This is a genomic window from Roseibacillus persicicus (assembly GCF_014651675.1).
In the GTDB taxonomy this organism is placed as follows: Bacteria; Verrucomicrobiota; Verrucomicrobiia; order Verrucomicrobiales; family Akkermansiaceae; genus Roseibacillus; species Roseibacillus persicicus.
The window spans coordinates 57672-114729 of the sequence record NZ_BMXI01000015.1; the positions used below are offsets into that span (position 1 = coordinate 57672).

General features: G+C 56.2%; 51 protein-coding genes (1 of these 51 running past the window's edge). 13 read left to right on the forward strand and 38 right to left on the reverse strand.

The window, feature by feature from the left end; translation table 11 throughout:
• The 26 genes from IE099_RS16130 to IE099_RS16260 all read right to left on the reverse strand — a co-directional run.
• Positions 1-924, reverse strand: the 5' portion of a protein-coding gene (locus tag IE099_RS16130) for a sodium-dependent bicarbonate transport family permease (protein WP_189572099.1). Its footprint begins 24 nt before the window's first position; the window shows 924 of its 948 coding nt (coding positions 1-924); it begins with the start codon at positions 922-924; the stop codon falls past the left edge of the window.
• A 122-nt stretch (positions 925-1046) separates the two neighbouring features.
• Complete coding sequence (locus tag IE099_RS16135; RefSeq protein ID WP_189572102.1) at positions 1047-1739, reverse strand: carbonic anhydrase family protein; 693 nt, start codon at positions 1737-1739, stop codon at positions 1047-1049.
• Positions 1740-1883: 144 nt separating this feature from the next.
• Positions 1884-2186 carry a monovalent cation/H(+) antiporter subunit G gene (gene mnhG / locus IE099_RS16140; RefSeq protein ID WP_189572105.1) on the reverse strand — a complete coding sequence of 101 codons (303 nt, stop codon included), beginning with the start codon at positions 2184-2186 and terminating at the stop codon, positions 1884-1886.
• On the reverse strand, positions 2183-2425 hold the full coding sequence (locus IE099_RS16145; protein ID WP_189572108.1) for a monovalent cation/H+ antiporter complex subunit F: 243 nt from the start codon (positions 2423-2425) through the stop codon (positions 2183-2185). The genes mnhG and IE099_RS16145 overlap by 4 nt, the downstream gene beginning before the upstream one ends.
• Positions 2426-2435: 10 nt before the next feature.
• Positions 2436-2756 carry a Na+/H+ antiporter subunit E gene (locus IE099_RS16150; protein ID WP_189572365.1) on the reverse strand — a complete coding sequence of 107 codons (321 nt, stop codon included), beginning with the start codon at positions 2754-2756 and terminating at the stop codon, positions 2436-2438.
• On the reverse strand, positions 2753-4240 hold the full coding sequence (locus IE099_RS16155) for a proton-conducting transporter transmembrane domain-containing protein (protein WP_189572111.1): 1488 nt from the start codon (positions 4238-4240) through the stop codon (positions 2753-2755). The genes IE099_RS16150 and IE099_RS16155 overlap by 4 nt, the downstream gene beginning before the upstream one ends.
• Positions 4237-4530 (reverse strand): sodium:proton antiporter, encoded by a 294-nt coding sequence (locus tag IE099_RS16160; RefSeq protein WP_189572114.1) that lies wholly within the window; start codon positions 4528-4530, stop codon positions 4237-4239. The genes IE099_RS16155 and IE099_RS16160 overlap by 4 nt, the downstream gene beginning before the upstream one ends.
• A gap of 7 nt (positions 4531-4537) precedes the next feature.
• Positions 4538-7198 (reverse strand): hydrogen gas-evolving membrane-bound hydrogenase subunit E, encoded by a 2661-nt coding sequence (mbhE, locus tag IE099_RS16165; protein WP_189572117.1) that lies wholly within the window; start codon positions 7196-7198, stop codon positions 4538-4540.
• A gap of 12 nt (positions 7199-7210) precedes the next feature.
• Positions 7211-8107 carry a universal stress protein gene (locus IE099_RS16170; protein WP_189572120.1) on the reverse strand — a complete coding sequence of 299 codons (897 nt, stop codon included), beginning with the start codon at positions 8105-8107 and terminating at the stop codon, positions 7211-7213.
• Positions 8108-8288: 181 nt separating this feature from the next.
• Positions 8289-11507, reverse strand: a complete 3219-nt coding sequence (locus IE099_RS16175; RefSeq protein ID WP_189572123.1) for a type I restriction endonuclease subunit R — start codon at positions 11505-11507, stop codon at positions 8289-8291.
• Positions 11504-12946, reverse strand: a complete 1443-nt coding sequence (locus IE099_RS16180; RefSeq protein WP_189572126.1) for an ATP-binding protein — start codon at positions 12944-12946, stop codon at positions 11504-11506. Before IE099_RS16180 ends, IE099_RS16175 begins: the two co-directional genes overlap by 4 nt.
• Positions 12947-12964: 18 nt before the next feature.
• Entirely contained in the window at positions 12965-13330 is a 366-nt protein-coding gene (locus tag IE099_RS16185; protein WP_229809549.1) for a virulence RhuM family protein, read from the reverse strand.
• Positions 13331-13340: 10 nt separating this feature from the next.
• Positions 13341-13511: a hypothetical protein gene (locus IE099_RS16190; protein ID WP_189572129.1), complete on the reverse strand. Its 171-nt coding sequence runs from the start codon at positions 13509-13511 to the stop codon at positions 13341-13343.
• The gene (locus IE099_RS16195; RefSeq protein ID WP_189572132.1) at positions 13508-15472 is read right to left on the reverse strand and encodes an AAA family ATPase; all 1965 of its coding nucleotides are present in this window, start codon (positions 15470-15472) and stop codon (positions 13508-13510) included. Before IE099_RS16195 ends, IE099_RS16190 begins: the two co-directional genes overlap by 4 nt.
• Before the next feature lie 29 nt (positions 15473-15501).
• Positions 15502-16935 (reverse strand): restriction endonuclease subunit S, encoded by a 1434-nt coding sequence (locus IE099_RS16200; protein WP_189572135.1) that lies wholly within the window; start codon positions 16933-16935, stop codon positions 15502-15504.
• A 98-nt stretch (positions 16936-17033) separates the two neighbouring features.
• Positions 17034-18200, reverse strand: coding sequence for a PDDEXK nuclease domain-containing protein (locus IE099_RS16205; protein ID WP_189572138.1), 1167 nt, complete (start codon positions 18198-18200; stop codon positions 17034-17036).
• A gap of 74 nt (positions 18201-18274) precedes the next feature.
• Positions 18275-19879, reverse strand: coding sequence for a type I restriction-modification system subunit M (locus tag IE099_RS16210; RefSeq protein ID WP_189572141.1), 1605 nt, complete (start codon positions 19877-19879; stop codon positions 18275-18277).
• Between the two features lie 346 nt (positions 19880-20225).
• Positions 20226-20402, reverse strand: a complete 177-nt coding sequence (locus tag IE099_RS16215) for a hypothetical protein (protein ID WP_189572144.1) — start codon at positions 20400-20402, stop codon at positions 20226-20228.
• 76 nt (positions 20403-20478) lie between these two features.
• Positions 20479-22041, reverse strand: a complete 1563-nt coding sequence (locus tag IE099_RS16220; RefSeq protein WP_189572147.1) for a sulfatase family protein — start codon at positions 22039-22041, stop codon at positions 20479-20481.
• Positions 22042-22066: 25 nt separating this feature from the next.
• On the reverse strand, positions 22067-22363 hold the full coding sequence (locus IE099_RS16225; protein WP_189572150.1) for a Dabb family protein: 297 nt from the start codon (positions 22361-22363) through the stop codon (positions 22067-22069).
• A gap of 5 nt (positions 22364-22368) precedes the next feature.
• The gene (locus IE099_RS16230) at positions 22369-23586 is read right to left on the reverse strand and encodes a Tm-1-like ATP-binding domain-containing protein (RefSeq protein ID WP_189572155.1); all 1218 of its coding nucleotides are present in this window, start codon (positions 23584-23586) and stop codon (positions 22369-22371) included.
• A 24-nt stretch (positions 23587-23610) separates the two neighbouring features.
• On the reverse strand, positions 23611-24510 hold the full coding sequence (locus IE099_RS16235) for a phosphoenolpyruvate hydrolase family protein (protein ID WP_189572158.1): 900 nt from the start codon (positions 24508-24510) through the stop codon (positions 23611-23613).
• Positions 24511-24813: 303 nt separating this feature from the next.
• On the reverse strand, positions 24814-27954 hold the full coding sequence (locus tag IE099_RS16240) for a DUF7133 domain-containing protein (RefSeq protein WP_189572161.1): 3141 nt from the start codon (positions 27952-27954) through the stop codon (positions 24814-24816).
• A gap of 50 nt (positions 27955-28004) precedes the next feature.
• A complete protein-coding gene (locus IE099_RS16245) occupies positions 28005-28808 on the reverse strand; it encodes an SDR family oxidoreductase (RefSeq protein ID WP_189572164.1) in 804 nt (267 codons plus the stop codon).
• 301 nt (positions 28809-29109) lie between these two features.
• Positions 29110-29988: an AraC family transcriptional regulator gene (locus IE099_RS16255; RefSeq protein WP_189572170.1), complete on the reverse strand. Its 879-nt coding sequence runs from the start codon at positions 29986-29988 to the stop codon at positions 29110-29112.
• A 172-nt stretch (positions 29989-30160) separates the two neighbouring features.
• A complete protein-coding gene (locus tag IE099_RS16260; RefSeq protein WP_189572172.1) occupies positions 30161-31447 on the reverse strand; it encodes an NTP/NDP exchange transporter in 1287 nt (428 codons plus the stop codon).
• 322 nt (positions 31448-31769) lie between these two features.
• Here IE099_RS16260 and IE099_RS16265 point away from each other — a divergent pair, with 322 nt between their 5' ends.
• Both IE099_RS16265 and IE099_RS16270 read left to right on the forward strand, forming a co-directional pair.
• Positions 31770-33185: a sulfatase family protein gene (locus IE099_RS16265; RefSeq protein ID WP_189572175.1), complete on the forward strand. Its 1416-nt coding sequence runs from the start codon at positions 31770-31772 to the stop codon at positions 33183-33185.
• Between the two features lie 127 nt (positions 33186-33312).
• Complete coding sequence (locus tag IE099_RS16270) at positions 33313-35067, forward strand: sulfatase (RefSeq protein ID WP_189572178.1); 1755 nt, start codon at positions 33313-33315, stop codon at positions 35065-35067.
• 167 nt (positions 35068-35234) lie between these two features.
• On the opposite strand, the gene IE099_RS16275 is transcribed toward IE099_RS16270, so the two are convergent.
• The gene (locus IE099_RS16275; protein ID WP_189572181.1) at positions 35235-36248 is read right to left on the reverse strand and encodes a PDDEXK nuclease domain-containing protein; all 1014 of its coding nucleotides are present in this window, start codon (positions 36246-36248) and stop codon (positions 35235-35237) included.
• A gap of 806 nt (positions 36249-37054) precedes the next feature.
• Here IE099_RS16275 and IE099_RS16280 point away from each other — a divergent pair.
• Positions 37055-37993 (forward strand): glycoside hydrolase family 25 protein, encoded by a 939-nt coding sequence (locus IE099_RS16280; protein ID WP_189572183.1) that lies wholly within the window; start codon positions 37055-37057, stop codon positions 37991-37993.
• A gap of 411 nt (positions 37994-38404) precedes the next feature.
• On the opposite strand, the gene IE099_RS16290 is transcribed toward IE099_RS16280, so the two are convergent.
• From IE099_RS16290 to IE099_RS16300, 3 genes are all read right to left on the reverse strand, one after another.
• Positions 38405-38923, reverse strand: a complete 519-nt coding sequence (locus IE099_RS16290; RefSeq protein ID WP_189572186.1) for a PEP-CTERM sorting domain-containing protein — start codon at positions 38921-38923, stop codon at positions 38405-38407.
• A 359-nt stretch (positions 38924-39282) separates the two neighbouring features.
• A complete protein-coding gene (locus IE099_RS16295) occupies positions 39283-40221 on the reverse strand; it encodes a type I restriction enzyme HsdR N-terminal domain-containing protein (RefSeq protein ID WP_189572189.1) in 939 nt (312 codons plus the stop codon).
• A gap of 437 nt (positions 40222-40658) precedes the next feature.
• Complete coding sequence (locus IE099_RS16300; protein ID WP_189572191.1) at positions 40659-41078, reverse strand: VOC family protein; 420 nt, start codon at positions 41076-41078, stop codon at positions 40659-40661.
• A gap of 86 nt (positions 41079-41164) precedes the next feature.
• Here IE099_RS16300 and IE099_RS16305 point away from each other — a divergent pair, with 86 nt between their 5' ends.
• The 5 genes from IE099_RS16305 to IE099_RS16325 all read left to right on the forward strand — a co-directional run bounded on the left by IE099_RS16305 (position 41165) and on the right by IE099_RS16325 (position 46702).
• Positions 41165-42223 carry an isocitrate/isopropylmalate dehydrogenase family protein gene (locus IE099_RS16305; protein ID WP_189572194.1) on the forward strand — a complete coding sequence of 353 codons (1059 nt, stop codon included), beginning with the start codon at positions 41165-41167 and terminating at the stop codon, positions 42221-42223.
• 138 nt (positions 42224-42361) lie between these two features.
• Positions 42362-43006, forward strand: a complete 645-nt coding sequence (locus IE099_RS16310; RefSeq protein WP_189572196.1) for a cyclase family protein — start codon at positions 42362-42364, stop codon at positions 43004-43006.
• 2 nt (positions 43007-43008) lie between these two features.
• Entirely contained in the window at positions 43009-44415 is a 1407-nt protein-coding gene (locus tag IE099_RS16315; RefSeq protein ID WP_189572199.1) for a four-carbon acid sugar kinase family protein, read from the forward strand.
• Positions 44412-45458 (forward strand): Gfo/Idh/MocA family protein, encoded by a 1047-nt coding sequence (locus IE099_RS16320; RefSeq protein WP_189572202.1) that lies wholly within the window; start codon positions 44412-44414, stop codon positions 45456-45458. The genes IE099_RS16315 and IE099_RS16320 overlap by 4 nt, the downstream gene beginning before the upstream one ends.
• Positions 45455-46702 carry an MFS transporter gene (locus IE099_RS16325; RefSeq protein ID WP_189572205.1) on the forward strand — a complete coding sequence of 416 codons (1248 nt, stop codon included), beginning with the start codon at positions 45455-45457 and terminating at the stop codon, positions 46700-46702. Before IE099_RS16320 ends, IE099_RS16325 begins: the two co-directional genes overlap by 4 nt.
• Positions 46703-46728: 26 nt before the next feature.
• Here IE099_RS16325 and IE099_RS16330 read toward each other — a convergent pair whose 3' ends face one another.
• Complete coding sequence (locus tag IE099_RS16330) at positions 46729-47544, reverse strand: PEP-CTERM sorting domain-containing protein (protein WP_189572209.1); 816 nt, start codon at positions 47542-47544, stop codon at positions 46729-46731.
• A 287-nt stretch (positions 47545-47831) separates the two neighbouring features.
• Here IE099_RS16330 and IE099_RS16335 point away from each other — a divergent pair, with 287 nt between their 5' ends.
• On the forward strand, positions 47832-49037 hold the full coding sequence (locus tag IE099_RS16335) for a putative glycoside hydrolase (protein ID WP_229809551.1): 1206 nt from the start codon (positions 47832-47834) through the stop codon (positions 49035-49037).
• Here IE099_RS16335 and ispD read toward each other — a convergent pair.
• The 7 genes from ispD to IE099_RS16370 all read right to left on the reverse strand — a co-directional run bounded on the left by ispD (position 49015) and on the right by IE099_RS16370 (position 53748).
• The gene (gene ispD, locus IE099_RS16340; RefSeq protein WP_189572214.1) at positions 49015-49701 is read right to left on the reverse strand and encodes a 2-C-methyl-D-erythritol 4-phosphate cytidylyltransferase; all 687 of its coding nucleotides are present in this window, start codon (positions 49699-49701) and stop codon (positions 49015-49017) included. The two genes, IE099_RS16335 and ispD, sit on opposite strands and share 23 nt — an antisense overlap.
• Before the next feature lie 17 nt (positions 49702-49718).
• Positions 49719-50174 (reverse strand): GatB/YqeY domain-containing protein, encoded by a 456-nt coding sequence (locus tag IE099_RS16345; protein ID WP_189572217.1) that lies wholly within the window; start codon positions 50172-50174, stop codon positions 49719-49721.
• Between the two features lie 117 nt (positions 50175-50291).
• Positions 50292-51401 carry a type IV pilus twitching motility protein PilT gene (locus IE099_RS16350; RefSeq protein ID WP_189572220.1) on the reverse strand — a complete coding sequence of 370 codons (1110 nt, stop codon included), beginning with the start codon at positions 51399-51401 and terminating at the stop codon, positions 50292-50294.
• A 38-nt stretch (positions 51402-51439) separates the two neighbouring features.
• Positions 51440-52522, reverse strand: coding sequence for a type IV pilus twitching motility protein PilT (locus IE099_RS16355; RefSeq protein ID WP_189572223.1), 1083 nt, complete (start codon positions 52520-52522; stop codon positions 51440-51442).
• Between the two features lie 93 nt (positions 52523-52615).
• Complete coding sequence (locus tag IE099_RS16360; protein WP_189572226.1) at positions 52616-52978, reverse strand: hypothetical protein; 363 nt, start codon at positions 52976-52978, stop codon at positions 52616-52618.
• Complete coding sequence (locus tag IE099_RS16365; protein ID WP_189572229.1) at positions 52942-53352, reverse strand: phage holin family protein; 411 nt, start codon at positions 53350-53352, stop codon at positions 52942-52944. The genes IE099_RS16360 and IE099_RS16365 overlap by 37 nt, the downstream gene beginning before the upstream one ends.
• A 15-nt stretch (positions 53353-53367) precedes the next feature.
• On the reverse strand, positions 53368-53748 hold the full coding sequence (locus IE099_RS16370) for a DUF883 family protein (protein WP_189572232.1): 381 nt from the start codon (positions 53746-53748) through the stop codon (positions 53368-53370).
• A gap of 161 nt (positions 53749-53909) precedes the next feature.
• Between IE099_RS16370 and IE099_RS16375 the strand changes: the two genes are divergently transcribed.
• From IE099_RS16375 to IE099_RS16390, 4 genes are all read left to right on the forward strand, one after another.
• Positions 53910-55028 (forward strand): SLOG cluster 4 domain-containing protein, encoded by a 1119-nt coding sequence (locus tag IE099_RS16375; protein WP_189572235.1) that lies wholly within the window; start codon positions 53910-53912, stop codon positions 55026-55028.
• Positions 55029-55100: 72 nt separating this feature from the next.
• Complete coding sequence (locus IE099_RS16380; RefSeq protein WP_189572238.1) at positions 55101-55589, forward strand: DUF1802 family protein; 489 nt, start codon at positions 55101-55103, stop codon at positions 55587-55589.
• A gap of 169 nt (positions 55590-55758) precedes the next feature.
• Positions 55759-56490, forward strand: coding sequence for a hypothetical protein (locus tag IE099_RS16385; protein WP_194598400.1), 732 nt, complete (start codon positions 55759-55761; stop codon positions 56488-56490).
• A 29-nt stretch (positions 56491-56519) separates the two neighbouring features.
• Positions 56520-57053: a hypothetical protein gene (locus IE099_RS16390; protein WP_189572244.1), complete on the forward strand. Its 534-nt coding sequence runs from the start codon at positions 56520-56522 to the stop codon at positions 57051-57053.
• Positions 57054-57058: the final 5 nt, after the last annotated feature.

Genomic DNA, 57058 nt, shown 5'->3' on the forward strand with positions numbered 1-57058 from the left:
CAGGAAAAGGGGAATCCCGATTGCGAGGTTGAAGGGAAAGGTGACTCCCAGGGATAGGGTGAGATAGATGCCGGGGCTGGCCTTCGGGAGGGCGATTCGAACTGCCGCGGGGGCCGCGATGTAGGAGGCACTACCCACCATGGCACCGAAGACGGCCGATCCTCCCGCGTTCATCCCGACCATGGTGGCTGCGATGGTGGCCACGCTGCCGTGGATGGTGGGGAGGAGGCAACCGGCGACAATCAGTCGCCAGCCGGCGGTCTTGAGGTCGCGAATCCGGCTGGCGGCAACCATTCCGAGTTCGAGAAGGAAGAGACAGAGCACTCCCTTGAACGGAGCGATGAAGAAGGGCGCCACGGTGGCGATTTTTTCTGCTCCACAGGCCCAACCGATGGCGAGACCGCCCATCATCAGGAAGATGCTCTTGCCCGTGATGACCTCATGGAGAGCGGTTTTAAGTCCACCCGGTTTGCTCTGACGGGCGAGCAATAGGCCAATGATGATACCGGGGATTTCCAGAATGGCGACGAGGGCGGGGAGGTAGCCACTGGCAGGCATGCCGGCGATTTTGACCGCTTCCAGGGCCGCGACAAAGGTGACCGCCGAGACGGACCCATAGTGCGCGGCACAAGCAGCGGCGTTGACCTGGTCCAGTCGGCCGAACTTATTCAGGAGGAGAAAGGCGGAGAGTGGAGTGATAACCCCGAGAGCAAGGGTGAGCGCGATGGGCCCAAGCAGCTCGCTGGGCGGGGTCTGGGACAGGGAGACCCCTCCCTTTAGCCCAATGGCAAAGAGAAGGTAGATGGAGAGGGCCTGATAGATGGCGCTGGGGATTTCCAGATCGCTCCGAACCGCTCGGGCGATGATCCCCAGGAGAAAGGCGAGCACGACGGGCGAGATGAGATTTTGAATAACGAGGTCCAAAGGAAGAGGGGTGTGTGGTTATCGAGAGAGAGAGAACAGGGGTGAAAAAAACGGGCTTTGTGAGGAAAGCCCGTTCTTGGTGTGAATCTGATTCGTGAGAATTTTGGGAGAAGCAGGAGGCTTTACTCCTGCAGGGTCACCGCGCCGGTGTGGAGAGAGTAGACCCCGCCCACGATTTTGATTTTTCCTTCCTTCTCCAGGTCGGCGAGGACTTTGCTGCGTTCGCGGATGTCATCGACGGTGAGAACCACGTTCTTCTCCACCACGTCCGCGACGAACTCCTCGTTCTTGGACGAGCGATCGTCTTCATGGCCTTCCACCTTGTCAATCGCGGGAGTAATCTGGTCTAAGAGGGTTGTTAGGTTGCCCATCTTGACGTGGTCGCAGGCTCCTTTGACCGCTCCGCAGGCCTCGTGTCCGAGGACCATGATGACCTTGACCCCGCCAACCACTGCTGCAAATTCCATCGAGCCGAGCTGTTCATCAGTCTCGATATTACCCGCCACCCGGCCGACGAAGAGGTCGCCAATGCCTTGGTTGAAGACCTGCTCCACAGGCACGCGGGAGTCGACGCAGGATAGGATATAGGCTTTTGGAAACTGACCCGCAGTGCCGGCTTCGCGGCGCACTTCGATATTCGGGTCGATGGATTTTCCGGCCACATAGTCTTTGTTTCCCGCCATCAGATCCGCCATTACCGATTCCGGAGTCAGGGACTTTTGAGTCTCGGCGGTTGGGGCGACTTTTGCCTCTTCGGCAAAGGCGATGCTGGAGGTCAAGAGGGCGGCGGCGATAGCTAGGTTGGAGTATTTCATTTTTCTTTCTTTCGTTGCGGGACCGAACGCGTTTCCGCTCCGGGCCCTTGAGTGCAGCTTCTGCCCGGTTGATTGGTGGGCGGTGCCTGCGCTCATAATGCTATAGTTGTCGCGTATTTAGAAACGTGCAAATAATTTCGTGTATTATTTTTCTCTTTTTTCCGGTGTGAACGGCATTCTGGTCTTTTCGGGAACGAGACGACGGGTGATGGCGTGACAGGCGAGGGGAGCGGTCAGAAAGACGAGGAAGACAATGGCAATGGCAACTCCCACACTGGTCGCGGTGCGAAACTCCAGCACCGCCGCAATGGCGCAGAGCGCAACCCCCAGGGAGGACGCTTTCGTTGCCGCGTGAATGCGGCAAAAGGAGTCGGGCATGCGGAAGAGGCCGAGCGAGGCGATGAAAAAGCAGAGGCTACCCAGGAGTAGAAAGAGTTCGGAAATCATGGCTTGATAAGACGGGACAGAATGAGGGTGGAGATGAAGCCGAGCAGTGCCAGCGTGAAGGCGTAGAGCAGCGAGAGTTCGCTTCGGTTGGTGATGGCCAGCAGGATGGTCAGCCCAAGAAGTTGGAAGGTCGCAATGTCGACGACGATAACGCGATCGGCATAGCTCCCGGCCTTGACCAGTCGGGCGAGACTGACCAGGAGGGAGAGGACGAGGAGAAGAGTGGCAGCAGTGAGCATGGAGATTTCTTTAAATAGGGAGCTTGGCCACGATGGACTCGTAGCGGGATTTGAGGTGGTCGATAACGGGCTGAGGATCGTTGGCTCCATAGAGTGAATGAACGATCATGGTGCGGCCGCCTTCTTCCTCGGCCACCGAGACGGTTCCGGGGGTCATGCTGATGAGGCAGGCCAAGAGAAGCCGCTGTCTGGGAGTGAGCGGTTGCAGGGGCACATTGAGCAGGACGGGGGCGATGCGCTGCCTCGGGAATAAGACATCACGCGCCACCAGGAGGGAACCTGTTAGAACTTCCTTGAGATAGAAGAGGGGAAAGATGAGGAGGGATTTCATTTGGACTGCTGAAGAACGGATTCGAGATAGGCGGAGGGATCGAGCAAGGAGCTGGCGGCCTGTTCCGCAAAGGCGAGGATGGGTCCGGTGCAGAGCCCGACCGCTATCGCGACGAGAGCCAGAACGCCCGAGGTCAGCGCGAGGATGAGGAGCGGGGCGGGCCGGGACTCATTGGATTCGCCCCAAAAGACAGCGCGCCAAATCTTGAGCATGGAAAAGACGGTGAGAAGACCCACTGCCACAATGGCCGCGGAGGCGACCCATTCTTGTCCAGCTAGTGAGGCTTGCAGGAGGGCGAATTTGGCAAAGAAGCCAGAAAGGGGAGGGAGGCCGGCCAGGGAAAGAGCGGGCACTGCAAAGAGGAGGGCGATGAGCGGAGAGCTCCGCGCGACCCCGCTGACTTTGCCGAGGTCGGAGGACCCGGCATGTTTTTCCACCAGGCTGGTGGCGAGAAAGAGGTTGGCTTTCACTATGATGTGATGGGCCAGATAGAAGATGCCAGCGGTCAGCGCGAGAGGGGTAAAGAGCGCGAGCGCGAGGGCCATGTAGCCCACCTGACTGATGATGTGAAAGGACAGGATGCGCCGCATATCTCCCTGGGCCACTGCTCCCAGAACCCCGCCCACCATGGTGAGGATGGCAACGACGAAGAGCAGGTTCTGATGAGGAAAGCTGGTCCCGTCGGAGAAGACCATCCCGAAGACCCGGTAAAAGGCATAGAGCCCAATCTTGGTCAGCAATCCTGCAAATAGAGCCGAGATGGCGGGCGGGAGTTGCGGGTAGGCCCGGGGCAGCCAGAAGGCCAAGGGGATGAGCGCGGCCTTGATGCCGAAGGCGCCGAAGAGCAAGGCGGCGGAGCTGTCGATGAGAAAGGATGATTCCTCTTCCCCAAAGCGCAGGCGCAATTCCGCGAAGTTCAAGGTTCCGGTTTTTCCATAAATGAGCCCCGCTGCGGTGAGAAAGAGCAGGGAGGATACGAGGTTGATCACGACATAGCGCCACGCGGCCGCGCGCCCGTCTTTGCCCCGAATCATCGCCATGATGGAGAAGGACGAGAGCAGGAGAACCTCGAACCAGACGTAGAGGTTGAAGAGGTCGCCTGTTAGCAAAGCTCCATTGGTTCCCAGGCTCAGTGTGAGAATCAGGGGATAGAGGTGCCGACGCTGATAGTAGCTCGAGAGAGTATGGGCACAGAAGATGAGGGAGGCCAGAATCACCAGCTGGCAGACCACCAGCATGATGGTGGCAAAGGCATCGGCCACCAGCACGATGCCGAAAGGCGCGGGCCAGTTTCCGGCATGGACGGCATGGACCGAGCCATCGGCAACGACGGGAACCAGCGCAATGCTGGCTGCGAGGGTTAGGGCGGTGGCAACGACCGCAGTCCAGGCCGCGGCCTTGGGTCGAGTGGGGAGGCAAAGGGCGACGAGAGCACCGATGAACGGCGTCAGGAGGGCAGCTAAGATGAGAAGTTGTGGGGTCATGAATCGGAGCTGCGAGTCAGAAGAGTGAGGATGAAAGCCAGGATGCCAAAGCCGATGACGATGGCGGTGAGAACAAGGGCTTGGGGGAGAGGGTCCGCCATGTCGCGCGATGATTTGGAGATGAGCGCGGGAGCGTTTTGCTTCAGCCCCCCGGAAGCGAGGATGATGAGGTTGGCTCCCTGACTGAGAAGAACCAGTCCGACCACAATGTCGATTTTCGATCCGCCCAAGAGACGGTAGATGCCGGAGGCGATGAGGAGGCCAATTGAGATGGCGATAAGTGTTTCCATTGATTTGTTAGCTGCGCGAGATGTGAAAGTGACGGAGGTAGTTCATGGTGAAACCAATCACGGTGAGAAAGACTCCCAGGTCGAACAATACGGGAGTCCCCAAATGAAAATCGCCCGAGTGAAACCAGAGTCCGGTGAAGAACGGGAGACCCTGCGAGAGAGGGAGAAGGGCCGAGAGGAGCGCAATCGCGAGACCTCCAATCAGGAGAGCGCGGGAAAGATTTCTCATGCGCCGGGGAGTGAGGGCGGGGCTATTGCCCAAGAGGCCGAGTCCAATCGAGGCGGCGACTAACAGGGCCGCGATGAAGCCTCCGCCCGGGGCATTGTGACCCCGCCAGAAGAACCAGAGGGCGGTCGGAACCAAAAGCGCGATGACCAGTGGTAAACCCGCGGACATCCAGGAACTGGCAGTAAGTCCCGGCAGTGGAGCCCGCGAGCGAGCGGCTCCCAGTGCCGCATTGGCACCAAGAGCCGCAATGGCCAGCACTACGATCTCGCCAAGGGTATCGAGAGCCCGGAAGTCAACGAGGATGACGTTGACGACATTGGCTCCAAAGGCAGAGGGCTTACTTTCCGCAAGATAGAAATCAGATACCGGGTGGTCCCACTCCAAGGCCATGGACTTGAGGATGAGGATGGTCACGAGAAGTCCCGCGGAGGCGGCGAAGGTCGCGCGCCAGATCTTTCCCGTTACCTTCCTGGCCTTGTGACGGGCCTTGAAAAGCACGCCGGCCATCAGGAAAAGAATGAGGGTCTCGGCCAGCAGCTGGGTCAGGGCCAGATCGGGCGCGCTGAACCAGAGATAGATGAAGGAGATGAGCAAACCCACAATCCCGAGCGACACCAGAATGGTGAGCGGAGTCTGGGCGCGCGCGGCAACGATGGTGGAGATGGCCAGCGCCGGGGCAAGGGCGAGGAAGATGTTGTATTGGTCGGAAAGGTTGGCGGTGAGATTGGGCCACTCGGTCACCCGCAGGGAGATGGCCGCCACGATTCCGATCGCCGCCAGCATGATGGCGAGGTGGGTATTGAGGGTGCCTTTTTCCAAGAGGCGCGAGACGCCTTTAGCGATGAGCAGGAGAGCGCGCACGAGGGTGTCGTAGACTTCTTCGAAGAATGATTTTTCCACCGTCTTGCTGCGTCTCCGCACGAGCAAGGCCGTGGCCGCAATGGAGAGTGCAAGGGCTCCCAAGCCCAAGCCGAGGGCAGGATTCCAACCGGCCCAGAAGTAGAAGCCGGAGACGGTTTTCCCGCTCAAAGAAGTCGCGGCCTCCGCCCAGAGGCTCTTGTTGACCCAAGGGTAGGCGATCAGACTCAGGACTACTGCAAGGGCGGGCAGGGTGGTCGCCAGAGAGAGCGCGGCAGGCACTTTTTTCAAAGGCGGGGCTTGCTCGGGACGCTTCAGTAGCAGGGGCAGCAGAAGGCGTAGGCCCACACACAGGGCACCAGCCGCAGCCAGCGCAGTGGCGACCGCGAGCCAAGGGGAAGACTCCCACGCGGCGGCGAGGAGATACTCTTTCCCTAGGAATCCGGGGAAGGGCGGCAGGCCTAACAGGGAGGCAAGAGACACGACGATGATTGCCCCCGTCCACGGCAGGTGGGCAATGGCTCCGCGCAGGTCGGGAAGCTGGCGGCTGCCAAAGGCTTTTTCCAGATTACCGGCAGAAAGAAAGAGGGGAGCCTTGTAGAGGGCGTGGGCTGTTAGAAAAATCACGAAGGCCTTCAAGGCGGCGGGAGTGCCGATTCCCGCCAGAAGGGTGAGAAAGCCCAAGGCCGCCAGCGTGGTGCAGGCGAGCAGACCCTTCATGTCCTGCTCACGGAGTCCCCGTATCACGGAGACCGCAACGGTGAGCAGACCGATGGTGGCAAGAGTCGGGGTCCAGACGGGATGCGCGCTCAGGACCGGAGCGAGGCTGGCCAGCAGAAAGACCCCAGCCTTGACCATGGTGGCGGAGTGGAGAAAGGCCGAGACCGGAGTGGGTCCCGCCATGGCATTGGGCAACCAGAAGTGGAAGGGGAACTGGGCAGACTTGGTGGCGGTCCCCAGAATGATGAGGACAACCGCCGCCGTGGCCAGAGGGCTGTTAGAGAGTTCGACCGCCTGCAATCCGGAAAGAGCAGTGGCTCCGGTTTCGAGGGTGAGGAGCACGAACCCTACTAACAAAGCCGCGCCACCGAAGAAGGTCACGAGCAAAGCCTGCGCGGCCTTGGCCCGGGTGTCCTCCTTTTCATGATGGAATCCGACCAGCAAAAAAGAGAGCAGCGAGGTCGCTTCCCAGAAGAGAAAGAGCAGGAGAAAGTTGTCCGACCAAATCACCCCCAGCATTGCGGAGGTGAAGAGCAGCAGGCAGGGGAGAATGGTCTTCAGGCGGGGATTCTGCGCAAAGTAGGTGGAGGCGTAGAGGATGATGCCACTGCCAATGGTGAAGATGAGAAAGCCAAACCACGCCGAGAAGGGAGTGATGCGCAGGGCGAAATCCATCCCCAACTGCGGGATCCAGGCAGTGTCAAAGAAGAGGTCTTCCCCCGCTGCCACGATGGGCAGCAGAAGTCCTCCTGCCGCTAACAGGGCAATGGCCGCAAAGGGACCGAAGGCCTTGCGGGGAAAGAATGGAACGAACAGGGCGAGGAGCGCTGGCAGGGCCAGCAAGAGAAATGGTGAGGGCATCGAGGGGGAAATCTATTTGGAAAGTCCAATGAGCTGGCGAAGGATTCCGAGGGTCTCGTTCTTCTTTTTGACGACCAGAACCGGGCGGTCGCAGTTGCGAATCACTTCAGCGGTCTGCCCGCCTAACAGCGTGACCGAGAGCGCTCCCCGACCATGGGAGCCGATGATGACGAGGTCGGCTTCGACCTTAGTTGCGGTTCTCACGATTTCCATGGAGGCCAGCGGATTTTCCGTGATGGTGAGTTTCCACGACTTGGCATTGTTCACCGTCTTTCTCACCAGCCGGGTGAGCTGGGACAGGGAGGACTGGTGAATTTCCCTTCGCAGGTGATCACGGGAGATGGCCATGGTGGCCCGCGAGTCCATGGGGAGCTTCATCACGTGGAGGGCTTCCAGTCTGGTCTCCTGCTGGGCCAGGCTGGAAAAAGCCTCCGCCCACTCGAGCGCGAGCTCGGAGAGGTCCGACAGGTCGATGGCGGTCAGGATGGAGGTGAAGGCGGGTGGGCAGTCAGCGGGCACGAGCAAAACGCCCACGGGACTTTTGCGCGCCAGACGCTCTGCAAAGAGACGGCTGTCGAGGTCGCAGACCGGCAGAATCACGAGGTCGTAGGTTCCAGCTGCGAGATGCGCGAGAACCAGCTTCAGCGGATTGCCGGTTTCGACAAAGACCTCGGTCTCAGTCGCTTCTTCAAACTCGGCAGCCCACTGGGAGAGCTTCTCGTGCTCGCCCTGCAAAAGGGAGTCTTGCCCTTCGAGGGGAGGGAAATCGGGGAGGTGATTTTCCGTGCAGGAGATGAGGTCCACCTTTCGCGCTCCGGCAGCCCGTGCGATCGTCTTGGCCCAAGCGATTGCGTTGGAACCATCGGTGTGAGAGGGGAGGAGGGTAAGGACGTGCTGGAATCTCTTCATGAAAATTGTTTCATGAACAACAAAGCACGAAAAATAATGCGTGCAACTAAAAGCGCATTTTTTCGTCTTTTAATTTTGGGGAAAGAGTTTTGCTGCTCACTCCGCGCCTTTGTGAGGTCGGCGTGCAGGTCACGACCTGAGCGTCTGATGCTCCTCGTTGGCAGCCCGGGCCTGTTACGCTCTAGGCCGCCTGATACTTCTTGAAGTTCTCCGCCTGCTCGAAGATTTCCTGATAGACCTCGTCGCGGTCCACCGGCGGATAGCCATTTTCAGCAAGGAGGATGATGAGGTCGACCTTCAGTTCCGCTTTGATGTCGGCCCTCTGACTCCAGTCGGTGTATTTCGCTTTGTCGTCCACGACCGTTTTTACCTTCTTGGCGAGGGTGATGAGTTTCTCTTCGGGATACTCGAAATCATACTTGTGGGCGAGAGTCTTGAGGATGTCGTAGAAGGACTTTTCTTCCAAATCGATTCCCATCTCACCGAAGGATTGTTTCTCCTTCTGGAGGGCGTGGATCAACTCGATCATTTCTTCAGGAATGGTGTCTAGAAAGCTACTGTCTAAAACGTCCTTCTCGTCTCGCTCGTTGTATTTGTTCACCAGCGCCTGGAACTGCTTGCTAAAGTCTACGCCCTTGACCTTGTTGACCTTTTTAAAGTCCTCGATAGCTTTCTTGAGCAATTGCTGGAGCAACTTAATCTTGGTGTTGGGCAGCTTAATTTTTTCGATTTTGGCCAGATAATCGTCGCCGAAAATATCAATCTCGGCGGCGCCATCTTCGCCCAATTTAAAGATTTCCTCGATGCCATCGCTCTGGAGCGCTTCGGAAATCATTTCACGCACCTTGGCATTCATCTGGGCACTGTCGGGGGCATCGCCTTTGGTCAGCTTGGCCACGATGGAGCGCACGGCGAGGTAGAAGTGGATCAGGTCGCGTTCCTCTTGCGTAAAGGCGTCGCTTCCGCAGCAGATGTCATAGGCGGCTTTCAGACGCTTGACCAAGGCCATGATCCGCTTCTCGATCTTGTCGGTCAGTTGGACGAACTCAGCAGCCCGGTTCAGGCAGTGCAGTTGTTCGGTCGGGGTGCCGGTGAAGTAGGGGGCGGTGTCGAATTGGTGGAAGACTCGTCCTAACAGGTCCAGGTGGTCGCGCACCACGATGAGGGAGGCCTCGATTTCTTCGATGTTGCTGCTGTCTGCCTTGGAGTAATGCGCCAGCGCGAGATTCATCTGCTTCTTGATGCCGATGTAGTCGACGACAAGGCCCTTTTTCTTGTTCGCAAACTTCCGGTTCACGCGAGAGATGGTCTGGATCAGGTTGTGGCGTTGGACCGGCTTGTCTATGTAGATGGTATCGAGGAAGGGCACGTCAAATCCCGTCAGCCACATGTCCACCACGATGGCGATTTTGAAATTGGATTCCGCTTTCTTGAACTGGGTATCGAACTTCTTGCGCTCGTCCTTGTTGCCGAGCAGATCGTAGAGCGCCTTCTCGTCGTCCTTGCCGCGCGTCATCACCATCTTGACGCGTTCCATCGGTAGGATTTCCTTTTTCTGTTGGTCGCTTAGTTCCACGCCCTCGGCAGCGACCCTTACCTCGCCCCACTCCGGGCGCAGGGCGATGACTTCTTGGTAAAAGGCATAGGCAATTTGGCGACTGCTACTCACAAAGATGGCCTTGCCTGCCACCGTCGAGCCTTCCTCAATTCGCTTCTCATAATGGGCCACAAAGTCCGCCGCCAGCGCTGCGATGCGTTTCGGGTCGCCGAGGATCGCGCCCATATTGGCCATTGTCTTCTTGCTGTCTTCGATGGCGTAGTCACTCGCTCCGGCTTCGGCGCATTGGTCGTAATACTTCTCGATCTCCTCCAGCTTGCTGTTGTCGAGGATCACCTTGGCGGCCCGGCCCTCGTAGACGATGGGCACCGTGATCTCGTCGGCCACCGATTCGGTCATGGTGTAGCTGTCCACCACCTCACCAAAGACATCCAGCGTGGCATCGATGGGCGTGCCGGTGAAACCCACGTAGGTCGCATTCGGGAGCGAGTCGTGCAGATACTTGGCAAAGCCAAAAGTCCGTTTCACTCCGTCTTCGGTGACCTTGATCTTCTGATCCAAGTTCACCTGACTGCGATGCGCTTCATCCGAGATGCAGATCACATTGGTGCGATCAGTTAGGAGCTCGGTGTCTTCGGTGAATTTGTGAATCGTGGTCAGAAAGACCCCGCCGCTATTTCGCCCCTTCAGGAGACTTCGCAAGTGTTCGCGACTCTCCACACTGACCACGGACGCATCGCCGAGGTAGCCCTTGCCACTGGTGAATAGCTCTGAGAGTTGCCCGTCCAGATCGGTGCGGTCGGTGATGAGGACGATGGTGGGGCTAGAGAGCGCCACGCTCTTCATCAGCAGCCGCGCCAGGAACAGCATGGTGTAGCTCTTCCCGCAACCGGTCGCTCCAAAGTAGGTGCCGCCCTTGCCATCGCCTTCCGGCTTCTGATGGGCGAGAATGTTTCGATACAGTTTGGTCGCAGCGTAGTATTGGGGATAGCGGCAAAGAATCTTCTCCTCCTTGCGCGAGGTGTCGGGCAGGTAGACGAAGTTGCGGATGACATCGATTAGGCGCAGGGGGTTGAAGAGCCCCTGCATCATTGTGTAGAGCGAATTGATACCGTCCTTCTCGACCAGTTCACTGCCATCTGTCTTGCGCCAAGCGTAGTAGAACTCGTAGGGGGCGAAGAAGGAGCCGACCCGATTGTTCGAGCCGTCGCTCATCACGCAAAAGGCATTATATTTGAAAAGCTCGGGGATGTCGCGCTGGTAGCGGGTGGTGAGCTGCACGTAGGCCTCGTGAAGCTTCACTTCCTCGCGAATCGCACTCTTGAACTCAAAGACCACCAGAGGCAGCCCGTTGACGTAAAGAATACCATCCGGGATGCGCTTCTCGGACCCAAGGATTTCCAGCTGAGTGACGAGCTTGAAAATGTTTCCGCTGCCTCCATAGACCACCTCATTTTCCGCCACGATGTTCGGCACCTCACCGGACTTCGGCTGGCGAAAGTCCACTAAGTCCGAGTAATCCATCAGTTGGATATAGAGGTCCTTCTGATTGCGGTCTTCGCGCTTCAACAAAAAGCCATCCGAGACCAGCTTCATGATGGCCTTGTTGCTCTCGTAGAGGTCGGCGGCGGAGTAGGCTTCCAGCAGCTTGATAACGGCCTTGATTTCCTGCGGCGTGATGTGGTCGGCCGCATACTGCCTGGCCAGAAAGGCTCGCAAGTCGGCCTTGATGAGCACCTCTTGCGGTTGGCGCTCAATCGCTTCGCCCAAGACATGCGGATAGCCCTCGACTCCGAGGAGTTCGATGATGGCGGTTTCGAGTTGGGCTTCGGTGAATTTCATGAGTCGATGACCTCCCAGTGGCCGCCTTTGTCTGCGCCGATGCGCTTCAACCGACCTTCGTTTTGTAACGCTTTGAGATTGCGTTCGATGCTTCGAGTCGTCACCCCCGATTTCTCCGACATTTCAGAGATAGTGATTCCCTTGTTCTCAGAAACTAGGCGTATGATTTTCTCCGACGTTTTCTCCGACGTTTTCTCCGACGTTTTCTCCGACGTTTTCTCCGACGTTTTCTCCGACGTTTTCTCCGACGTTTTCTCCGACGTTTTCTCCGACGTTTTCTCCGAACTTTTCTCCGAACTTTTCTCCGAACTTTTCTCCGAACTTTTCTCCGACGCCCGCAGCAGCTCCACCAAAACGCCGCCGGAGCGTTCTTGGAACACCGGTTCCGCGAGTCCTGCCGCCTTGCAAGCCTCGCTGATCTTTTCCACCCCGCGCCCCCAGGAGTCGATGTAGCCGGCTTTGTAGCAGACCTCGGCAATCAGGGGATTGCGTGGGATCGATTCATGGGGCTGGAAGAGTTGCTCGATGCTGAGTTCTTCGGGCAGGTTCCCGGCGTTCCATAGCGTAAGACGGTCGTCGTAGACCTTCATCTGGGTCATGCTGCCGAGGTAGTTGCGGTGGACGAGGGCGTTGAGCAGCATCTCACGCAGGGCTTCGACCGGGTATTCCAGTTCTTCGATGCGCTGGATGCCTTCAAAGCGCACCGGCTTGGTGAGGAACTTTCGCTCCAATTGTTCGACAATGTCGGGCAGCATGGCAAGGAGGTTGCCCTCGCTGACTTCCTGGAATCTGAGCTCGGTCTCGCTGGCACCAAAGCGGCCGATCTTGACAAAGAGGTTGGGGTAAAATTCTCCTGGGTCCTTGCCAAAAAGCACCAGTGCAGCCCGGGTGATCCCCTCGCGGGTCGTGAGGCGCAGCTTTTTCAGAATCTCCGTATCAGATAAATCGGACAAGTCCGGCAAGCGTCCGGCCTTGGCGGCGTCGCGCTTGAAGCGCTCAATCGCTGCGGGGTCGATGTCCTCCAGCGTCGCCTTGGGTTCGATGACCCGGTCCCAGGTGAGCCCCATTTTCTTGAGCAGAAAGTCATTGAGCGCGGCACCTTTGAGCTCCTGTTTGACGCTGCCGGAACGCCAGTAATACACTCCGCGCAGCGAGATCGGAACCGATGAGGGGGCCACCGTGATTTCAAGGTGGGCCTTGCCGTTCTCTTCATGCAGATCCACCTTCGGCATCAGGCCCAATTTGTCCCTGATTTTGTTTGGAAGGTCTTCCAGCAACTTCTCCGCCTTGGTCAAGCCGACCACCTGGCCCGAATCATCCATACCGACGAAAATCCGCCCCCCCTCGGCATTGGCAAAGCCACAAATCCACTTCAGGTAGTCGTCATGCCATGACTCCTTCCATTCGGTGTTTTGGGATTCTTTGCGGGATGGTTTCATTGGTTGGTGGTTTGTTGCTTAGGAGCTTAACATGGGGGCAAAAGTTTTGAAATCTGCGGAACTGGGTGCAAGGGGCGATTTTACCCGAAATCCCACTGCCAAAATGGCTTCCAGATTGTAGTACTGCACATCGTAGGATTTCCCGTCGGCGGCAGTTGTCCGGAAACTCCGGAAAACTGAATCGGCCTCCAACTCGCCTTCTTCGAACAGGTTTTTCAGGTGCTCGCTGATGGTCTTTTTCGAGCGTTCGTAAAGCTCGCCCATCAAGGCCTGTGAGAGCCAGATCGTTTCGTTTTCGAACCGGCACTCGACCCGCGATTTTCCTTCCTCGGTGGTGTAGAGGAGGAATTCGCCAGTCGGGGACATCTCTGGTTCTTCAGGCATAATCTGTTTTTTAGACGTTTACTTCGGCGGCGTATTGCTTGGCGAGGAAGGCGCGGAGATCGGCCTTGATAAGGACTTCCTGCGGCTGGCGCTCAGTCGCCTCGCCCAACACGTGCGGGTAGCCCTCGGCTTCGAGAAGCTCGATGATCGCTGATTCGAGTTGGGCTTTGGTGAATTTCATGTCGCAGCTTTCAGTGAAGACAGTGTGTCAATGAGGCAGGACGGGAGAAGTTCGAGATACTTGCTCGTCTGATAGTCGATACTTTTGCTTGCTCCCTTGGATACAACGTTGCTGGTGAATGCTCCCTTGAAGGGCGGAGTGTTGTTGAATACAGCCAAGATCAGCGTCTCAAGGTCGTGACCCCGCTTCTTGATCCACTCAGTCGAAATCTGGACACTCTTGTGTTGGTAGTAATCAACAGTTTCTACATTGCTTTGATCTATACCAAGACTGGTTTCCAAATTACTGATCAAGCCTGAGATTTCGGCAGCGGTCATTCCGAGGAGGCAAGTTGCATTGTCATCTGAGCCGGACCAACTTGGCAGTAATGCTGAACCACCATTGTCGATCATTAGGGCGAGAAGGGTTAAAGGGTCGTAGAGGTAGTTCTCCAATGCGCTGCGCTTGATCACCTTAACACAGTCAGTCTCAGTGTTACTGTTTCCTTCGGGATCCCAGTCTACTAGCCCTTTGAATTTTGACAGACCCAAGTCTGACAGCTTTTCGGCCCATTGGGTTGTTTGGTCACAGCCTCCACCGATGCCTGAGTCGCTCGTCGAGGATGCGGGGATGAACCTCAAGCTAGGTGTGGAATCGACAATTCCTTTTGAAACGAGGCGGTCGTGAATCTTCTGGTAGTAGTCAGCATCGTCGTTTGCCTCCGTGATTATGATTCGATCGTCAGGAAGAACCGCAAGGAATCCTGAGGTAAGGATAGATGACGCTTGGGATGTGGTGATCTTCTCCAGAGTTTTATCACTCCGTTTTAGTTCATAAACCTCTGCTCCATTAGCTTCTCCTAGAGCGACCGTGCTCGGGGAGTGTGTTGCAAGGATCACTGAGATGCCCTGATCAACGAAATACTTCTTGAGTGTTTGAAGAACAATGTCGGTGAATGAAGGGTGAAGGTGGGCGTCGATTTCGTCTAACAATAAAACCTCCGGTAGCGCTTTAATTCCATCGTGCGCCTGCGACTGATACCTGAGAGCGATCAGCGCTAAGAGGTTCTTTTCTCCTGAAGAGAGATCTCCAATGGTTACTGTCTCGCCATTTTGCTGGTCAATTAAACGCAATTGGTAAGCTCCTTGTAGGTCGTAAATCGTCCCCTCAGGCTTATTGAATCGATATGGAAGTTGGCCGATTTCAAGGATGTCATTTGCAGCTATCCACGGCTCTACCCCATAGATTTCGAAAAACTCTTCATCCTCTAGGTATTCGTAGTCTTTACCTTCATTTTTGGCATAGTAGCGATTAATCTTATTGTATTCGTAAGATCCGAGCCATGCGGAAAACTGCGAAGCGAGTTTAAGTTGAATAGCATTGTCGCTAACAATTCCTATGGGAACCTTTCTCAAATCCTCTTCAGCAAGACTGGCAATATGGCAGCCACTTTCTTTGGCTGCATGGTCTGCCAGGTAGATTGAGCCGCCCACAGAGGTGGTTAGCTGCTCGCTGATCTTTGAGAGTTGTCGCTTGATCGGTTCCTTGTAATTCAGAGCGGATTGAGAGTTGTCCGTCGAGAGTGGTGCGGCCTGTAAAGCTGCTTCCAACTCTTCGTCGGTTAGCGAGAAAAGCTCCATTGCATCGATTTCGGGCCCTATTCCCCAACCATCCAGCTGTCTTCGAAGACCCCGAAGAAGTTGGTCTCTTTGTGAGAGGAACTGATCTATTGCAGCCTTTCGATCATTGTAGGCCTGTGCAGGCGTAGACGACTCCTCGATCGAGGCCTGAAAGCTGGTCGAGTTGTAGTATTTTAGCTTCTGTCTTGCGATGCCGCTGATCGTCAGATTGCCTCCTGCCAGAGCCTCTAAAAGATGGGTTTTGCCGGATCCATTAACGCCTGTGATAATCGAAAAATCGCTTAGCTCTTGAGGGCTAAAAGCTTTGATTGATTTGTGGGGTGTCTTGAATCGGATTTCCATTTTGCTTCGTGATTAATTTCGCAGTCACCTTAACTCCTATTTGCATGCGCGGACAATTCGCCGGAGATGAGTTTCGGGAGGAGGGTGTCGCGGAGTTTTGTGAGCGTAGCGGATTGTTGCAGTCGGTGATATTGCGCCGTGTTCTGAGAGTCGACCACCGTAGAAAACGCCTCTTGAATCTTCAATGAAGGCACTAACATAATCATCTTCTTCAAATGGGTCGGGCCAAAATGGTTCAGAACACTTCCGGCTCCGACCATCAACACCTGATTCTGGAAATGGAACGATGTGAGGTAGTGGCGGATGTATCGTTGAGTTGTCTTCGTTAGGATCGGCCTAAAGCCAATGATGCCGGTGTAGGGGATTGTGCCTACAGCTTCATTATCCACTTCTGCGACTCTGCCTAACGATGCGCTCGAACTGAGCAAAATATCTCCTTTAGCGAGGCGGAACTGAGACCACTTAGAATCGACTTTGTCTGGATCCAAGTAGTTGCAGCCATCCAACAATGAGACGCCGCTTTTGAGTCCGGCTAGCCGAATGAGGGGAACCCCCTCTTCATGAAAGTCTCTTGCAAGAATACCTGGTCCTTCGCGAAACGTGCTGGCTTCGGGCATGGGCAGAACCTCCCAACCTTCTGGAATCCAGCCCAGTTCATCGTTGAATTCAAACGCGGTGGGGAAGAGGGATTTGGGAACAGAAAGGGTTGGGTGGTGAATTGAACCCTGTTGGGTGGTGCCGTTGGCGAGGGCTTGGCGGCGGACTTCGGCGCGGGGGGCGAGTTCGTCGGGGATAGGATTGCCGGCGGCGAGGGCATTGTCGATCACCGGGTCAAAGTCCACAAACCAGCTTTTGAAGAGCGCCTGCGCCATCCCTTCCAGCGTCGCATTCATCCGCCGATTCAACTCAATCTTGTCATCCAAGGTGCCCAAGATGTGAGCGATCGCTTTTTGCTCGGGGAGGGGTGGGATAGGGATCGGCAGAGTCCGAACGGTGGACATGTTCAGCCGCTCGGCGACTGTGCCATCACGAAACGCGAGTAGGTAGTTTTGGAGCGTGGCTGAGTTAATCCAAATACGTAGGAAGCTCGGGTTGATAACCTCGGATTTGGGCCTGATTAGAACCATTCGTTGACCGAGGCACACTTTGGTCCCCGGAGGGATTTCTGCCGCATCACCAAAGTAGGTGCCCTCACGACTAAACAAGATGTCTCCGGGTGACGGTTCGGCGCGCTTGATTCTCTCCTCGTAGGTTTCCTGTGAGACGAATACAGCATTTGAAGTATCAAAATACCCTTTCCGGATATCCTGAGTCCTAACCATGAAGATTCCCTCGTCGACGAGCTTGGGTGTGGAGTGCGGACAATCGAAAACTCCATCGCAAATCGATTCGAGCGAGTGAATCTTCCAAGAGCTATCGACACCGATTAGCGGCGGCCCAACATATTCTTGCTCAGCGACCATAATCCAAACCCTCCTTTCCGCCTATGGCTAGTGATGCATTTTGAAGCTCCTTCGCCAAGGCTTCGGCGCTCGAGATGATGAGAGGTGAGTTGATGCGTTTACTTTTCATCATCGAAGTCCTGTTGCAGTTCGGCTTCCCATTCTTCGATGGAAGGGAGGCTGGGCTTGAGATTGTCGGGGAGAGATTTGGTGAGTTGGTATTCGGAGACGCCGATGGGTTTGGAGATGTCGCTGAGGGCATAGTCGGCGATGAGTTTGTCTTTGGTTTTGCAGAGAAGGATGCCGATGGTGGGCTCGTCGCGCTCGCTGCGGAGGGTTTCGTCGACGGCTTTGAGGTAGAAGTTGAGCTTGCCCGCGAACTCTGGCTCGAAGTCGCCGGTCTTGAGCTCGATGACGACGTAGCAGTGGAGCCGGGTGTGGTAGAAGAGAAGGTCGAGGTAGAAGTCGCGCTCGCTGACTTGCAGGGGGACTTGGCGGCCGAGGTAGGCAAAGCCTGCCCCGAGCTCGATGAGGAACTTGGAGATGTGGTCGGTGAGCTGGTTCTCGAGGTCGCGCTCGTTGTGTGCCTGGGCGAGGGTGAGGAAGTCGAAGATGTAGGGGTCCTTCAAAACCTGTTGCGCGAGGTCTGATTGCACGGGCGGCAGGGTGGTGGCGAAGTTGGAAGTGGCGGAGCCTTCGCGGGAGAAGAGGTCGCTCTCGATCTGATGAACGAGGACGGCCCGGCTCCAGCCGTGGGTGAGGGTCTGGCGCACGTAGTGGAGGGCTTCCTCGATGGAGGAACACTTGGAGATGATCGCGATATTGTGGCCCCAAGGGATGGAGGTGATCGACTCGAGAATGGACTCAGGCAATTTGGCAACAGCTTGTTGCCCAAATTGGCCACAGGCTGTGGCCAATTCAGTGAGCGTCTCATTTTCAACAGGTTGTGAGTTTTCTTTAATTTGGCAACAGCTTGTTGCCAAATTGGGAGAGTGCTCGAGGTAAAAGTGACACCACTGCCGAACAAGACGAATATTTCGATAGGAAAAGCCTTTGAGGGAAGGAAAGGCGTTGCTCAAATCGATGCTCAGTTGCTTCAAAAATCCGCTCCCCCAAGTGGCCGACTTCTGCTTCTCGATAATCTCACACCCTAGCTCCCAATAGAAAGTGAGCAGCTCGCGGTTGACTGAGATGGCAGCTTTCGTCTGGACCTGCTGGACGCGGTCTTTGAGTTCACCCAGCCATTGGGCGTAGGAGGGAGAGGAGAGGTCGTTACTTTCTGCCATAACCAAGGGATTGAAGGTTTTCAGCGATGGTGGCGCCTGCGGCGAATGATGAATAATGAGTTATGAATGATGAATTATTCCTCATAGCCTAGTCCTTTCAGGTTTTGGCGGATGATTTCGTCCAGTTTCGCGGACTCCTTCATTTGGCTGAATAATGTTGCAGACAGCTCGGTCATCTTGGTCTCAAAGGGAATTCCATCATCCTCCAAGGCCGCCGCGCCGACATAACGACCGGGTGTGAGCACGTAGTCGTGCTTGCGGATGTCTTCGAGGGTGGCGGATTTGCAGTAACCAGCCACATCCTCATAGGATGTGGAGTTGGGAGTGGTGAGTGTGGAGTGGTGAGTTTTAGGATCGCTGCGCCATGTGTGATATGTGGATGCGATTTTGGCGATGTCGTCGACGCCAAATTCCTTTTGGGTGCGGCTGATCATGGAGCCGATCTTGCGGGCATCGATGAAGAGGGTCTCGCCTTTGCGATTGCGGTAGCCGCGTTCGCTGTCGGCTTTTTTGTTCTTGGTCAGGAACCAGAGGCAGACGGGGATCTGGGTGGTGTAGAAGAGTTGGCCGGGCAGGGCGATCATACAATCGACGAGGTCGTTCTCGACGAGCTTTTGGCGGATCTCGCCCTCGCCCTTGGTATTGGTGGACATGGAGCCGTTGGCAAGGACGAAGCCAGCGACGCCGTTTTCGGAGAGTTTGCTCACCATGTGGAGAATCCAGGCGTAGTTGGCATTGCCGGTGGGCGGTGTCTCGTAGCCGTTCCAACGTCCGTCATGGGTGAGTTCGTCCGGGCCGCGCCAGTCCTTCAGGTTGAAAGGGGGATTGGCCATGATGTAGTCGGCCTTGAGGTCGGGGTGTTGATCCTTGAAAAAGGTATCGGCAGGGACTTCGCCAAGGTTGGCGGAGAGTCCGCGCACGGCGAGGTTCATCTTGGCCAGCTTGTAGGTGGTGGCGGTGAACTCTTGCCCGTAGACGGAGATGTCTTTGGTGTTGCCGTGGTGGCTTTCGACGAACTTGAGCGACTGCACGAACATGCCGCCGGAGCCGCAGCAGGGGTCGTAGATTTTGCCTTTGTAGGGCTCAATCATTTCGGCGATGAGATTGACCACGCATTTTGGGGTGTAGAACTCGCCCCCCAGCTTGCCCTCGGAGGCGGCGAACTTGCCGAGGAAGTATTCATAGACCCGGCCGACGGTGTCTTCTTCTTTGTCACCGACAGTGTCGATGTTGTTGATGGCATCGATGAGGGCCGAGAGCTTGCTGCCATCCAGCCCGAGGCGGGAGAAGTAGTTGTCCGGCAAGGCACCCTTGAGCGAGGCATTGCTCTTTTCCACCGCGGTGAGGGCTGAGTCGATCTTGATCGAGATGTCGCCTTGCTTGGCATGCTGCTGGATGTAGGACCAGCGGGAGGTCTCCGGCAGGTAGAAAATGTTCTGCATGGTGTAGAACGCCACCTCGTCGAGGTATTTCTCCTTGCCCTCTGCGATGAGCTCGGCGCGCCGTTCCTCGAACTTATCAGAGACGAACTTGAGGAAGATCAGCGAGAGGACGACGTGCTTGTATTCCGAGGACTCGACGCTGCCGCGCAGCTTGGTCGCGGTTTCCCAGAGGGATTCCTCGAAGGACTTGGGAGGTTTGGAGGGGGGCTTTTTCCTGGCGGATTTCTGAGGAGGCACGGGGTAAGAATAGGGGACTTTCTAACAAATTGAATCTGAAAAGTCATGCATTCTGCCATCTTTGACAGAGGGTGAAGTTAGAGGTTGGATTGAGTCTTTTTTATCGATTCCCTCTGACTGTTTTGAGCGTTGGGTTGTTTTTGGCCGCAAAGAAGCGCGAAAAGTGCACAAAAATTCAGGAAGCCGAGAACTCTGATAGCTCTCTGTGATTCAATTGCTTTCTACTGTTCCGTCTTTGCGGTTTTTGAGCCTTTTTGCGGCTAGAAAGGAGGGTTAGAGGCGCACTGATTCTACGATCAGAATGAGGATGTTCTGTTCGCTGGAACGGCCTGCTCAGGAGGGGAGGCTAGCTGGTGCTTTTGGCGGGCTCGACCTCGGGGTCGGTGGCGTCGTGGGTTTTGCCGAGGATGATGCCGACGATTCCCCAGACGACGGCGACTCCGGCGCCGATGCAGTGGGTGGGGGTGACTCCGAGTTTGAGCCAGGCGTCGCCGAGGAGGGCGCGGGCTTTGGCTTGGAGCACGTTTCTTTTCCGAAGGCCTATCGCTGCAATCGAGGGTTTGGGCTGGAAGCGGGTGGCGAAAGCTGGGGGCAAGCTGTTAGTTTTTGCCCTTTTTCTTCAGAGGGGTGGGGATGGTTTTCTGGAGGGTGGCGGCCATCTCCTTCACAAGCTCGGGGTGAGTCAGGTAGAGGTTTTTGGTTTGGTTGACGTCGGCTTCGAGGTCGTAGAGCTGGGCCGGGGGCGCTCCGGGTTTGATTTTTCCGTTGGCGATATCGCTATTGGGGGTGTCCACCAGGGTGGTGACTGCGGGGCCGCCCCAAGCGTGCTGGTGGGGTTTCGAGCCCGTGAATCCGCCGTCGTTCCTGGCGGGGATGAACATCCATTTGCCCTTGCGGTAGGAGAGGTGGGATGGCTTGCGAGGGGTCATGAACATCTCGGTTCGCAAGGCGTCTGCAGGCTTTTCGAGGAGAGCGGGGAGCATGTTGATGCTGTCCTTCGCGTTGTCGAGCTGCTGGCCCGTGAGGGCGGCGGCGGTGGCGAGAAAGTCGATGCTGCAGAGCAATTGGTCGGAGCTGCTGCCGGCCTCGATCTTGCCCGGCCACCAGGCGATGAAGGGGACCCGGTGTCCGCCTTCCCATACTCCGAATTTGGAGCCTAGAAGTTCTCCGTTGATCTTGTGGCCCTTGGCTGCGGCGGCGCGGCCTCCGGCATTGAACATGCCCCCGTTGTCGCTGGTGAAAAGAACGAGGGTGTTGTCAGCCGCTCCGGAGGTTTCGAGGCTTTCCATCACTTCGCCCACAATCCAATCGAGTTCCTGGATGAAGTCGCCGTAAGGGCCGCATTCGCTTGTGCCCTGGAATCGTTTGGCGGGGGTGAAGGGGTGGTGGACATTGGTGGTGGAAAAGTAGACGAAGAAGGGCTTCTCCTTGCGCCCCTCGATCCACTCGGTGGCCTTTTCGGTCAACTTGGTGCCGACCTCGTAGTCGTTGAATAATTCGTGCGCCTTGAGAGCTCCCGAGAATTGATTGGCGCTCCGTTGCGCGGCCTCGGGAGGGATGGGCGTGATGGGGGTGGCTTTCACCTTGGAGCCTTTCTTGAGGTGAACCAAGGGGTCGGCCGGGTCACCGCCCACGATGCGGTCGTTCTCCACATAAACGTAGGGCGGAGCGCTGTTGACCACCGGCATCCCAAAGTAGTAGTCGAATCCGAGGTCCTGGGGGCCGGGGCGGAGGGGTTCCTGCCAATCATTGCTGCCGGTCTTGAAGCCCAGGTGCCACTTGCCGAATGCCGCCGTTTCGTAGCCGCTAGCCTTGAAGACGTCGGCCAAGGTCAGGGTGTCGGGGTCGATGAGGAGGGGCGAGGTGATGGGCGCGGGGCCCCAGATGCCCTCGCCATTGTTGGCCCGGAACGGGTATTCCCCGGTGAGGAGTCCGAAGCGCGAAGGGGTGCAAACCGCCGAGGCGGAATGCGCGTCGGTGAACTTTCTCCCCCCGGCCGCCAGTTTGTCTATGTTGGGGGTCTGAACCTTTGTGGCTCCGTAACAGCCGAGATCGCCATACCCGAGGTCATCGGCAAAGATGAGGACGACATTGGGAAGTGATTCTGCGGTGAGCGCGGAGTGGGAAAGAAAGAGGCTGGTGAGGAGAAAGGAAAGTTTCATCAGGATGAAAGTGGGGCGAAAAGAGTTAGACCTCGAAGTCAAAGACCAACACGCGCTTGAGGCGGGGGACGACGATCTCCTTCACTCGCTCGTGCTCCGGGTGGGGGAGGTAGAGGTCGCGGCTCTCGGGGGTGTCGAAGGTCATGATGAATCCGTGGGTGAATTCCTCGTTCAGGCCTTCGTCGCTCTCGTAGGGGCCGTGCTCCATTTCCAGAAGGCCGGGGATCGTTCCGATCATGGACTTCATTTCGCGAAAGCATTCTTCGATTTGCTCTTCAGTGACCTCTTCGTGGAACTGAAACATGCCGTAGTGTCTGACCATTTTGTTTAGGAGTTTTGGTTGTTACCGCTTTGTGCGGATTTGATGAGTTCGAGTAGTTTGTCCGCGCAGGCTTTGGCGAAGACCGCGCTATTGATTTCCTCTTTCAATTCGCAGACCTCCACCCTGGCGTGTTCGCGAATGGCCGAGAAGAGTGCTTCATCTGCGGCGGGGTCGTAGAAAGGCTGGCCCTCGGCGCTGATGATGCTGATGGCCTTTGTTGGAATGAGAATGGAGACCGGGGCTTCGTTCGCGTTCGACTTTTCAGCGATGATTTTTCCCAATTGGGCACACTCCTCCGCATTGGTGCGCATCAGGGTGACCTGGGGATTGTGAATGTAGAAGTTGCGACCTGCCAGCTCCTGCGGAACGGTCTCGCGCTCGCCGTAGTTGGCCATATCGAGACATCCCGGAGCGACCACGGTGGGGACCTTGGCTTTGGACATGGCGTCCATGCGGTCCGGACCGGCGGAGAGAGTTGCGCCAACAAGCTCGTCGGCCCACTCGGTCGTGGTGAGGTCCAGAATGCCGGTGACCATGCCGCTCTCGATCAGGCTCTCCATGGTCTTGCCGCCAGTGCCGGTGGCGTGAAAGACGAGGACCTCGTAGCCTTCTTCTTCCAAATGAGCCTTGGCCATGTTCACGAGGTCGGTGGTGTTTCCGAACATGCTCGCGACGATGAGAGGTTTGGTCTCGCTCAGGTCGAGCCGGGTTTCCACCATTCCGCAGATCGCGCCAGCCGCGCGGGCGAAGATCATGCGCGAAATGCGATTGAGTCCGGCGACGTCCACGATGCTGGGCATCATCACGATGTCCTTCGTTCCCACATAGTGGGCGGTGTTTCCGCTGGCGAGGGTCGAGACCATCACTTTGGGGAAGCCAATCGGAAGAGCCCGCATGCCGGCTGTGGCAATGGCGGTGCCGCCGCCACCTCCGAGCGAAATGACGCCGTCGATCTCACCCCGCTCGGCCAACTGTTGCAGGTAGACGGGGAGGGCCGCGGCCATCACTCCCACCCGCTGGCCCCGGTCCTCGGCCTCGGGAAATGCGAGTGAGGCTGCGGCAAGGACCTGGTCCCGGGTGCGATCGGGGTGAACCTGGGGGGTGCCCAAGGTGCCGGTGTCGATGAGAAGGGGCTGGTGTCCCAGGCGGCGAATCTCTTCAGCCACGAAGGCGTGCTCGTGCCCTTTGGAATCGAGGGTGCCAATGACTGCAATGGTTGCCATTTTCTTTTGTCGGTCTTTGGGTTGTTAGTTTCCGCTTCCTCCGGCGGAGACCGCAGAGCCCTTTCGCTCCAGGGGAATGGCTTTGAACTGTCGGGTCAAGTCGGTGAGGGATTCCTCGACGGCCATGCGCTCCAGGCTGGAAGCACCCACGAAGCCGACCGCGTCGGTCTTCTCATTGATGAAGGCGGCGTCAGCAGGGGTGGCAATGGGGCCTCCGTGAGAAAGGTAGATCACGTCTTTGCGAACGGACTTTCCGGCATCAATGATTTGCTGGGTGGCGATTGCGGCGTCTTCCAGGGACATGGCGGCATCGGTTACGCCGATGGAGCCACCAGTGGTGCAGCCCACGTGGGCGATGATGACATCCGCTCCGGCTTCGGCCATGGCCTTCGCTTCCTCCGGAGAGGCCACATAGACGATGGAAAAGAGGTCCATCTTGCGCGAGAGCGCGACCGTCTCGATCTCCTTGTAGGTTCCCATTCCGGTCTCCTCCAACTGCTTGCGGAAGTCGCCATCAATGATGGAGTGGGTGGGAAAGTTGTTCATTCCGGAAAAGCCCATGTCCTTCACCTGCTGGAGCCAGTGCCACATGCGACGGCGAGGGTCCGTGCAGTGAACGCCGCAGATGACGGGAATCTCCTGCACTACGGGAAGCACCTCGTACTCGCCGATCTCCATCGCGACGGCATTGGCATCCCCGTATCCCATGATGCCTGCAATCGAACCGTGACCCATCATGCGATAGCGACCTGAATTATAGATAATGATGAGGTCCGCGCCCCCTTTTTCGATGAACTTGGCGCTGATACCCGTTCCTGCCCCAGCGGCAATAATGGGTTCACCCTTCGCCAAGGTGTCTTGCAAGCGTGCGATAACTTCCTCTCTAGTGTAGGGATTTCCTACTCCGGTCCATGGATTTGGCATACCTTGATTTAAAGGGGTGGCAGACTCTGCTTCAACTTCAACTTTTGCATAAAGGCCACTAACTCCTATCGAAAATCCTCGTTCCCATCGTCTCGATCCACTTTCGGCTTTTTGAGAGTGGGGTGGCGGGAATGCCTCCTAATGAGAATGGTTATTGGTTTCGGTGTAGTTGTTAGGAATAAAAGCGATCTCGCTGAAAACCACCTGAGAAGCCCCCGTCTGTGGGAGGCTCAACGGAGCGTGAGTAAACAAGCCGATGGAGTTGAATTTCCGAGGTAACAGGGGGTGAGGCTGCGGCGGGCTCTACTCCAAAGTCTGGATGTAGTTGATCAAATCGATTACATTCTGCTCGGGGAGTGAATCGAGGAGCGAGGGCATGAAGGATTTGCCGGGCACGCTGCTCTCGGCTTGAACATCGTTGCGGGGGATAAAGGTTTGCACGTTGCCTTGGGTCGCGATGGTGACTCCGGTTGGGTTGCTGGAGTAGAGGTAGCCCTCCACCATGGTGCCATCCTTGCGGGTCACGCGGGTGAGTCCGTAGCCACCCTCCACCGCGACATCGGGACGAAGCAAAGCCGTCAGGAGGGCATGGGTCTCGCGACTGGCGGAACCATCGAGAGCGGGCGCGATGGAGTATCCCTGGTCGCCCACGGCGTGGCAGGCGAGGCACATCTGGAAGAGGGCCTGTCCTGTTTCAACATTTCCTTCGAGCTTCTTCGCGATTTCCGTCAGGTGATCGACCTTTTTGATTTGAAGGGTATCCTGTTGTTTCTTCTCCTTCGTCCAATGATTCATCAGCTCGCGCGCCACGGGGCTTTTCTTGGCGGTAGCAGAGAGGCGGGTGGCAGAAAGGTAGGTGAAGTCTTCCGCAGTGAGGACCTTGTCGGCCAGAAGCCTGAGGAGGGCGCGGGCTCCGTGGGTGGAGAGAGAAAGACGGTCGACCGCTGCCTGCTGCACATCTTTCTCGAGGCCCGGCAACCATGATGCCAGAATGGGAAAGCCCGCCTTGGGGTCGGCGCGCAGGAAGGCGGCGATGGTCTCCAGGCGAGTCGTGGTGGGCAGGGAGCCGTCTTTGGCAAGGGTCTCGAGAGCCTTCATGTTCTTTTTGGGATTGAGCATGAGAATCGGCAGGGCGGCGTTGATGGTAGCCGCATCTTTGTTCTTTGCGATTGAGTCGAGGGCATGGCTGGAGAGTTGCCCTGCCTTGAGAATGAGGCCGACCTGATAGAGTTTGTTAGAGTCCTCCCCGGGCTGGCCGGCAAGCGACGAGACGATGGGGGAGAAGAGCTTGCTCAGTTTGGAACTCTGGACCCTTCCCTGAGTGGCGAGGAGGAGATCGACGAGGTGATCGTGGTTCTTTTCATCCGCAAAGAGAGGCGCGACCAGCTTCTCGATCTTGGGGTTTTGCACTACGGTCGAAAGAGAAACGAACATTTCCTCATCCATCTTTTTGGCATCGTCGGTGGGCCAGAATTCAGGGAAGAGCTCGACGAATGAAGCCTCGTCCAGACTCTGAAGCGCCCAGATGATGTGGGTCTTGGGATGCTCTTTGGCTTGGGGCGATTTGAGGTAGGCCTTGAGCTCGTCCTGATAGTTTTCCATCGCCACTCGGGCGAGGTAGCGTTCGAATTGGCGTTCGTAGGTGCCACCCATGGCCATCTTGCCGGGCAGGGGGGGCTTGGAAGACTTGATGAGCAGGGCGATTGTGGACTGATTGGCTTTCCCGACCTCAGCCAGAGTGCGGAGTGCCTGCGAGCGAAGGGTGGCGCGGGGGCCTTCAAGCGATGGGGCGAGGAGTTGGGCCACCAGATCGGCGGAGAGGTCGAAGGAGGCGAGAGAGCGAATGACCTCGCGGCGGACATTGGGGTCTTCATCCTGTAGGAGAAATTCTGTGAACTCGCGGTCGAATTCGCCGAGGCTTTCATAGGACCAAATCGCGCTGACGCGGGAGCCGATGGAGAGTTCGGGATTGGCTGCGAGTTTCTTGATGTCAGGAAGGAGAGAGATGGCTTGGCGGTCTGCGATTTGATGCCAGGCGGCGCGCTTTTCCCAGCGGGTTGGTCCCGTCAGGTGTTTGAGAAGGTCGGCGTCGGCCGCTTGGAGAACGTTGGGAACCGGAACGGGTTTCTGGTTCACATGACGGATTCTCCAGATGCGGCCGTGGGTCTTGTCGCGGGAGGGATCGCTGCGGGGGACTTCGTTGTGGGAGACGATCTTGTTATACCAGTCGGCGATGTAGAGACAGCCATCGGGGCCGAACTCCATATTCACGGGGCGGAACCAGTCGTCATCGCATTTCAGGAGGTCCTCGAGATGTTCGGCATCGATCGCACCGTCGGCTTCGCGATTGATGCGAACGGTATTGATGGTGTTGGTGATGGGGTTGGCGAGGAGCGCCCGGTCTTTCCATTCTGCCGGAAAGCCGCCTTGGTCGTCCTCCACGAAGACCAAGCTGGAGAGACCGGTCCCGCCGAGGCGGAACTTGTGAAGTTGGGGCACCATGGGTTGATAGGGGCGGAGCTTGTCGTTGCCGATACCCAGATAGCCGGACATGGGCTCCAAGGGGACCACGGACATTCCCAGGTCGTTGGCCTCGGAGCCATACCATTGACCGTTGGCCCGGAGCTGATAGCCCCAGATATTGTTCAAGCCGCTGGTCACCAATTCAAGTCGCTTGCCGTCGAGCGAGAAGCGCGCGGTCTTGCAGTAGTTGATTTGTTCTTTGGCTCCGGAAGCCAGAGCGGTGACCTCTCCCAAGTTCATCGCGCCGTGGGAGAAGTTGATCCAACCTCCCGGCGCGCGGGTGAGGAGGTGGGACATGGTGTGGCAGTCGATGTAGCTAAATCCGGTCAGAACCGATTGCGACTTTTCAAAGATGCCATCGTTGTCCGCGTCCTCCATGAAGAGAATTTCCGAGCCATGGGCGACGTAGACCCCATTCTTGTAAGGGAGAATGCTCTGCGGCATGGTGAGGCCCTCGGCAACCCGGCGGACTGGACCCGTGACGGGCTTGGTCGGATCGTCGATGACCACGATGCGATCCGTGCCTTTGTCCTTGAGCTGATAAAGGCGCTTCAGCCGAACCATTTCGGGGTGGGAGTGGATGGGCGAGTTGGGGTCCTGGAGTTGCCCCCGGATGGACCGGTTGGGCTTGTCGCCCATGGGATCGAGGGGATACATCTCGGCGGTTTGGGTCCAGAGCCGTCCCGCATCGTCGAAGGTGAGGTCAATGGGGTTGATGATGCCATTTCTCTCCGAGGCCACGAGTTCAATCACAAAGCCCTCCGCGAGGGTGAATTGAGCCAGTTGTTCTTCGGGCGTGCGAGCCTCTGTGCGTTCAGATTTCGTAATCTTGATGATGTCCGAATTCCGCTTGTAGGCAGCAAAGGCAGGGGTGAGGCAAGAGAGCGCGAGAGCGGATAGGATGACTGATTTGAAGGACATAGGAAACTTGGGTTTTGAAGTGTCTTTGAGAAGAAAAGGGGAAGGGATGATTACCATGGGAGTTCAGTACCGTCGTAATACCAGAAGCGCCCGTTGTGTTGATGGGTCAGCTCCTCGATACGGGTTTTGACCATGGCCATGCTTTCGTCAGGGTCTAACAGATTGGGGCGGTTTCCACCCATATCGGTCTGATTGTGTCCGGGGGCAATGGAGACAAAGATGCATTTGGCGAGAGACTTGTCGCTGGCCATAATCTTCATGGCCCGGTTGATGGCGGTCTTGCTGATGCGATAGCCGTAGGCCCCGGATGCGCTGTCTTTGTTGATGATTCCAGATCGGCTGGAAATCATCACGACCTTGGGGTGTTCGGACTGGAGGAGGTTGGGAAGAAGTCCTTGGGTCACGAAGATGGGGCCGGCCGAATTGACCGCAAAGCAGTCGAGGACTTCTGCGCGGGTGAGGCTCTTGAGCTGTGCGCTCTTTTCCCTCCCGGGGCCAAGGCCTTTGGTGGGGCCAAAGTAGCCCGCGTTGTTGACCAGGATATCGACCGTCCTGCCCTTGAGAGCTTCGGCAAGTGCCTGAATGCTCTCGTCGGAGGTGACATCGAGGGGCAAGACTTCGTCGGCCATCTCCTTCAGTTCGGTAGCCTTTCCGGGGGAGCGGGCTGTGCCGATGACGTGGTAGTCGCCGGCTGCAAATTGCTTGCTGAGAGCGAGACCTAAACCGCGATTGGCTCCGGTGATGAGGACGGTGGTTTTGGCCTTTTCCGCCTCTTCACTTCCCAGGGCGAAGGAAGCAAGCGCGAGGAGAGAGAGCAAGACTCCGGCAAGAGGGGAAGATGGCGAACTTTTCATGATGGGTAGGAGAATAGGATGGGGTGGTGAAGGCTGGAGAATTGTATTGGATTATAAGGGGCTTCGAGTTGTTAGCCAACGAAAGGAGGCGGAGCGAGTGAGCAAAGTCATCGCGGTGTTCCTTGCTGCAATCCACCTGCTGGCCGATGGCGCGCGGTGGAAGTCCCGCGTGCTGTTGGCCGGAGGATTGCCCGCTTGAGGACCATTTACGTGCGACACGGTGGGGTTTTATCGCGTTGTCTGATAAACGTCTATTCTGGGTAGTGCACCACTTCCTATCGAAAATGCACAAAGACCCGGTCTAGGATCCACCTGATAGCCGCCGGTGTTTCGAGGGACGCCAACCGACCCATCGCTTGAAGGTGGTGGAGAAGGTGAAGGGATTTTGATAGCCGACCTCGCTGGCAATGCTTTCGATCTTCGCGTCGGTGGTCGAGAGAAGGTGGCACGCCTTCTGGATGCGCAGGAAGGTCACGTGTTGCATGGGGCTGCGGCCGAGTTCTTTCTTACACAGTCTGCGGAGATGTTCTTCGCTGACTGAGGCGAGGATGGCGAGTTCGGTCAGGGTCCAGGGTTTGCCCGGTTCCTGCTCAACCGCGTTCCAGACCCGGTAGAGGCGGCTGTCGCTTTGATAGGGTTGTGCGAAACGGGCCACGTAGGATTGCACGAGGTCAACCCAGAGCTGCATCGAAGCGGGGTTCCCGGTCGTGGAAGCTTCGGCTCGCAGGCCTTGAATGGCGCGCCGCATGGGGTCGGCGGGGAACTTGGCCGAGATGGGAGAATGCGCCGACACGATGGGGTTGACTTCGCGGGACTCGAGATAGCGGACCCAAGAGAAGTGCCAGGGAGTGCCCTCTTCGCAACGAAGGGAATTCATCACGAACGGGGGGAGGAGGCAGGCTTCTCCGGCTCGGATTCGATGCCAGGAACCGTCGACGAGCACGAGACCGGAGCCCTTGAAGCAGGCCAACATGAAAGTGCCTGATTGGTTGTAGCGGGTGACTTGGAAAGGGGCTTGAGCCCGCATCACGCCAAGATGTTCGAGGTCGTGTTGAGCGAGCAAAGGACAGAAGGGGTGATCGCGGAGCCACTCCCGCTCGTCGTCGCGACTCCCTCGAACCGCTTCGTAGTGCGTTCGCTCTCCAAGAATTTGTAAGTCTTTTGCTGAAGGGGCTCCCATCGGTAACCCCCAGTCTAGCCCACGACCTTTTGAAGAGAAGAAAAATCTACGAGCTCGGCGGGAGGATTGGGTGGATTATGAATAGGAGAGGGTCGGCCTGAGTTCGGGTGGTTTAGAGGTCTTGGGCGAATCAGGTGCGAACGCGGTATTTCGTGTTCTCCCCCGGGAGCCGCTACGACGGTTGCTTGCTTGGCCCTTCTTCAGCGTCGGCTGCGTCATGAGTCTTTCCAAGGAAAATGCCAACGATGCCCCAGAGGACAGCAACGGCAGCACCGATACAGAGGGTGGGGGTGACTCCGAGCTTGAGCCAGGCATCTCCGAGAAAAGCGAGGACCCAGATCCAGACCACGTCGCCGCCCCGGTAGACCATCACGTCGATGATGGGCTTGGTCTTGAAGCGGGCTTCGCGGTCGACAGCGGTGAAGAGGATTTCGCGGGCGGGGCGGGTGATGGCGTAGTTGCCGGCGCGACGCACGACCTGCAGCGCGAGCACGAAGACCACGGCGGGGTTGGCGCTGAGTAAAAGAAGAAGCAGGGCGACGAGGAAGGGGATGAGGGAGAGGGTGGTGGCCATCCCGAACCTGCGCGCGAGACGGTTGGTGGCGAAGATGCCGAGCAGGATGGTCAGGGTGTTGGTCGCGAGTTCGACCGAGCCGAGAAGCTCTTTGCGCTCTGCGCGCGAGTAGTCCCGGAGGAGGTCGGTCTGGGCAACATAGAGGAAGGCGCTGATGCCAGTGAAGAGGAAGATGAAGGCCGCGATGCCGAGGAGACGCCGGTGGGTGATGAACTCCATGAAGCCCGAGAAGGGGTTGGGGCTCAACTTGGGTGGGGTCTGCTTGTTCTGCTCCTTTCGATCAAAGATGCGATTGAGAAGGTGAATCAGCGGAAGGGTGAGCAGGAGAACGATGCCGGTGATGAGCAGGATGTTGGCGGCGTTGATGTGTTCCGCCAGCTGGAGAATGAGGAGAGGGCCGGCGATGGCTCCCGCACTGGCGCCGGTGTTAATGAAGCCGAAGACTCGCTTGCTCTCGCTCTTGTTGTAATGTTGCGAGATGAAGCTCCAGAAGACTGAGATCTGGAAGAGGTTGAAGACGCTGGTCCAGACGTAGAAGATTTTTCCTAACAGAGTCACTTCCACTTGGCCGGTCTTGTAGGCCAGATAGATGGCGATGAAGGAGGTGGCGAAAAAGGCGAAGACCCCGGGAACAAGGCGACGGAGCGAAACGAGGGAGGCGCAGAGGTTGTAGATGACCACCGCAATGGTCGAGAAGATGAAGGTGTAGGTCCACTGCATCGCCAGGCTGACGTCACCCCAATCACTGGGCAGGGCATCGCGCACGGGCTTCATGATGGTGTAAGAGGCCATCAGCATGAAGACGAAGACGAAGGAGATGAGTGCGCCCTTCGCTTCGGAAGGTTCCACTTGGGTGAGCCGGGTGAAGAGAGGCTTGTCGGTCATAGAGGTGTTCTGGGATGATGGTGAGGTGCGTCTGGGCTATGTTTTGAAGGGAAAGGCGAGCAAAGTCAGGACCTTAACGCTGTCAGCATAGGGAAGGAAAGGGGAGTTATCGTAGCTTGGCAGGGCGACCTTTCACTGGATCTCAGGAATGGTGGAGATCATGCGAGAGGCTGAGGTTTGGTTTTCGCGGAAAACGTGTCGAGCGAGGCTTCTTTGTGTCGAAATTGTTGCGTGCGGAGCGGCGAATTGGCTTCAATCGTCAGAAGATTTCCCCATCGAGTCTTCTTGTATAGGTCTTTGAGCAAAAAGCGTATAAAGAATCATGACCCTTCGAACGATACTTCTTTCCGCTCTGGTGGTGTTCTCGGTGCCGCACCTGACGGCCGAGGACCGTCTGCCAAACATCGTCGTGATTCTGGCGGATGACCTTGGTTACGGGGATTTGAGTTGTTACGGGGCTTCCCGGATCTCGACTCCCAATATCGACCTGCTGGCGAAAGAGGGGATGAAGATGAGCGATGCGCACTCGGCGGCGTCGTTGTGTTCGCCCTCGCGTTACGGGGTGTTGACGGGGAAGGCTCCCTGGCGCCTGCATAAGAAGGGGAATGGTTACCGGATCGCCTCGGGTCAGCCCACGATGGCATCTTTCTTGAAAGAGCATGGCTACGTCTCGGCCGCGATTGGGAAGTGGCACTTGGGCTACAGCAAGGATTGGAACCAGTTGCCGATTACCGGACCTTTGGAGGTCGGGTTCGACTATCACTTTGGCGTTCCTCAGAATCACAACGATTCCACCCGGGCCTTCATCGAGAATCACGACCTCGTGGGTCGCAAGCCGGGGGAGGAGTTCCGCATCGTGGAAGGGCAGGATTTTCCCGATGGATTGGCCGAGCCCCGCGTGGATGACCAAGTCGACACTACCCTGACGAACAAGGCGGTGGACTTTATCCGTAAAAATGCCGGGGGGCCGTTCTTTCTCTACTTCACCCCCTGCGCCCCGCACACCCACGTGACTCCTGCAGAGGACTTCCGGGGCACGAGTAAGGCCGGGCTCTACGGTGACCATATTCAAGAACTGGACGCGCATGTGGGGACCTTGCTGCGCACGCTGGAGGACTTGGAATTGACTGAGGAGACGATTGTCATTTTCACCAGCGACAATGGCTCCACGCCCAAGGACTTCAAGGGGACACATGGGGTGAATCTGAACCTCGCAAGCGAAGCCGGCGAGGTGCGTAAGAAGTTTCGCACCGCCAAGGAGGACGCCAAGAAGATGGGGCACGTCACCAATGGAATCTGGAAAGATGGCAAGGGTCATCCCTACGAGGGTGGTCACCGCGTGCCCTTCGTGGTGCGTTGGCCTGGAAAGATCGCGGCGGGGAGCGAGTCCGATGCGCTCTTGACCCTCACCGACTTGTTCGCCACTGCGGCGGATGTGATTGATGAGGAGCTGCCCGAGAACGGAGCCGAGGATTCCTTCTCGGTCCTGCCCGTCTTTTTGGGAGAAGGGCAGCCCGAGCGTTCCGCGATTTTCATCCAAGGCGATGGCAAGGATGAGGCGATCTCGGTCTGTGCTGGCCAGTGGAAGCTGATTGCGCGGGCGGAGGGCAGCGAGCTCTATGACCTGAGCCAAGACCCGGGCGAGTCGAACAACCTTTTGGAAGAAAAACCGGAAGTTGCTGCGCGTTTGCGGGCTGCTCTCAACGAGGCAGAGAGCAAGGGACGGACCCGGCCTTAGGTTGACTATCGTTTCTTGTCGCAGGTGAACGTGGATAAACGCAGTTTTTCCGAGACTTGGCTTGGAAAGTGGTGTGATTGGGTGCGGTTCGTTGGGATTCGCATATCTGGTAAAGAGTTTGAATTTCATGAACGCACCCACTCGTCTTTTTTCCCTGTTAGGCTTCGCACTCTTTTCAGGCTTCGGCATTTCGCAAGCGGCGGAGCGCCCGAATGTCCTCTTCATCGCAGTGGACGATTTGCGTCCGGCGATTGGCTGCTATGGCGATGCGATTGCGGTCACTCCAAACCTTGACCGGCTGGCAAAGAGGGGGGTGCAGTTCAACAACGCCTACTGCCAGGTCGCGGTGTGCAATCCTTCGCGGGCCAGTTTGATGACGGGCTTGCGTCCCGATAATCTAGGGGTCTGGACTTTGCCGGTGCACTTTCGCGAGGCCAAGCCTGACGCGGTCACCATCCCGCAGTGGTTTCGGAAGTTCGGCTACACCGCGGTGAGCCATGGCAAGATTTTCCACAATCCCACCCCCGACCCGCAGTCCTGGAGCGAGCCCATCCGCCCGCTGCCGTCTTTGCCCTTTCCCTATCCCAAAGGCACGCGCGAGCTCATCAAGGAAGCGGCGGCCAAGCTGCCGGCGCGGGATTGGCGCAAGAAGAGTCTCCGTCCGCCCAGCACTGGCGCGCCCGAGCTGCCGGATGACAAGCTGCTCGACGGAGCCCGCACCCTGATGGCGATTGATGACCTCCGGCGCTTGGGACAGGCACCCGAGCCCTTCTTTTTGGCGATGGGCTACATTCGCCCGCACCTGGCCTGGGTCGCGCCCAAGAAGTATTGGGACCTTTATGAGCCTGCCACTCTTCCGGTTCTAACAGACGAAACTATCACCCCCGATACGCCCGCCTACGCGCTGCACAACAATAGCGAGCTGACCCACTATGTGGACCTGATTGACTTGCCGCGTCCTTGGCAGGAGGAGACCGTCGCGGAGGACAAGGCGCGCCAACTGGCGCATGCCTATTACGCCTGTGTCAGCTATGTCGATGCCCAGATTGGGCTGCTGTTAGATGCGCTCGATGAGGAAGGGCTGGCTGACAACACCATCATCGTGCTGTGGAGTGACCACGGCTGGAAGCTGGGGGAATATCGTGGATGGGGGAAGATGACCAACTACGAGATCGATGCCCGCGTGCCCCTGTTCATCGCTGCTCCGGGCCTGCAGACCGCCGGGCAGCAGAGTGACCAGCTGGTGGAGCTGCTCGATCTTTATCCCACCCTTTGCGACTTGGCGGGAATCGACAAGCCGGACTTCGTGGATGGGCGCAGCTTGCTGCCGGTGCTGGAAAATGTGGAGCAGGCGGTTCGCGAGGGCGCGGTGAATCAATACTATCGGCGTTGGGAGGGGCGGGAATACATGGGCTATTCCATCCGCAGCCAAGAGTATCGCCTCGTCGAGTGGCGGGACTTTACCACGGGCGAAGTGACCGCCCGCGAGCTCTACGACCATCGCAGTGAGCATTCCGAGAAAGAGAATATCGCCGAATCCGCCGAGCCTCAGGTGGTGGAGGGGCTGACCGCCGAGTTGCTCAAGACCCATCCGCGGAAGGGGTTCAGCCTCGTGCCCACCGTTCATTCCAATCCCGCCCCCGGGCGACTGGAGGCCAAGTTGACGATTGCGAATCACAGCGAGAGCGAGCTTTTTATCTATCCCATTACGCCTCTCGGCTACCGATCCCGTCCTCAGACGAGAAAGCTCAAGCCTACTGAAACCCTCACCCTGGATTCCAGCATCGGCTCCGTCTACGTCATCGAGAGCGCCGATGGAAAAGTCCACCAAATCCACTCCCCGGCTTTTCCCGAAGCGGTGGTGGAGGTGAAGGGGCATTAGGGAAGAGACCGCGAAACTGGCAAAAATCGCGAAACCGGAACGGGATAAACAACTTCGCTCCTTTAGCCATTCTAGTGGACTCTAAATCACCACGGACCGGCCTCGTTCCGAGTGGAATTGTCAGAAGTCCCGAAGTTGCTGTTGCTCACAGTTGGAGATTTGGCCACTTATTGCTCTTCGTCCAGTTGACTCAGTTCTAGGAATTCGTGGAGCTTTGCTTGCAAGAGTTTTTTGTCGGGCAGTTTGGTTTCGTAGTGGGCAATGAGGGCCGGAGAAAGCGAGCGACTCAAGGCATACTCCACGACTTCGTCATCTTTGCTGGCGCAAAGGAGGAGACCGATGCTGGGGTTTTCGTGCTCTTTCCTGATGTCGCGGTCGAGCGCCTCCAGGTAGAAATTCAGCTTCCCCAGGTGCTCGGGTTCGAAACGTCCGACTTTGAGTTCGATGGCAACCAGACAGTTCAGCTCGCGGTGGAAGAAGAGAAGATCGAGGGCGAAGTCCTGATTGCCCACTTGGATGGGGTGCTCCGAACCGATGAAGCAAAAATCCCGCCCGAGTTCGGTTAGGAACTCGCGGATTTTTTGGATGAGTCCTTGGTGAAGATCGTTTTCGGAGTGGGCAGCGGGTAGATCGAGGAATTCTACGAGATAAGAGTCTTTGAAAATCGATTCCGCAGAGGGGTGCAACTGGTTCACCACTGGTGAGATATCTGGGGAGCTGAGAGCAACTCTCTCAAAAAGTGCGCCCTTGAGTTGTCGCTCCAGCTCGCGGCTGGACCACTCTTCCTTTTCTACCATGTTGAGGTAAAAGTTCCGTTCTTCCGGGCTTTTGCATTGGCTGATGATCAAAAGATGATGAGTCCAACTCAATTGTCTCGGCAGTGCTGAGACAATTTCCAGGTCCGGGTAAACCTCAAAGAATTGGCGCATTCGATAGAGATTTGGCCGAGTGAAACCTCTCAACCCTGGTTGGCTCACTTTCAGGTAGGCGGCCAATTGTTCGATCGTTTTCTTTCCCCATCCATTTGTTTCAATCTTCCTGCTTAAGATTCTGCCCACCTCCCAGTAAAGGGACACAAGCTCGTGGTTGACGGCTTGGAGGGCGCGCCTCCTGCGTTCACTCACCAAGGTCGCAATCTTTGAAAAATCGCTTTGTTCAGAAGGTGTCAGTTCGTGGCTCATCCTGATTTTGTTCTTTTGAACATTATTAGAGGATCAGCCAAAGAAGCAAGCATGTTTGTCGCGGTGGAACTCCGCCAGTGCGCTCGGCAGAGATGGGGTTGTCGAAGCCCGGCTCGGTCATCTCGTCGGCGGACTGAGAAACCGAGTCGAAGGCGAACCGGAGAGCAACGGAGATGGCCGCAGGCAAACAGGTAACCCGCAGGGTTGAGCGTCAGCCCAAGAATGCCCAATTGGAGCAGAGCCAGCCTCTTTGGCTAACTCCTCCCTGCGAGCACCCTTTCTCTTTTCCGCGATCTTTGCAGGCCCTAATTGAGATTGCGAAACCATCCCCTCCTTTCCCTCATCACTGGCCGTTTCAACCCCTTTACCAAATTGAAGCAAAAGCTCTTGGAGGATTTGAGCCACCGTCCGAGCCTGCTGCTGCAGATTCGGACCCTGCCCCTTCGACGCAATCTTCTTCAAGAAAAGCGGAATCGAATCCGGTTCCCGAGGAGAATTTCCTGACTTTAGGCAAAAATCGATAAAGAATCGGCACCATTTCAAAGGATAACCCACCTCTGATCGACTGAACTGACGGCGGGTCAACTCCTGTCTCAAAACAGCTTCAATCTAAAGTGGAATCGGTCGCATGGAATGATATCAAGGGGCTGAATATCATCCACTTGCAGAATGATATCCAGACAAGAAATAAAGAGAAACCTTGATTCCTGCCATGTTTCTCAACATTTTTCACAAAGATTTCTGGAGATATCTAGGGGTCTGGGTAATAAATTGTTCTGCTAAAATAACCCAACCAACTAAAAAATATGACATATACGAAATACATCGTTCTAGCAGCCTTATCGTTAGGCGCTGCATGCACATCTACTCCACAGTCTCAACCAGAAAGAGTCAATCTAATTGCAAACGTTTCGGAGTATGACCCCAAAAAAGACGTTAAAGATAAAGAATCTCCTATAAATACAAATGGTGAATTTTCGGACTTTGATGCTAAATACATAAAATCACAAGGTGTAGACGCCCTAATAGCTAGAGCAACTACTGTTTCTGGAGATAATTTATACAAGAACTATAAAGGCTTGAAAATTCTTGATAACGATAGACGTTTTTCTGATTTCATGAAAGCTGCTGATCAGGCTGGATTACGATTAGGAGCCTATCATCTTTTAAGACCAAATGAAGATCCAGTAAAGCAAGCTGATTACTATCTTGAAACAATCAAAGATTGCTATGAAAATAGAAAACTTAAAAACGCTAAGTTTTTAATGGTTCTTGATGCAGGATTCTCATCTGTGCCTGGTAAAGTCGCAAAAAGAGACGGTATAGATCCAAAAACTATTAGGCAACGTGTTACTGAGAAAGAGGTCATAACATTCATTAAACGTATTTATGAAAAAACGGGGAAATATCCATTCTATTATCCAGAAGGAGGAGCTTCTTATGGCGAGATCGCCAGTTGGTCTCAACCATCAAAAAAACTTCTACTGAAATGTCCATTATGGATTCCTAGATTTACAGAAATTGATCCGTTTAAAGGAAGAAGCGTAACGCCTTGGAAAAACTGGACGATGCATCAATATGCAAGTGCTCTTAGTAGAATGGACAATAAATACTATTATTACTATCATGATAGTCTAACAGTCATTAAAAGGAATAATAATATCATACCCCTGGAGCTTAGTCGATGGAATAAAAGCATCCCATCGGAGTTATGGGATGATCATTCTTACGATGCTTCAAAATAAAAACTAAACAAAAAGGCAGAACAAGGCGCTGCACCTAATCCCTGACCCGCCCCGATGTTACGTTTTATGACCATTCAACCATCAACCAAAAGTCTACGCTCGCCCTCTGGTCAGGGATAGGTGAGCTATGACGTTCTTGCGGATCGCGGCTACGATTCGGATATGTTGAGAAAGCAGGTTCTCGACGATGGAGGAGTTGCTCTTATCCCTCCAAAGAAGAATCGACGCAAACCGGTTCTCTACTTCCCTCACATTGGGAAGTAGAGGCATGTCGTTGAAAATTACTTCTGTCGTATCAAACGATACCGTCGAGTTCCTACGCGCTACGACCGTCTCAGCGAGACCTACATAGCGTTCGTATCTCTCGCGTCCTTAATGAATTGGCTCAAATAATCAATTTGTCCATCCGGCCTAAACAGTTCGAAAACGTCGAGACCCGAGACCAAGGGCTCCAAATGACACAAGAAAAATATGAGAAGGTTCGGGCACAGAAAAAGTCTGAATAATTGCGCTATCACCAGCCCATGTAACAAATACGGTTTCTTCTTCAACCATTCCTAGGCTCGACAGAGTAGCCCCATGAAAAACAGCAGTTTCATTAACGCTTCCTATTAAAGGAGCCGTATCGACCATTTGAAGATAATAAGTTCTTTGAAAATTAAAAGTTGAATAGAAAAAAAATGGGGAACTGGTTGAAACACTTGATGCTGAGAAGAGCGATCCGGTTCCAGTCAAACCTTTCGAGAATTCTACCCTAAATGAATTGGCTGCAGTAGTTGTCTCCCATCCAAAGACCCCCCCTAGTATACCCGGTGAAGCAGAAGCATTCGCCCCAAGCTGAATACTTGCAACTGAGGGGGTCAGGGCAGAAAAATCATAGGCTCCAATTGCTGTCATGGTCAAGTCCGTGCCATCGTCATAGATAGACATTGTGAAAGCGGCATCTAGATATCCTGCGAGGGAACCTAAAGTAATTAGAGAGAAATAATTTCGGCGCACTTAGCGAGTAGGTAATCTGTAAAATGACAGCAGTAAAGAATAAAATAACGAGAACAACGGCACAAAAAATGTCAGACGCTGTAACTATTAGTTCAGGTGATCTTAAAAAGTGACCACTGCTATTCTCGCAGGTGATTCGGTTTTTTTCCGTTGCTGGTATCTCTCCATCTCGATGGCGGCCTTCCGAAAGTGTCGCGAGAATATCTCTATCTTGCCGACGAATTACTAAAAGATGTTCAGATTAGGTATCACCTTCCAGCAAGCTCCTGGCTCCGTTTCCCGGGACCACTTCATTCTTCCGGGGTCTGGGCGATGTAGCGTCGCTTTCGCCCGGAACAATAGGGGTGTTGAGAGCAACGTTGCAGAAAAGAGGGGTCTGATTTGGAGAGTTCCGTGAGGGCCGTCACCATGGCTTCTTTCGCATTGGCGTAGGGGAAGGCTTTGCCCGAAATGATGAGATGCCCGTGACGATTGGAAGACGAGGAGGGCTTCGGTTCTGCCTGAGGGGTTTGAGGAGGCCGAACCGAGTTTGTCGGTTTGGTGGGAGGAGTTTGAGAAACCACTGGTCGCCTCAAATTTGTGAGGAAGTCGGTGACGTCATCATCATCGGGACGAAAACCTGCTTTTGATTCGACCGCGTCGGCTAGCAGCTCAACGAGCGTTTCATCTCCGTTTTCAATCAGTTCGTGCCAGGCCTCAGGAATGGCGGAGCGGGCGACGGAACGGCGATTCCGGCTGCGGTATTCTCTCCGGGCGTTTTCCAAGGCTTCGCCTGATTTCACGCGATCGTTTTCCAGGTATCTTGTGAGGACGGCAGCCCCTTGTTCTGCTTCTCGCTCAAAGAGATCCAGCTTGTAAACTCTCCGATCCTCGTAGGAACCCTGTTCAGCAGGAAGGTAGAAGGACCAGGTTTTTCCGTCGGTGAGCACGATGAAGGGGACGCCGGTGTGGAAGGCATACTCGAGAGCTTGCCTGACCCCGTTCTCAGCCTTGCCGGGCTGTTTGACCTCGATGAAAATTGAGGGTTTGGAGGGTGGGTAGCACAGGGCAAAGTCCGCGCGACCCTCGCCGGTCTGAAACTCGGGCCATACGACATTTGTATCGTAAACATCCCAGCCGAGTTCTTGCAGCAGCCTCAGCACAATGCCTTGCGAGATCGCTTGTTCGTTTGGGAAACGGCCTTGGCGCAGCTTTGAGGTGACATCGGAGAGGACTTCAATGAGTGACATTTCTGTTAGGCGATTCGGAGTTGGTTGAAATTTGAGGGCGTGGCTCGGTGCTTTCGGGGCAATTTGCCGGGCGGTGGATGCGGGGAGAGAAGTTTGATGTTTAGTAGTCTTCTAACAGATAATGAAAACTAAAAAAGAATTATGAATGTCCCGAGATAGGGACTCAATTGCGGGTTTCGGGAAAATGGGGGGCGGCGAATAGGGAATGCGCCTTGGATTCTTGCTTCTTTCGCCTCTTTTTAGCAGGGGAGCGACCCGCACGGGTTTTTGTCTCGTGACCGTGTATCCTTCCTCCACTTTCTTCGAAAGTGGTTGGGGAGGTAGAGCTGGATTCGGGGAGGGGCCGCGAAACGGGCGAAAGTTCCGGAACCGGGACGAAACTGATTCCGAGATTTTGGGGCTACCGGCCTGTTTTGTGAGACGCTTCTTGGCGCATTTTACTTTTCTGATGGGGCAGTGGGGCGGGCGGTCATTTCCCAGAGGACTCCGCGGGTCTGAGAGGGCTCGATGAAGGCTGCTTCACCGTTCTGCGGCGCAGGATGGGGTTCGTTGGGTTTGGGCGCGAGTTGATAGTCGGCTAGCTTGGCCATTGCGGCACGGGTGTCGTCGACGCCCCAGCAAAGGTGGTGGATGTGCTCTCCTTTTTCTGCCAACTGGCTTTGCAAAGGATGGTCTTCGCTGAGGGGCTGCACGAGTTGGAGTTTGACGTTTCCGGCATTGAGATGGGTCAGGCGGACTCCGACTTCAGGGAGCTCTTCACTGAGGAGCAGCTCTAGTTTGAGAGTGTCGCGGTAGAAGGTGAGGGCTTCCTCGGTGTCTTTGACGAGAATGGCGACATGATCGAGATGATTGAACATATCTCCAGCCTGCCCGAGCCAAATTTCGAAGCAATCTCTTTTGGCGCAAGATTCTCGCTAGGCGTGAGGCAAAAATTCTGAACATAATGATCCTTGTGAGTCAGCCGAACTATAACATAGCTGTTCTTCCCGGAGACGGGATTGGTCCCGAAGTGACGTCTGCTGCGGTGGCGGTCCTGGATGCCCTACAGGCCAGCGGACCGGGTTTTTCCTTGAGCTATAGCGAGCATTCCGTGGGGGCCGGGGAGTTTTTGAAGTCGGGAAATCCCTTGCCGGATGAGGCCTTCGAAGCCTGCCGGGCGTCGCATGCGGTTCTTTTGGGGGCCATGGGCTTGCCTGGAGTGCGTTGGCCGGACGGACGTGAGATGACGCCGCAGATTGATTTGCGCGAGCGTCTCGATCTGTATGCCGGCCCCCGTCCGATCTATCTGTATTCGGCGGATGATTCGCCATTGCGGGGCTATCAGCCCGGCGAAATCGATTTCGTCATTGTGCGGGAAAATACCGAAGGGCTCTTTTCGGCGAGAGGATCGGTTCAGCCCGAGGATCGCTTGTCGGCCAGTGATGTGCTGCATCTTACGCGGAAGGGCTGCGAGCGGATCTGCCGCTATGCCTTTGAAGAAGCGATGCGCAGGCGCAAGAAATGCAGTTTGGTGGATAAGGCGAATGTCTTGCCCACGATGGTGTTTTTCCGGGAGATTTTCGATGAGGTCGCGAAAGACTTTCCGGAAGTTGCTACGGAGCATATTTATGTCGATGCGGCGGCCTTGTTTCTCGTGCAGCGGCCGCAGAGTTTCGACGTGCTGGTGACCGAGAATATGTTCGGGGATATTCTGTCGGACCTCGCCGCCGGCTTGGTGGGGGGAATGGGGATGGCCCCATCGGGAGACATCGGCACGGATTGCGCGGTCTTTCAGCCATCCCATGGCACGGCGCCGGATATCGCCGGGCAAGGGAAGGCCAATCCGGTGGGGACGATTCTGTCGGCGGCGCTCATGTTGGATTGGCTGGGCGAAAAGGAGGCCGCGATTCGGATCCAGAAAGCGGTGAAGATGGCTTTGAGCAATCCCGCGCACCGCACCCCCGATATGGGAGGGAAGGAGTCGACTGGGTCTCTCACCGAAAAAATCATTGCGAACCTTTAATGGTCTAACAATCCGATGAACGAAAAAATTTTAATCAGTAGCAGGAAAGGAAAGTGTTGCTCTTTTGCGCATCACACTTGGCAAGCTTCTCTGATGCTTTGCGAAATTCAGTCCGGGAAGAACACGTAGTCATTCTTTATGCTGATTGATCTGACTGCCACTCTGACTCCCGAAACGCCCGGCGTTTCGTGGGAAAGTGCGAAGGATTTGGAGCGCGACGGGTGGAATGCGCGCCTTTTGCATCTCTATTCCCACAGTGGAACGCACATGGATGCACCACGTCACTTTGGATGCAGCCATGAGATTGGGACCACGATTGACGAGCTCCCACTTGAGACTTTTCTGGGACCAGCGAGGGTTATTCATTTGGATGTTAGCGCGGGGGAACTGCTGCAGCCCGTGCACTTGGGAGAGTTGGCTGCTGACTTTGTCCCGGGGCAAGCGTTGTTGCTCCATACCGGATGGGCGGCGCATCGGGGGAATCTCGAAGTGTTTCGCAACCAGCTGCCGAGAGTCTCGGTGGAATTGGCCAGGTGGTGTGTGGAAAAGAAGGTGCGGGTTCTCGGGGTGGAGCCTCCCTCGGTGGCCGATGTAAACGATCTCGCGGAGGTTACCAAAATCCACGAGATCCTTTTGTCGGGAGGGGTGACCATTGTGGAAGGTCTGATCAATCTGGACCAGCTACCCGGTGAGGTAGAATTCACCTTGGGTGCTTTTCCTCTGAAAATTGAAGGGGGAGATGGTTCTCCCTGCCGCGCATTCGCTCATCTGAATTCCTATTGATCATGACCTTGGCAGAACTCACCAAAGACTTGGCGGCTCCCTGGCCGGAGGAGCTTGGCGCCGCTAATCGGGAGAAGTTACTTGCTTCGGGAAAGACCCTGGTTGTCTTGGACGATGACCCGACCGGAACCCAGACGGTTTCGGACCTTCCTGTTCTAACAAGTTGGAGCGTGGAGGAGTTGCGGGAAGAGTTTACGCGGGGGACTCCGGTCTTTTACCTTCTGACCAATTCGCGCGCTTTGACGGAGGGACAAACGGAATCTTTGCATCGCGAAATTGGAGGAAATCTCTTGCGGGCAGGGCGGGAAGCCGGGCGCGAGTTTCTGGTGATCAGTCGGAGCGATTCTACTCTGCGGGGACACTATCCACTGGAGGTTGATACCTTGAGCGAGTCCTTGCAGTTGGAGAAACCGCTGGTGTTTTTTCTCCCTTTTTTCGAGGCGGGTGGGCGATTGACGCTCAACGGGACGCATTACGTGGTGGAAAAGGGGGAGGCGGTTCCCGCTCATGAAACTCCTTTTGCGCAAGACAATGCCTTCCCGTTTTCGTCCTCGTATTTGCCGGATTATCTCGTGGAAAAGTCCGGAGGAACAGTCGCCCTCGAGCAGGTGGTGCACCTTCCGCTCGCGTTGCTGCGGGAAGGCGGACCGGGAGAGGTCCAACGGGTGCTGGAGGCGGCTGATGCTGGGGCCGTTTGTATCGTGGATGCGCTCGAGTTGCGGGACTTGGAGGTTCTGGTGAGTGTTTTACCAGCGGTCGAGGCCGCACGCCCTGTTCTCTACCGATCGGCTGCTTCCTTTGTGCAAGCTCGCGCAGGGCTGGCGACCCGAGACCTGCTGGCACCCCTCGAATTGGCCGATCCCGAGGAGAACGATCATGGCGGACTGATTGTGGTGGGCTCGCATGTGCCCAAGACCACCGCTCAGCTGGAGTCCCTTTTGCAAGGGGCGGAGGTGGAAGCTTTGGAGCTATCGGTCCCGAAGTTGTTAGAGAATCCGGATGAAGTGCTCTTTCCGCTCTCGCAAGCGATGAACCAATCGATTCAGGCTGGCAAAACGGTCGTCCTATCGACCAGCCGCGAGCGTATCGATGCGGAGAGCGCGGAGAGAAACCTCTTTTTGTCGCAGACCATCTCACGCGCGTTGGTCTCTCTAGTGCAGTCCTTGGTGGTCCGCCCGCGTTTCCTGGTGGCCAAGGGGGGAATCACTTCATCGGACTTGGCGACTGATGCGATGGGGGTGAAACGGGCGCTCGTCTTGGGACAGATTTTACCCGGGGTTCCGGTTTGGCAGTTGGGCTCCGAGACTCGTTTTCCGGGGCTACCGTATATCATTTTTCCAGGCAACGTGGGGGGAGAGGACGCCCTCCTGAAGGCCTTTCAAAAGTTAGAACCTAAAAATCAATCATGAGTCGATCCCTCAAAGGCTGTATCGTGGGAGCGGGCTATTTTGCGCGCTTCCAATATCAATCCTGGCAGTCGATCCCCGAAGTGGAGATCGTGGCGAATTGCAATCGAACCCTGGAAAAAGCGGAGGCGATGGCGGCGGACTACGGGATCCCTAGTAGTTATGCCGGAGCCGATTTCGAAGAGATGTTAGTGAGGGAGAAACCGGACTTTGTGGATATCATCACTCCCCCGGAGACCCATCTCGAGTTCTGTCGAATCGCTTTCAAGCATGGGGTCCACATGATTTGTCAGAAGCCGTTGGCTCCGACTTGGGACGAGACCCTGGAGCTTCTGGAGTTGGTCAAAGCCCATCCTGAAGTGCGCTTCATGGTGCATGAGAATTGGCGTTGGCAGCCCTGGTATCGGGAGATCAAAGCGATTCTCGACTCGGGTGTTCTGGGGGATTTTCACCATCTCAATTTTCTCTGTCGTTTGGGGGATGGTTGGGGTGAGGATGCCTATCTCGCGCGACAGCCGTTCTTTCGCGACTACAAGCGACTCTTTATTTTCGAGACCGGGGTTCACTTTCTCGACACATTCCGATTTCTTTTCGGAGAAGTTTCTTCTCTCTATGCCTCGACCTCCCGCCGTAATCCCGTGATTGCGGGAGAGGATTCCGCGCTGATTGTTTGTCACTTTCGAGAAGGCGGTTCGGCGGTTCTTGATGCCAATCGCTATGGCGAACCGGATGCCTCGATCGAGAATCCCCGCTACACCTTCGGGCGGTTGCGTCTGGATTGTTCGAAAGGGAATCTCACCCTATCCGAGGAGGGAAGCATTCGGATCCAGTTGCTCGGGGAGGAGGCTACGGTGCATCCCTACAGTCCCTCACAAGAGGGCTTTGCCGGTAATTGCGTGCACGCGACCCAGCAGCACTTTGTGAAACAGTTTCTCGCCGAAGAGCCGTTCGAATCTGAAGCCCACGACTACCTGAAGTCGATTGAGCTGGTCGAACTGGCCTATCAATCAGCTGCCAACAATCAGGTTCAAAAACTGCCATCATGAAAACTCGTCACCTTCTCGTCTGCCTCACCTTTGTCCTCTCGCTTCTACTCTATATCGATCGGGCCTGCATTAGCGTGGCAAAGGACAATATTGTGGGAGAGTTCAACCTCTCCGATAAGCAATTCGGGTGGATTCTTTCAATTTTCACCTTGGGATACGCGTTGGCGCAGACGCCGTCGGGGGCGATGGCGGACAAGTATGGGCCTCGTCGGGTGTTGACGATCATCGTGGCACTTTGGTCTGCGCTCACTGCCATTACGGGAGCAGCTTTCAACTATGTTTTTCTACTCGTCACTCGTTTTGTTTTCGGCGCGGCGGAAGCGGGGGCCTTTCCTTCCTTCGCGCGCGCAACTTTCTCATGGTTTCCGGTGAAGGAGCGTGGGCTTGTGACCGGAATCAATTTCTCGGCATCCCGACTGGGAGCAGCCTTGGCTCTTCCACTGATGGTCGGATTGATCGAGGCGGCGGGATGGCGTGGCTCCTTCTATATTTTGGGTGCCATTGGAGTGGTGATTGCCGTGATTTGGTGGTTCTGGTTTCGCGATGAACCGGCGGATCACAAGTTGATGTCGGATCGCGAACGGGACTACATTCTGGAGAACCGGCAAAAGGTAGTCGCCAGCGCATCGGTTAAGCTGAAGGTGTCCGAGTTGCTTTCTTCCGGTCCTTTAAAGCTGGCAATGGTGCAGTATTTCTGCAGCAACTTCACGTTCTTCTTCTGCTTGGGGTGGCTTTTTCCTTACGTCAAAGAGACCTACAATCTGACTGCAGCCAATGCGGGTCTGGTTGCAGCCGTTCCCTTGCTGGGGGGAGCGGTTGGCAATTGTTTTTCAGGTTGGCTGGTGGACAGGATCTACAGTGGAAAGCGGCCGGAGCTTTCTCGCCGAGTTCCGGCGGTAGTTGGCTTTTTATTAGCTGCTTTGGGGTTGTTAGTGAGTGTTCACATGGAGACGGTGGGGCCAGCTATCTTCTTTTTGACCATTGCGGTGTTCGGGGCTGATATGACCTTGAGCCCCTCTTGGTCCTACTGCGTGGATATTGGGGGACGGCATGCGGGGGCCTATTCCGGCACAATGAATATGGCCGGGAATATCGGTAGCTTCGCGACGGCCTTGGCTTTTCCCTATCTCAAGGATGCCTTTGGAGTGGAGGCCTTTTTCTACGTCGCTGCAGTTCTCAATGTGGTGGCGATTGTCACTTGGACGCGGATGAAGTCTCCGCAATTGAAAGATGCAACCGCCTAGTTCGTTGCCGTAAGGGCTCTCGGCTTCTAGCGACGACGACGGAGTGTGGCAGCGGAAAAGAAGAGGAGCAGGGCGGCGGTTGAGGGTTCTGGCACGATCTGGGAGGCGGCGATGGAAAGAGTCGAGTTGAGGCTGGGAGTGTTCGCGAAAGTGACGACCGAGAGATTGCTCTCCGCGCTGTAGGCGCTGGCGTAGACCCATTCGTCCCCGCCGTTGTGGCCATCAGTCAAAGTGACCTGTAGAAAGATGTAGTCCGCGGAGCTTGCGCCAGACGGAAATACTGAAAAGGGAATCGAGAGAGCGACATCAGCGCCGTTGCCCAAGGGCTTGGCGGTTGGGGTGTAGCCTGCCGGGTTAGTTGCGTCGTTGATGTGGATCTGGTCTGCGCCATCCAGTGACCAGATGCCCAGACGCTGGGTTGCATCGTCGATGGCGTCCGCTTGCTGGTCTGCGGTGAGGTAGAACAGCGAGATTTGGGTAATTATATTTCGCTCCCGGTTGCTGTTTGCGCCGCTGCCGGAATTGTTGACCTCTTGCGCATCAAAGAAGAATTGAAACGATGCGTTTCCTCCAAATGCAGAAATCGGAACGGAGGAAAGGGCCTGCGCGGAACTCGTTGCTTGCTCATTGCCTTGATTGAGAAAGTTCGAGCTGAATGCACTCGGTCGGTTAGGATCGGACTCGGTGAATCCGGAGAAGAACGCCCCGTCGTTGACGGAAACGTAGGGAGTGCTGCCGTCAACATATACGACGGCTGCGCTGCCTGAAATCATGCTGCCGATGAGGCAGCCGCTTCCTAACAGGATCGTTAGTGTTTCTTGTGGATGTGGGTTGTTGTTCACGTTTGAAAGTTTATTATATTGAAAGGTTAAGTAAAACTAATACGGATTTAGCTGGCTTTTGCTTCAGGGTCTTTGTCTGGGCTTGAGCGCGGTTCGTGAAAATTTTGAGGTGCTTTGTGGACTGGGAGGCGAGAACAGCCCTCGTGGTATTCGCTTTCACGGCTTGGTTATTCTCCTTTTTCCAGAAGTCGCCCGCCGTTGTGTTGGTGGGAGAAGAGGGCGAAAGTTGAAAGGCGCCTTGTGATTGAGCCTTATTGGAGGGAAGCCGTGATTGGCGTCGAATGGAGATGAAGTTTCAAGAACAGGGTTGGTTGAGAATGGTGATAGCGAGCCTATTGGCTGCAGCTGTAGGCGCGGCGCAGGGGGAAGGATTCGTGGTTCGTGACGATAGTCCTTTTGCCGGGAAGGCGTATTTGCCCGAGTTCAGTTGGGAAGTGACGCCGCAGTATTTCATGTTCGGCGATGGGACCAAGGTGTTGGAGCCGGAGCAGGTCCAATCCATCGCGGAGCGAACGGATTTCATCTGTATCGAGAAGTCGCATGCTTACCGCGAATTGGGGGCGGCGGAGTTGGGAGCAAAGCATGAGGTCGCAGCCTTCAAGGCGATAAAGCCGGAAATGAAGGTGCTCTTCTATTTCAACGCGGCCTATGCTTGGCCCTTTACCTCATACAATCAGGGAATCACTCCGCAGAAAATTGACCAGCATCCCGAACTGAAAAAGTTTCTCATTGTGGATCCGAAGACCGGTGAGCTAGCCCACCGGAGAAATATCTACTGCTTCGATGTCTTAAACCCGGAATTCCGCGAGTGGTGGTCCGACACGGTGGCCCGCGGAGTCAGGGAGACGGGAGCGGACGGGGCTTTTATCGACCAGATGCACGGCTTTTCCTGGTTGCGAAAGGATAGAGCCCGGGAGGTGCAGCTGGCGATGGGTGAGATGATGGGGGCATTGAAGGAAAAGCTGGGACCCGAGAAGATTCTTTTGGCTAACAATGTAACGGACTCAAATGCGAAGCACGTCTATCCGGTGGTCGATGCGCACATGTTCGAGCACTACAACGCGAAGCTTTTGACGAAAGAAAAGTTGCTGCAGGATTGGGGGCAGATGGCTCGCTTGGCTAAAGACGGAAAGGTTTCCGTTTTTCGAATTGGGGTCGAGGCTGAGCATGAAACGACTGATGAGAATCTGGCAACGCGAGGGGAGACCATTCAGATGGAGGCGCTTGCGAGAGAGCGGCTGGAGTTCTACCAGGCCTGCTACTTGATTGGGGCTCAGCCTTATTCCTACTTTCAGTATGGCTGGGGGTGGAACTTGTCCTCGGGGTCTTTGGAGGTCTTTCCTGAGCTGCACAAACCCCTGGGGGCTCCGAAAGGCGACTTCAAGCGAACCGAACCCGCGGGTTGGGAGTTTACGCGGGAGTTCGAGCACGCGAGGGTGTGGGTGGATACCGAGGCGCGGGAGGGGCGGATTACTTGGCTGGATGAGAGCTGAGCGCGGCAGCGGCTAAAAGTTGCTCTGCAAGAATGAGGTCGCTGGGGAAGGTGACCTTGGGATTGGGGGAGGGATTGGACACCAGCTTGATGGCATGGCCGAGATGCTGGAGGGCCGAGACCTCGTCGGTAACGTGGAGACCGTCCTTGGCGACCTCCAGATAGGCCGCCTGAAGGAGTCGCACGCGAAAGCACTGGGGAGTCTCCATCGCCCAGAGATCCTCCCGGCTGACGGAGTCCTTGACGAAGTCGTCGCCATCGGCGCGCTTGAGGGTCTCGGTAATCGGGTGCGCCAGGGCTGACGAGCCGTGCACTGCGGCGGCATCGAGCGCGAGAAGGATAGACTCGGTGGAGATGAGGGGCCGGGCTCCGTCGTGGATGGCCACAATATCGCAATCGGGCGAAAGAGCGGCCAAACCGTTGGCGACCGAATCCTGCCGCTCCTTGCCTCCATCGACGTGCAGGACATGATTACGAAGTCCTGACAAGTCGAGGGAGTTAAAGCGAGCTTCGTCGGTGACGACGATGATTTGTCCCACTTCCTGACAACGATCGAAGGCGGCGAGGGAGTGGGCGAGAACGGGCTTTCCCGCCAAGGGAGCCATCAATTTGTCAAAGCCCATGCGTCGGGACGAGCCCGAGGCGACGATGATGGCAGTGGTCATGGCGGAAAGGAATTTGGCTATGCGAGCTTGTTCTGGACTGCTTGGGAAAGAGTCTTTCCGTCGGCTCGTCCTCCGGTTTTCTCTTGGAGCACTTTCATGACCTTGCCCATGTCAGCACGGGTAGTTGCTCCGGTCTCGGCGATGGATTCGGCAACGGCCTGGTCGATCTCGTCCTGAGTGAGGGCGGCGGGAAGATACTTTTCGAGGACTGCGATTTCGGATTTTTCTTTTTCCGAGAGCTCGGTGCGGCCGGCTTGCTCGAACTGGGCGATGGAATCCTGGCGTTGCTTGATCTGCTTCCGGATGACGGCGGTGGCCTCGGTGTCGTCCAGCTCGGCGTCGGCGCCTCCCTTTTCGATTGCGGAGTTCTTAATCGCGGACTTCAGGGCGCGAAGGGTGCCAAGGGCGACGGTGTCCTTGGCGCGCATTGCGTTCTTGATGTCTTCGGTGATTTGTTCGGTCAGTGTTGCCATGGGCGGGAGTGTGCAGGGATGGCGGGGGAGGAAAAGCCTTTTTGCAGGACAAAAAAAGAAGGGACGCGATGAGCGTCCCTTCGATGATTGAATCTGCTGTTAGAGAGGACCGTCCTGCTAGTGCTCGAGGGGGCTCTCTCCCGAGGCGGCACCGAGAGCCGCCATTTCAGCCGGAAGGAAACGCTTGAAGCGGGTTTTATCGATGGCCTTCATGTAGGCTTCTTCAGGGGCAATCATGCCGGCCTGGAGCTTTTGCCAAATGGCTTCATCCATAAACTGCATGCCCTCGGCCTTACCCTGGGTGATGACGTCGTAGAGCTTTTGGGTGGCACCTTCCCGAATAATGGCGGCGACCGCCGAGTTGGTGAACATGATTTCGTTCACGGCGGTTCGGCCGGGCTTGTCCACGCGTTTGCAGAGCAACTGGGCCACAATGCCCTTCAGGGAAGCGGCGAGCATGGTCCGGACTTGTGACTGCTGGTCGGCTGGGAAAACGTCAACCACCCGGTCAATGGTCTTTCGGGCGTTGTTGGTGTGCAGGGTTCCGAAGACGAGGAGACCGGTTTCCGCGGCGGTGAGGGCGAGGGAGATGGTCTCCAGGTCCCGCATCTCGCCCACCAGAACGATGTCCGCGTCCTGCCGCAGGGAGGCGCGGAGGCCGTCGGCGAAGGAGGGTGTCTGGATGGGCACCTCCCGCTGGGTGATGATGGACTTCTTGTTGCGGTGAACGAACTCGATGGGCTCTTCCACCGTGATGATGTGACGGCTGAAGTTGGTATTGATGTAGTCGAGGAGGGCCGCGAGGGTGGTGGACTTACCTGAACCCGTGGGACCGGTGACGAGCACGAGGCCGGAGCGCATGTGACCGAACTCCTTGATGACGGGTGGCAGGTTGAGGTCTTCCAGTGAGGCAATCTCGGTTGGAATCAGTCGAAAAACGGCGGCGAGACCGTGCTGCTGCTGGAGGTAGTTGCAGCGGAAACGGGAGACGTCGTCCATCTCGTATGCAAAGTCGAGGTCACCGTTTTCGAGGTAATCCGCGAAGGCATTGGGTTCGCAAATCTCGGCGAGCATCTTCTTGAAGCTTTCGCCCTCGAGAACGGGTTCGTCCGGGATAGCGGAGACTCCACCGTGGACGCGAACCTTGGGAGGTTGTCCTTGGGTGAGGTGCAGATCGGAGCCCTTGTTTTCGACAAGATATTTAAAAAGGCGGTCAATTTCGGCCATGGGAAAATCAGTTAGAGTGTGAGCAGATGGGAACTGGATTAGGATTGGAAGAAGGCGCGCATCTGCGGCTTGTCCTCACTGCGATAGAGGGTTTCTTCCTGAGTAATGAGCCCTTGCATGTAGAGATTGCGCAGGGACTCGTCCATTGTGATCATGCCGACGTTCTTACCGGTCTGCATGATGCCGGGCAGCATGAAGGTCTTACCATCGCGGATGGTCGCACCTACTGCGGCGGTATTGACGAGGAGCTCCAGAGCGAGCACACGTCCCTGACCGTCGGCCCTGGGGACGAGCTGCTGGGAGATGATGCCTCGGAGAGACTCGGAGACCATCACGCGGATTTGATCGCGCTGGTCGGTGGGGAAAACGTCGAGAACCCGGTCGAGGGTTCGGGGAGCGTTTCCAGTGTGGAGGGTGGCGAGAACCAAGTGACCGGTTTCCGCCGCGGTGAGTGCGAGCTGAATGGTCTCCAGGTTCCGCATTTCTCCCACCATGATGACGTCGGGGTCTTCCCGCAGGGCGCCACGGAGAGCGCGTCCGAAGGACTCGGTGTGGGAGTGGACCTCGCGCTGGTTGACGTGGCAACCGGCGGACTCGAAGACATACTCGATGGGGTCCTCCAGAGTGAGAATGTGGTCTTCGCGGTCCTGGTTGATGAAGTTTACCAGTGCCGCAAGAGAAGTGGACTTCCCTGAACCAACTGCTCCGGTCACGAGGATGAGACCGTTCTGGTAGCGGGTGAGAGGGATGAGGTCCTTCTCGGGAAGGCCGCACTCGGCAATGGTGCGGATGGTGGTGGAAATGAGACGGAAGACGAGCTCCAAGCCCAGGCGCTGCCTCACCACGGAGGCCCGGAATCGTCCGAAGTCGTTGGCGTAAGCAAAGTCGACGTCGCCGGTCTCCGCCAGACGCGCTTTTTCCTTCTCTCCAAGAAAGGACATGGCGAGTCGTTCCGTATCTTCCGCAGTGAGAGGAGGATGGTCATCCCAAATCGGCGAAAGGGTGCCAAAGCGGCGCCAAGTCGGAGGATAAGCGGTTGGAAGATGGACATCGGAGCAATCATACTCCATGCCGATTTTGAGGTATTCGTCTACGTGGGCCAGAACCTGGTGTTCGGACATAAGTTTTTTAATTAAGGGTTGGCGTGTGCTACTAACATTGGACAACGGCGGGGCTGGTCAGGGCAAGTATCTTTACCCTTTTTTTACATGTGATTACTTTCGCAACCACCGCCGTGCTTGTTCGGTTAACCAAACCCTCATGAGAGGTTGGGTTATGGAGAGGGTGAAGGCGAAAAGTTGGCCCGGTAAAGTGGATTGCTTTTCGATGACGGTCTTGTTTTTTTTACGCTTCCGCTTGGGTTTGAGCAGGAGCACCAGGAGGCAGGCGGCACCGGCGGTGATCATGACCGTGCGGGCGGGACGCGCGTTCATAGTAGCGGGCAATTTGCCTGCCACATTCAGCAAGTTCTTGGACTGGCTGAGGAGATGGCGGGTGTCGGGCACCTTCAGGGTGCTGCGGTAGCCAGCCAGCTGCCGGACTAATTCTTGCTTGTGGGATTGTGTTCTTGAATCCATTCGCGGTCGCGTTCGAGTTCGGCTCGGGTGTATTCGAAAAGTGGGGCCGGGGGCTTGCGGGTCAGAGCCTTCTTCATCGCGAATATAATTACGATGTGAAGACCTGCCAGGAGCAGGGCGGCGACTTCCCAACCGAGGAGAGGGTGATCTCCAAGGAGTCCCAGCAGTTTCCCGAGGAGGGAAACGAGGGCTGCGAGGACGAGAAAGTAGATGCTGATGGCGCTGATGCCGGCAACTAGGACGGGGCCGAGCTTGCCCTGTAGATGGGCAAGGGCTTCCTGGGTCTCGAGGGAGACCAGTTGCAGGCGTGTGCGGAGATAAGCCGCCAAGCCCTTGGGAAACGAGAGATCGGTCTCGTCACCGGATTCATTCATGCGCGGCGGAGGCTACTAGCGGCGAATGACGAGGCCCAGAAGCAGGCCGACGGCGGCGGCTGCGAGGACGGACTGGGTGGGGTGCTGGCGGATGAGGTCCTCGGAATCGGCGTGGAACTCGCGCAACTTCAGGCGGGTGTCCTGCCACTGCTCGCCGGCGGCGCTGCGAAGGTGCTGCACGTTTTCGCCCGCGTTCTCGCGAATCTGGACTGTTTTCTCAGCCGCGACCTCGCGTAGTTCCTTGGCTTTTTCTGCCGCGGACTCTTTGAGGAGGCGTGCTTTTTCTTCGGCGGTTTGGACGATGTCGTGGGTCTTCTCGCCAGCGGCAGCACGGAGCTCGTTGGCGGCCTTTTGATTGGCTGCGGTAGTGGGGGATTCGGCAAATGGTTCGCTCATGATTGATTCTAGTTTTCGCCGCAAAGGTGGCAGTGGGTTTGGGGCTGCGCAAGTCCAGAGTCGGGCTCAGGGGAAGGGGATTTTCGCGAGGGGGGAGTCCCAAGCGGGATCTGGCGGGAAAATAGTTTCTCAGCCTTTCGATTTTAGTTTTTCCTCTCCTAATGATGAAAGCAGTTAGAGAGATCGATTCGCTCAATAGTCTTCTCCGCCAGCGTGGTCAGTTGAGGGGGGCGGTGGTGCAGGGGCTGGACCTGTCGCAGGCTGGAGTTCCCTGGCATGAAGTCGACTGTGATGGGGCGGTCTTTCTCGGCTGTGATTTTCCCGAAGGGGTCGGGGTGGAGGAATTGGTTTTGAAAGGGGCGACGGTGTTTCCTCCCTTCCGCCATCTTCCCTATGACCCTTATCGACCACGGCTCTATACGCGTCAGGAATTGATGGAGGGCTGGTCCTTGGAGAATGACCGCAGTCTGGATTTGCGAATCTATGAGCACTTTGCGGCGCATGGTCGCAAGCATCCCCATGTGTTGGAGGCGCTTGCGATGCGATTGCATGATCATGCGGTGGACGATGCGCTGGCTGATCTCTTGGAGGGGCGGGTCGAGGGGGATGGGGTCAAACGCGTGGTGGGAATCATGGGCGGGCATTCCATGGGGCGTGATGAAGAGGACTTCAAGCGGGTGGCCAGGGTGGCGTGGCACTTGGCTCGCGAGGGCTACTTCGTAGCGACGGGCGGAGGTCCCGGGGTGATGGAGGCGGGGAACTTGGGGGCGTATTTTGCCGGAGAAGATGCGGAGGCGCTCGAATGGGCGCTCTCTCATATGGAGGCCGCGCCGGGTTATCAGCACGAGGATTACAGCCGCCTCGCCTTGGAAGTGATTGAGCGCTACCCGCATGGAACGTCCTCCCTTGCGGTGCCGACCTGGTTCTATGGGCACGAGCCGACCAATTGGTTTTCCCGCCATGTGGCCAAATATTTTTCCAATAGTTTGCGGGAAGACGGGTTGCTGGCGATTGCGACCCATGGGGTGATCTATGCGCGGGGGAGTGCGGGGACCACGCAGGAGGTCTTTATGGATGCGTGCCAGAATCACTATCGGACTTTTCAAGTCGTCAGTCCGATGGTCTTTCTCGGGCGGGACTGGTTCGGAGAGCGCACTGGAATCCATGAGGCCGTGGTCCGGCAAGCGGGAGAGCAGAAGTATGGGGAGTATATTGCTCTGGTGGATGGGGTGGAGGAGTGCGTGGATTTTGTCCGGAATCATCCGCCGGCGGTCGTGTAGGGCGGACGGGGAGGGGAAGGCTGGAGAATTTCGGTTTTGATTTCCGTCCTTTGAGAGGGCAAGCAAGAGGGCGTGATCGCATTTAAAGAATGGCAGGTGGTGTGCAAGGCGCTGGCGGAAGGGCGTCAGACCGTGATTTTGCGCAAAGGGGGGATCCATGAAGGGCGGGAGGGCTTTGCTTGGAAGCACGAGTCTTTCGCGCTCTTTCCCACCCGTTTCCACGCCCAGCGCGAAGGGGTGAAGCCTGAGGATTGGGCTGCTTTTGGAGAGGAGGAGCTGTCCGAGTGGCAGGAAGGGGAGGTGGTGCCTATCCAATGGGAGTGTGAGGTGGAGCGGGCGGTTACGCTCAGTACTAGGGAAGAGGTGGAGGCCTTGCGCGACCTGCATATCTGGACGGATGAGGTGATTCGGGAGCGGTTTGACTGGGAGATGAAGGGGATGAAAGGGCAAAGTCTCCATGCTGCCTTCGTGAAAGTGCGCGAAATCCACCCGACCTTAGATGTTGTCTATCAAAAAAGATGTCATGGCGGGTGCCGTAGCTGGTTGGAGCTGGAGAATTAGTGACTTTTTGGGGGTGTTTCACAGGGTGGAGTTCGTTGTAATCCCTGATTTGAGGGCGTTTTCAGGTGAATAGTAAACTTTCCTAAAAAATAATTGAACGTTTGAATTTTTCATGTCATAAAGGGCTCGTTGCTGGGATTGCTACTCCCGACGGCACCACTTGTTCCTTATGAAAATGACCCCTAAAAGACTGTTCGCCCCCCTCTTCTGTGCTCTCGGCTTGATGGCACAGGCGGCTGAAAATCCAGTTGGTGAGATTTCGGCAGACGCGGCTCTGGTTCGCGCCGGTGCCTATCCCAAGCTGGATTGGAATATTGTTTATCCAACTTCCGTTCTCGAGTGGATTTCGATCACTCCCGGTGGCGTCATTGTCCCCAAGTCCGACCTCACAATGCAGGTTCGCGTGCTCGCAGCCGACGTGCAGTCCCGCAAAGAGCGCTGGAATGGTTGGCGTTGGACTGTGACATATACTTATATCAGTGTGACTGGTTATGGGCGTATCAATAACAAAAGCTGGCGTCAGCTTTTCAACAATACACAGCCCTACGTGAATCCAAGCGCGATCGTTTGGCAGGATGAATTGGAGGAGGGTGATGAAGTGATCTTCGCCGCCAAGGCCAACTATGATGGTGGCAGCTGGTACTACAGTGGAGAAGGTAGTGACAACGTCATTGTTCTGAAGAAAGGTGACTATCCGCCTTCTTATGCGACTTGGGATACCCAGTCGACTTTGGGCACGCACATTGCGCCCTATCTGGATGAAAGCGGAGCCGTCGACATTGGTCCCCGTGATGTGATTGTGGCCTTCGAGCTGACTCACCAAATGAGGGCGAGCGGCAATTCCGAAGGAGATATGCAGGACATGATCGTGCTGCTGACGTTCCAGACCGAAGAAGGTTAGCTCGACCCCCAACTCGCTAACACATCGTTATGAACCAAATTCAGTTATTGCTGAAGGGGGGAGCCGCGTGCCTTATTCTGGCGAGCGCGGGAGTCTTGGAGGCGCAGCCAGGATCGCGCTTGTCGCGTGAGGAGTTGATTGCCAAGCGTGATAGCGCCAAGGAGCGTGCCACCACCAAACTGGCCCCCAAGGAAGAGGCCGAAGCAGCGAAGCACCCTTCGCAGTCCAGTATCCTCGACAGCTCGGTTTTGCTCTCCGACGGGCGCAACTGGACCTTTATTCCCAAAGGCGCTCTGCTCTACATCCCCGACCGTTTGAAGGACCGGGTGAATCTCACTGAAAGCAAGGGCAAGTATGTTCCCTTCGACCAGTTTGCGCAAAGGAACCGGGGGTGGTTGTCCACCCACAGTGTCACTCTGGAGCAGGCCCGGGGCAATGAGCCCATCAAGGACTCGGTCCGAAAGGTCTTGGTCAATAGCGGTCGGGTGATTGTGACCGTTTGCAAAGGGGGACCTATCACGACTCGTCCTCCCAAAGTGGCTGTTGCATCAGCCGGTGCCTAAGGTGC

Coding starts and splice junctions, on each gene's coding strand:
- IE099_RS16135 (WP_189572102.1), bottom strand. CDS start 1,739: ATGAAATACTCCAACCTAGCTATCGCCGCCGCCCTCTTGACCTCCAGC.
- mnhG (WP_189572105.1), bottom strand. CDS start 2,186: ATGATTTCCGAACTCTTTCTACTCCTGGGTAGCCTCTGCTTTTTCATC.
- IE099_RS16145 (WP_189572108.1), bottom strand. CDS start 2,425: ATGCTCACTGCTGCCACTCTTCTCCTCGTCCTCTCCCTCCTGGTCAGT.
- IE099_RS16150 (WP_189572365.1), bottom strand. CDS start 2,756: ATGAAATCCCTCCTCATCTTTCCCCTCTTCTATCTCAAGGAAGTTCTA.
- IE099_RS16155 (WP_189572111.1), bottom strand. CDS start 4,240: ATGACCCCACAACTTCTCATCTTAGCTGCCCTCCTGACGCCGTTCATC.
- IE099_RS16160 (WP_189572114.1), bottom strand. CDS start 4,530: ATGGAAACACTTATCGCCATCTCAATTGGCCTCCTCATCGCCTCCGGC.
- mbhE (WP_189572117.1), bottom strand. CDS start 7,198: ATGCCCTCACCATTTCTCTTGCTGGCCCTGCCAGCGCTCCTCGCCCTG.
- IE099_RS16170 (WP_189572120.1), bottom strand. CDS start 8,107: ATGAAGAGATTCCAGCACGTCCTTACCCTCCTCCCCTCTCACACCGAT.
- IE099_RS16175 (WP_189572123.1), bottom strand. CDS start 11,507: ATGAAATTCACCGAAGCCCAACTCGAAACCGCCATCATCGAACTCCTC.
- IE099_RS16180 (WP_189572126.1), bottom strand. CDS start 12,946: ATGAAACCATCCCGCAAAGAATCCCAAAACACCGAATGGAAGGAGTCA.
- IE099_RS16185 (WP_229809549.1), bottom strand. CDS start 13,330: ATGCCTGAAGAACCAGAGATGTCCCCGACTGGCGAATTCCTCCTCTAC.
- IE099_RS16190 (WP_189572129.1), bottom strand. CDS start 13,511: ATGAAATTCACCAAAGCCCAACTCGAATCAGCGATCATCGAGCTTCTC.
- IE099_RS16195 (WP_189572132.1), bottom strand. CDS start 15,472: ATGGAAATCCGATTCAAGACACCCCACAAATCAATCAAAGCTTTTAGC.
- IE099_RS16200 (WP_189572135.1), bottom strand. CDS start 16,935: ATGGTCGCTGAGCAAGAATATGTTGGGCCGCCGCTAATCGGTGTCGAT.
- IE099_RS16205 (WP_189572138.1), bottom strand. CDS start 18,200: ATGGCAGAAAGTAACGACCTCTCCTCTCCCTCCTACGCCCAATGGCTG.
- IE099_RS16220 (WP_189572147.1), bottom strand. CDS start 22,041: ATGAAACTTTCCTTTCTCCTCACCAGCCTCTTTCTTTCCCACTCCGCG.
- IE099_RS16225 (WP_189572150.1), bottom strand. CDS start 22,363: ATGGTCAGACACTACGGCATGTTTCAGTTCCACGAAGAGGTCACTGAA.
- IE099_RS16230 (WP_189572155.1), bottom strand. CDS start 23,586: ATGGCAACCATTGCAGTCATTGGCACCCTCGATTCCAAAGGGCACGAG.
- IE099_RS16235 (WP_189572158.1), bottom strand. CDS start 24,510: ATGCCAAATCCATGGACCGGAGTAGGAAATCCCTACACTAGAGAGGAA.
- IE099_RS16240 (WP_189572161.1), bottom strand. CDS start 27,954: ATGTCCTTCAAATCAGTCATCCTATCCGCTCTCGCGCTCTCTTGCCTC.
- IE099_RS16245 (WP_189572164.1), bottom strand. CDS start 28,808: ATGAAAAGTTCGCCATCTTCCCCTCTTGCCGGAGTCTTGCTCTCTCTC.
- IE099_RS16255 (WP_189572170.1), bottom strand. CDS start 29,988: ATGGGAGCCCCTTCAGCAAAAGACTTACAAATTCTTGGAGAGCGAACG.
- IE099_RS16260 (WP_189572172.1), bottom strand. CDS start 31,447: ATGACCGACAAGCCTCTCTTCACCCGGCTCACCCAAGTGGAACCTTCC.
- IE099_RS16265 (WP_189572175.1), top strand. CDS start 31,770: ATGACCCTTCGAACGATACTTCTTTCCGCTCTGGTGGTGTTCTCGGTG.
- IE099_RS16270 (WP_189572178.1), top strand. CDS start 33,313: ATGAACGCACCCACTCGTCTTTTTTCCCTGTTAGGCTTCGCACTCTTT.
- IE099_RS16275 (WP_189572181.1), bottom strand. CDS start 36,248: ATGAGCCACGAACTGACACCTTCTGAACAAAGCGATTTTTCAAAGATT.
- IE099_RS16280 (WP_189572183.1), top strand. CDS start 37,055: ATGACATATACGAAATACATCGTTCTAGCAGCCTTATCGTTAGGCGCT.
- IE099_RS16290 (WP_189572186.1), bottom strand. CDS start 38,923: ATGTCTATCTATGACGATGGCACGGACTTGACCATGACAGCAATTGGA.
- IE099_RS16295 (WP_189572189.1), bottom strand. CDS start 40,221: ATGTCACTCATTGAAGTCCTCTCCGATGTCACCTCAAAGCTGCGCCAA.
- IE099_RS16300 (WP_189572191.1), bottom strand. CDS start 41,078: ATGTTCAATCATCTCGATCATGTCGCCATTCTCGTCAAAGACACCGAG.
- IE099_RS16305 (WP_189572194.1), top strand. CDS start 41,165: ATGATCCTTGTGAGTCAGCCGAACTATAACATAGCTGTTCTTCCCGGA.
- IE099_RS16310 (WP_189572196.1), top strand. CDS start 42,362: ATGCTGATTGATCTGACTGCCACTCTGACTCCCGAAACGCCCGGCGTT.
- IE099_RS16315 (WP_189572199.1), top strand. CDS start 43,009: ATGACCTTGGCAGAACTCACCAAAGACTTGGCGGCTCCCTGGCCGGAG.
- IE099_RS16320 (WP_189572202.1), top strand. CDS start 44,412: ATGAGTCGATCCCTCAAAGGCTGTATCGTGGGAGCGGGCTATTTTGCG.
- IE099_RS16325 (WP_189572205.1), top strand. CDS start 45,455: ATGAAAACTCGTCACCTTCTCGTCTGCCTCACCTTTGTCCTCTCGCTT.
- IE099_RS16335 (WP_229809551.1), top strand. CDS start 47,832: ATGAAGTTTCAAGAACAGGGTTGGTTGAGAATGGTGATAGCGAGCCTA.
- ispD (WP_189572214.1), bottom strand. CDS start 49,701: ATGACCACTGCCATCATCGTCGCCTCGGGCTCGTCCCGACGCATGGGC.
- IE099_RS16345 (WP_189572217.1), bottom strand. CDS start 50,174: ATGGCAACACTGACCGAACAAATCACCGAAGACATCAAGAACGCAATG.
- IE099_RS16350 (WP_189572220.1), bottom strand. CDS start 51,401: ATGGCCGAAATTGACCGCCTTTTTAAATATCTTGTCGAAAACAAGGGC.
- IE099_RS16355 (WP_189572223.1), bottom strand. CDS start 52,522: ATGTCCGAACACCAGGTTCTGGCCCACGTAGACGAATACCTCAAAATC.
- IE099_RS16360 (WP_189572226.1), bottom strand. CDS start 52,978: ATGGATTCAAGAACACAATCCCACAAGCAAGAATTAGTCCGGCAGCTG.
- IE099_RS16365 (WP_189572229.1), bottom strand. CDS start 53,352: ATGAATGAATCCGGTGACGAGACCGATCTCTCGTTTCCCAAGGGCTTG.
- IE099_RS16370 (WP_189572232.1), bottom strand. CDS start 53,748: ATGAGCGAACCATTTGCCGAATCCCCCACTACCGCAGCCAATCAAAAG.
- IE099_RS16375 (WP_189572235.1), top strand. CDS start 53,910: ATGATGAAAGCAGTTAGAGAGATCGATTCGCTCAATAGTCTTCTCCGC.
- IE099_RS16385 (WP_194598400.1), top strand. CDS start 55,759: ATGAAAATGACCCCTAAAAGACTGTTCGCCCCCCTCTTCTGTGCTCTC.
- IE099_RS16390 (WP_189572244.1), top strand. CDS start 56,520: ATGAACCAAATTCAGTTATTGCTGAAGGGGGGAGCCGCGTGCCTTATT.